Raw genomic sequence first — 54,989 nt, 5'->3', positions numbered from 1 at the left:
TGACGATGTCGACCGGCAGCGTGCGAGCCAGTCCGGACACCACGTGCCGCCCCCGCGTCGGTTTCAAGCCGACCAGCCCGGCGCATGCCGCCGGAATCCGAATGGAGCCGCCGCCGTCGTTGCCGTGCGCGATCGGCACGACACCCGCCGCCACCAGCGCGGCAGCTCCGCCCGACGAGCCGCCCACCGAATGGCCGGTGTGCCACGGATTGCGCGTGGGCGCGAGATGCGGGGTCTCGCTGCTGGCGTTGAAACCGAATTCGGGCATGGCGCTCTTGCCGAGCACGGTCAGACCGGTGCTGAGGAACTGCCGCGTGTAACCGCTGTGCGCGCGGGCGGGCCGCGCGCGGAAGGCGGCAGTGCCCTGATTGGTCGGCATGCCCGCGACGTCCGTGTTGTCCTTCACGAAACTGGGCACGCCGTAGAAGGCGCCGGTCGGCTCCGCGGGCAGTAGCGGTTGGACGTAGCTCCGGTAGGCGACGGCCGCCAGCTGTTCCACCCGCTCGGCGCGTGCCACCGCGGCGGCGGCGAGTTCGCGCGGCGAGACCGCGCCGTCGCGCACGAGCGTGGCCAGGGCGACGGCGTCGTGATCACCCAGCGCGTCGTCGCCGAAGGCGTGGACGCGCGTGGGTAGCGGAATATGAGCGTCGGCGGTCATGTCCTCGAATCTAATGTGTGCACCAGGTAGGTCGTCCAGAACAGGAAGGACAGCAGGTGGCCGCGACATACCCGGATCCGGTGCCACCGAAGGGCCGGGTCGGCTCGCTGTTGTTCGCCTTGCCGCCCGCGGGTAGGCGGTGGAGCGTGGCACTGCGCGCCGCGCTCGCGTTCGGCGTCCCCGCCACGATCATCACCGGGCTCGGCCATCCGGATGCGGCGGTGTTCGTCATGTTCGGCGCCTTCGCCGTGCTGTACGGCGAGGGGCGGCCGTTCCGGGTGCGCGGCCGGGTCGTCGTCGCGGCCGGCGCGGCGCTGCTGGCCGCCTGCGGTGTCGGCGCGCTGATCGGCGGTCTGCTGGACACCGGGTTCGGGTCATCCCTGCTCATGGTCGTCGTGGTGTCGGCGATCGCGGTCGTGGCCGTGTTCGTCATCGACGCGCTGCGGCTCGGCCCACCGAGTGCACTGTTCTTCGCGCTGGTCTGCGCGGGCGCGATGAAAGCCGCGGAGGCCGGGACCGCGGTGTTGACGCTGTTGTTCTGCACGGCCTGCGGTGTCGTCGCGTCGGTCGTCGTTTCGATGGCCGGGGTGCTGCGGGATCGCCGCAACCCCGAACGGATGGCGGTGGGCGCGGCGGTCCAAGCGGTCGACGCCTACGTCGCGGCGCGGGAGGCGGGAACGCCCGCCATCGACCTGCGCCACCGGGCCGGCGCGGCGATGGCGGACGCGTGGGCCGCGGTCTACGACGCCGGCCTGCCCTCGGATCCCGGGGAAGCCGAGCTGCTGGCCACCTTGCAGGATGCGCGGCACAACCTGGCCGGGCACGCCCCCGACGACGACACCGACGATCTGCTGGTCGACCCCTTGGTCTCGTTCGCCCGCCCCGGCATCGGCTTCCGGCTCGAGCGTTCCCTGTCGTTCTCCTCGCACGCGGCGATCAGCGCGATGCGTGTCGCCGCGGGGTGCCTTGGCGCGGGTGCGCTGAGTGCCCTGCTCGGTCTGGATCGGCCGCACTGGGCGGTGCTCAGTGCCCTGATCGTGTTGCAGACCGGACCCGACCGAGTACGCGGACAGGTCCGGGCCATCCACCGATTCGTCGGCACCATCGCGGGCCTCGGCCTGTTCGCGCTCATCTACCAGCTCGGGCCGACCGGTTACGCATTGATCGCGCTGGTCGCCGCGCTGCAGTTCTGCATCGAGCTGTTCGTGCCGCGCAATTACGCGCTGGCCGTGGTCTTCATCACCCCGGTCGCCCTGATCGCGGGTGGCGTCGCCACCACGGGCGGCCCGATCGGACCCGTGATCCGCGATCGGCTGTGGGAGACGCTGATCGGTGTCGCCGTCGCCGTGCTCGCGCTGCACGGTGTCGCACCCCGAGGGCACCGGCGCACCTTCCACCGGCTCGAACACCGCGTGCGCGGCGCCGCCCGCGCTCTGCTCGACCGGCTGCGCCGCGAGCCGATGGACGCCGAAGCGTGGGTGCTGGTCCAGCATCTGCAATTCGAGCTGGTCGGTGTGGTGCGCAGCGGCATCGACTCGGCGACCGACGACCCGGAGTGGACCCGCGAGTACTGGCCGGAGCACGCGGCGTTGGCGCACTTCGGTCACGATCTGCTCGCCGCCTGCTGGGTGCTGCGGCCGGGGCAGCGGCTGGCGGACGTGGAGGGCTGGGCGGCCCGCTTGGCGGCGGCCCGATCGCGGCCGGGAGCGACGGCCGGACCGCCTGCTAGCGTTCGGCGCATGCACGACAGCGTCACGGTCCGGATGGCCGCCCCGGCGGAGAAGATCTGGGAACTGGTCAGCGACATCGAGAACACCGGGCGATTCAGTCCGGAGACGTTCGCCGCGGAGTGGCTCGGCGGCGCCACCGGGCCCGCGGTCGGCGTGAAGTTCCGCGGTCATGTCAACCGCAACGGCTGGGGGCTGAAGTACGCGACGGTGTGCCGCATCGTCGCCTGCGAGCCGGGGCGCGAGTTCGCGTTCACCGTGCTCGGACCCCGCGGCATGCCGATCAACACCTGGCGCTACGTTTTCCAACCGGTGGACGGCGGCACCGAGGTCACCGAATCTTTTCAGTTGCACAGCAATCCGGTGCTGCGGGTGTATTGGTTGCTGGCCGGGTGGGCGCGCGGCAAGACCAATGTCGAGGGAATGCGCGAGACCCTCGAGCGGATCAAGGCCGTCGTCGAATGATCCGGCCGCGCAGCCGCCGTACCCGAGGCGGCAAAGCATGACCGCTCCCGTGCTCCTGGTGCTCGGCGCCGGTCCCGGTGTCGGGCTGTCGGTCGCCCGCCTGTTCGCCGCCGACGGCTTCACCGCGGTGCTGGCCTGCCGGCTTCCCGAGGAGGCCGAACCTCTGGCGGAACAGTTGCGTGAGGAAGGGTTCGACGCGCAGGGCGTCGGCGTGGATCTGCGCGATGCCGCGGACGTGGCCCGAGTCGTCGCGGGAGTGGGCGAGCGGCACGGCCGTATCGACGTGTTGCATTTCAATCCCAGCGTCTTCCGTGAGGCCGATCCATTGCGGCTCTCGCTCGCCGAATTGCTCGAGGACGTCACCGTGGGCGCCGGGGCGCTGCTGCCCGCCGTGCAAGCGGCGCGTCCCTTCCTGTCCGAGGGCGCCCGCGTGCTGGTCACCGGTAGCGCGGCTGCGGACAAGCCCTGGCATCGGGCCGCTTCGCTCGGCGTCCAGAAGGCGGCGGTGCGCAACCTGGTCACCAGTGTGGACGCCACCCTGGCGCCGGAAGGCATCCGAGCGGTCGCGGTGCAGATCAACGGCGTTCTGGGGGAGGGAGCGTTCACGCGGGAGCGGGTCGCCGCGGCGCTGCACGCGGCGGCGACACGCTCCGCCGAGGGGTGGACACCACACGTCTCCTACGACGGCTGAACTACTTCGGCCGGATCGCCGCGAACTCGATGGGCAGGTGCGCGGGCCCGCGCAGATTGACGTGCTCGCGATACGGTGGCGGGTCGACCGTCAGCGTGGGTGATTCGACCCGCTGCGCGAATCGGGTCAACGCCACCCGCGCCTCCAGGCGGGCCAAGGGAGCGCCGACGCAGAAGTGGGCCCCGAGGCCGAAGGCCAGGTGGCGGTTTGCGCGCGCCGGGTCGAATCGGTCGGGGTCGTCGAACACCGCGGGGTCGCGGTGCGCGGCGGCGATCAGCAGCACAACCAGATCGCCGCGCTGGATGTCCGTGCCGCCGACAGTCAGGTCGTCGGCGGCGATGCGCGGGATCAACTGGGCCGGCGGGTCGAAACGCAGCGTCTCCTCGACGACGCCCGCCGCCCGCTCCGGGTCCGCGCGCAGGGCGGCGAGTTCGTCCGGCCTGCGCAGCAGGGCGAGGGTCGCGTTGGCGATCAGGTTGACGGTCGTCTCGTGCCCGGCGACCAGCAGCAGTGCGCAGGTCGAGATCAGTTCCTCGTGGGTGAGCGAGTCTCCGGCGTCTTCGGCGGCGATGAGCTCGGACAGCAGATCCGGGCCGGGAGCATGGCGGCGGCGGTCGGTGAGTTCTTCGAAGTAGGCGTACAGCTCGGTCCCGGCGCGCTGGATCTCCGCCGGGTCGGCGCGGAACTGGGCGGCCGCGCGGGAAGTCGGGTCGAGCGTGCGCGACAGCAGCGCGGACCATGCGTTCAGCCGGGCTTCGTCCGCCAGCGGGACGCCGAGCAGCTCGCAGATCACGGTCACCGGCAGCGGATAGGCGAAGTGATCGACGGCGTCGAAGTTTCCCGCGCCGGCGCGCTGGTCGAGCAGGTCGTCGACGATCTCGGCGATCCGCGGCTCCAGCCGCCGCACGACGCGCGGGGTGAACGCCTTGGACACCAGGCGGCGCAGGCGAGTGTGGTCGGGCGGATCGAGGAACAGGAACGAGGGTTTCGCCTCGGCCGCACCGTCCGCGCGCGTGCCGTCGTGGATCGGCATCGAACCGAGCTGCAACCGGGCCAGTGACCGGTCGACGCTCGCGCGCGGATCGCGCAGCACGGCGGCGCAGTCGGCGTAGTGGGTCAGCACGATCACCGGAGCCGTGCCGATCCGGAACGCGCCGGAGTCGCGCAGCCGCGCGAAGACGGGGTACGGATCCGGCCGCACCGCCGGGTCGAGCAGGCGCACGTAGTCGTCGGTCGGGTGGTTCGTGGTCGTCATCGACACTCCCAGCGGTCCGGCCCGGAGCGGGCACCGGGCTTGAACGGTATTATTCCGATACCGTTGGTAGGAAAGCAATACCGCTAGGGGATGCGAAAATGTCGCCATGACACTGCGGCGCCCGGTCGACGATTCGGTCACCCGCGTCGTCGAACTGCTCGGCGACCGGTGGACCATCCTGCTCATCGCCGAAGCGTTCTTCGGGGTCCACCGCTTCAGCGACTTCGCGCGCAATGTCGGCATCACCAACCGCAATCTGCTCACCAGTCGCCTGCGCATGCTGATCGACGCGGGAATCTTCACCCGCACCGACCACGGCGGCGGGCGGGTCGACTACCGCCTCACCGCGGCGGGCCGCGAGCTGTATCCGATCGTCACGGCGATGATGGTCTGGGGCGACAACCACCTGACCGGGCCGGAGGGCAGGCCGATCGTCCTGGAACACCGCGGCTGCGGACACGAGACCTCACCCATGCTGGTCTGTGACCACTGCCGCGAACCGATCGACCCGCGCGACGTGGAACCCAAGGCCGGTCCCGGCTTCCATCAGCCGCCGGGGGCCGAGCAAGCCGGCTGAGGGCGCGCCCAGCCCACGCTGGACGTCAGCCCAGCCGTCCGGCGCGTCAGTTGCCGTACTGCTCGGTCTCGGGATGCTCGATCAGCACGATGTGGGCGGGCGAGTCGGCGACCGGGCGGTGCCGCAGGCCGCGGGGAACCACGAAGAGATCGCCCGGGCCGAGGGTGACCGCGGTCGTGCCGTCGAGCTCGATGCGGAAGGTGCCGTCCCAGCACAGGAACAGCTCGTCCTCGTCGTGGTGGTGCCAGGGGAACTCGCCTTCGATCTGCGCCACGCGCACCACGGATTCGTTGACCCGAGCCAGTTCTCGCTGCTGGAACGGCCCTGGCAGCGCGTCGAGGGCGGCGGGAATCGAGACACTGTCGCGGTTGCTCATGACCGCGATCGTGCCCGCGACCGACTGGTGGGGAAAGGGCCAATCGGGCACAATTGGCTCGCTGATGGAGCCAATTGATGTGATGCAGCGCCTCGGCCGCTGGTCGACGGGCCGTGGCCCGCTGTATCTGCTGCTCGCGACCCGGCTGCGCCGACTGATCGATGCGGGCGAGCTGCCGCCGGGCGCGCTGCTGCCCCCCGAGCGGGTCTTCGCGAAAATCCTTGCCGTCGGCCGCAACACGGTGACAGCGGCGTACGTGCTGCTGGAGTCCGAGGGGCGCGTCGTGCGGCGACGGGGCAGCGGCACCCGGGTCGCGGGCGCTGCCATGGCGCCAGTGCCCGACACCACCAGCGCCCCTATGTTCTTGCACCTTCTGGAGCCGGACACGGGCGTGATCTCGCTGGCCTGTGCCGCGCCACAGGCGGCGCCCGCCGAGGTGGCCGCCGCGCTGACGGCGATCGTGCCGGAGCTGGCAGCGTCAGGCATCGGCTATCACCCGGCCGGTCACGCGTCGTTGCGCGCGGCCATCGCGGAGCGCTACACCCGGCTTGGCGCGCCCACGTCGCCGGACCGGATCCTGGTCACCAGCGGTGGCCAGCAGGCATTGTCACTGCTGGCCCGTGCGTTCGTACGGCCGGGAGACCGGGTGCTGGTCGAGGCGCCCACCTATCCCGGTGCGCTGGAGGCGTTTCGGGAGGAGTCGGCGGTGCTGGCGACGCTGCCGGTCGGTTTCGCCGGATTCGAGGCGGCCGTGCGGGCCCAGCGGCCTGCCTTCGCCTACTTCACACCGGCCTTCCAGAACCCCACCGGCACCGTGCTTTCCCGGCTGCACCGGCAGCGGGTCGCGGAGTTGGCGGCGATGGCCGGCACCATGCTGATCGCCGACGAAGTACTCGCGGATCTCGGCTTCCCGGGTGAAGTGGTGCCGCCGTTGGCGGCCGACGCGGACAGCGTCGTCTCGGTCGGATCGCTGAGCAAGTGCGTATGGGGCGGGCTGCGGGTCGGCTGGATCCGCGCCTCGGTCCCGGTGATCGAGCGGCTGACCCGGTTGCGTGCGGTACACGATCTCGGCGGCAGCATTCCCGCGCAGCTGGCCGCGGCCAGGTTGCTGCCGGACCTCGACCGGCTCTGCCGCGGCGCTGCCGCACACCGCGAATCCCAGCACGACGCGTTGCTGAGGGCACTGGCCGACGGGCTGCCCGACTGGACGGTGCCGCCGGTACGCGGGGGCCAGACGCTCTGGGCCCGGCTTCCCTACGGCGACGGCGACTCCTTCGCCCAGACGGCGTTGCGGCACGGCGTCGCGGTCCTCGCCGGTAGCGGCCTCGACGCCGCGGGCGGCAGCGCGGACCGGGTTCGGCTGCATTTCCGGCATTCGGCCGAGGTGACAACGACCGCCGTCGCCCGCCTGGCCGCGGCCTGGCAGGACTACCGCCCGCCGGAACGTTCGACGCGCTCCCCGGCCCAGCTGGCCTTATGAGTGGTGTACCGGCGACGATCGCGCTGTATCGGTCCCAGCTCAATCCAGCAGGTCGACGAAAGCTTCGGCCAGATAGAGCGGTAGGAGTAGGTAGTACAGCAGCATCGCCATCGAGCCGGCTCCGATCGTCAACGCGGTGCCCTCGCGGTACGTCGCGCGGGGAGGGGAGACCTGGTGGTCTCGCGAGTGCAGGAATGTAGTGCAGCTTCCCGCCATCGGCAAGACCGGCCAGTGTGTCGGCGCTAGCGGAGCGCGCTGCCCCGCACCCACTGATCCCAGGGCACACCCCAGTCACCGTTCTGCCAGACTTCCAGCGGGGCGCCGCCGGTGTTGCGGATCTCCACCACGTCACCGGGGACGGCGAAATTGAAGAACCACTGGGCGTTCTCGCCGCTGAGATTGAGGCAGCCGTGCGAGACGTCGGTGTTGCCCTGGGCCCAGATCGTCGAGTCGAGCTGATGCAGGTAGATGCCGTCGGTGCTGATCCGGGTGGCCCAGCCGATGGCCTCCTTGTAGCCGAGGCGGGAGTTGATCGGCAGGCCGTAGGTGGAGGAATCCATGATCACCGGATTGGCCTTGTCCATGACCGTGTAGATCCCGGGCTGGGTCCAGAACGTGATGGTCTTGCCCCCGACGACCTCGCTGCCGCCCCTGCCCATCGAAGTCGGCATGGTGCGGATCAACCTGCCGTTCTCGAAGACCTGGACCTGTTTGGTGTTGTCATCGGCGATCGACACGTGGGACGCGCCGATGGTGAACGTGGTCTTGGTGTCCTCTTGGCCGTAGAGGCCGCCGCCCAGCTCCTGGCCGTAGACGTTCGCCGCCACCTTGACCTTCGTGCCCGGCGCGTAGTACTCCCTCGGACGCCAGTGCGCGTTGCGGTCGTCCAGCCAGTACCAGGAGCCCTCCACCGGCGGATCGGTGGTGACCGAGAGGTGCTTCTCGGCGGCGGCGCGGTCGGGAATGTCCTCGTCGAAGTGGGCCACCACCACGGTGCCGACGCCGAACGTGCCGCCGTCGGACAGCGGCGTGCCGCCCGTGGTGGTCAGCGACACCTTCGTCTGGTTGTTGGGAGTCAGCGTGGCGAAGGTCGAGGTGGTCGGGCCGGTCCGGCCGGTGATGCTCAAGCCCTCCGCGGTCACGGTGTAGGTGCGGCCGTAGCCGAGCGGCTCGGTGGGCTTCCACGCGGTCTTGTCCGGCGTCATGATCCCCTCGACCGTCTTGCCCTGCTCGTTGGTCATGGTGACCGAAGTGAGCTGGCCGTCGGCGGTGCTCACCTGGACCGGCGCCAGCGGATCGACATTGCGTGCCCCGGAAGCGGGCGTGATGGTGATCGGCGCGGACGCCGGACCCGCCGCACCCGGTGTGCCGCCTGGCCCCGGCGAAGACGAGCACGCCCCGACGATCACCGCCATGACCAGGGCGAACCCCGCGACGATTCCGGTTCGGACGCGACTGATCGCCATGCATTCTCCCTGTGCTCGCCCGGCGCAACGAACGGCGCACGCGCGCCCACTTTCCCCAGCGCAGTTTACCGATCGTCCCCGGCACGACCTCGAGCAGAAGTTCACCCACGGCGTATTCCCAGCCGTCACAAAGGAAACGTTCAGGCGGGTAAACCGCTGGCTTCCGGCCGCGACCCGCCATACATTCACCCCGCATGGAGATCGACTATCGATGGCGAGGTGCGCTGACCGACAGCGAAATGATCGACTTGACGAGATCGCACGGCGGCGACCCCGACCCGGGCTGGTGGGACCGCGCCGTGCGGCACAGCCTCGGCTGGGTCACCGCACGGACGGTCGAGCGTGCGCTGGCCGGATTCGTCAACGTGGCGTGGGACGGCGGCGACCGGTTTCCGCGCCACGACAGCCGGACTGCTACGACTGCGCGGCCACGGCTGACGGCCGAAAGTACCGATCGGGACCGCGCGGACGCGTGCCATGCTGAGGGCCGGAGTCGACCGAGGGGAACGAATGCAGAATCGCCCATCGGCAGCGGAGTTGCTGGACTCGCTCGCCGAGCTGCTGGAGGAGACGCTGCTGCCCGCCCTGCCCGCGGGATTGCAGCACAAGGCGCGGGTGGGGGCCAACCTCGCCAGGATCGTGCGCAGGGAGATCGAGTCCGGCCCCGCCGCGGCCGAGCGGGAGCGTGAGCTGCTCGCCGCCGTGGCAGAGGGCGATGACGAGCAGCTCTGGGCGGCGCTGGTCTCCGTCGTGCGGGCCGATCTGGCGATCGCCAAGCCGGGGTACGACGAGTGGGCGGCCGAGTGAGCGCCGACCTGGCACGCGGCCTGGCCGAGTTCCTCGGGTCCGGGACCCGCGCGGTGACGGTGTCGAACGTCGAATACCTCTCCGCGGGCGCCCGCCGTCGCAACGTCGCCTTCGAGGCCGATCTCGGCGGTGGGACGCGCCGCCTGGTGGCGACCATCGTGCCGGACGCGATCGAGCTGGTCCCGGTCGACGTGGAGGCCGCCGTCCGGGAGCTGGCGCGCACCCACGGCGTTCCGGTGCCGCCCGTGGTGGCGATCTGCACCGACGCGGCCTATGTCGGCGGCCCGTTCGTGGTCTCCGAACGCATCGACGGAGAGACCGTGCCGCGCAAGGTGTTACGACTGGTCGAGGCGTCGGGCCTCGGTGAACGGGTCGCCGAGCAAGTGGGCGAGGCCATGGGCCGCCTGCACGCGATCGACCCGGCGGCCGCGCCCGCGCGGCTGCCCGCCGCGGTTGCCGACCCCGAGCGCCAACTGATCGAGGCCGGTGGGCAGGTGCGCGCACTCCTGCCGGACCGCCCGGTGTTCGCCTTGGCGCTGCGCTGGCTGGAACGCCACTGCCCGCCCGCGCCGCCGCGCACCGCGCTGCTGCATACCGACCTGCGCAACGGCAATATCGTCGTCGGCCCGGATGGACTGCGCGCCGTGCTCGACTGGGAGGGCGCGCAGCGCCAAGGCGATCCGATGCGCGACGTGGCCTGGCCTGCCCTGCGCATGTGGCGCTTCCGCGCGGACGACCGGGAATTCGGGGGCCTCGCGGACCGCGAGGCGTTCCTGCGCGGATACCACCGCGGCGGCGGCAGCTTCGACGAAGACCGGTTCCGCTGGTGGAAGGCGATGTGCACGCTCGGCTGGGGCGTCGGATTGGCCGGGCAGGCCGCGGCCCATCGGGACGGCAGCGTGCGCGACATCGTGATGGCGGCCAGCGGGCGCCGCGTGTCGGAAATCGAATGGGACCTGCTGATGCAGATCCGACCCACTGCGAAGGGCTGACTGCCGATGGATTTCGAGCTACCCGTGGAACTGGTCGACTACCTGGCCGAACTCGACGCGTTCATCGAACGGGAGATCACTCCGCTCGAGCAGGCCGACGACAACATCCGCTTCTTCGACCACCGCCGCGAGGACGCCCGCACCGACTGGGAGCGCGGCGGGCTGCCGAACGCGGAGTGGGAGGAGCTGCTGGCCGAGGTCCGCAGGCGCGCCGACGCCGCCGGGCACCTGCGGTACGCGTTCCCCGCGCGATACGGCGGGCGCGACGGCACCAACCTCGGCATGGCCGTGATCCGCGAGCACCTGGCCCGCCGCGGCCTCGGATTGCACTGCGATCTGCAGAACGAGCACGCCATCGTGGCCAACAATGTGGGCCTGCTGCTGATGCTCGAGTACGGCACGCCCGACCAGCAGGCGGAGTGGGTGGACGGGCTGGCGTCGGGAACGAAGTTCTTCGCCTTCGGCATCACCGAGCCCGAGCACGGCTCCGACGCGACGCACATGGAGACCTCGGCGGTCCGCGACGGCGACGGCTGGGTGATCACCGGGCGCAAGACCTGGAACACCGGCGTGCACATCGCCGACGCCGACCTGATCTTCGCGCGCACCGCGGGCGGCCCCGGCGACGCCGCGGGCATCACGGCGTTCCTGGTGCCCACCGACGCGCCGGGGTTCGTCGTCGAGGAGTACCTCTGGACCTTCAACATGCCCACCGACCACGCCAGGGTCGCGCTGGACGGCGTCCGGGTCCCCGACACCGCCGTCTTCGGCGGCGAGGGACGCGGCTTGGCGGTGGTCCAGCACTTCTTCAACGAGAACCGCATCCGCCAGGCCGCGTCCAGCCTCGGTGCGGCGCAGTACTGCATCGACCAGTCGGTGGCTTACGCCAAACAGCGCAAGCCTTTCGGCAAGCCGCTGGCCGCAAACCAGGCGATCCAGTTCCCCTTGGTGGAGTTGCACACCCAGTGCGAGATGTTGCGCGCCTTGATCCACAAGACCGCGTGGTCGATGGACACCTACGGCACGTTCGCCGTCTCCGAGCAGGTCTCGATGTGCAACTACTGGGCCAACCGGTTGTGCTGCGAGGCCGCCGACCGGGCCATGCAGGTGCACGGCGGCCTCGGCTACTCCCGGCACAAGCCGTTCGAGCACATCTACCGGCACCACAGGCGCTACCGGATCACCGAGGGCGCCGAGGAGATCCAGATGCGGCGCGTCGCGGGCTACCTGTTCGGCTTCATGGGCGGCAAAGCGCCGAAGGGCGTGTGAGGCGGACGGTTCAGAGGCGGCGGATGCGGGCCAGCCAGGCGGCGGCGTCGACCTTGCCGGACTCGGAGACCTCCAGGTCCGCCGCCTCCTGCGCCACCAGATCGGTGATCCGTCCGCGGTACTCGGTGGCCCACAGGTCCTCCAGCGTCCAGCCGTCGCGGAACGACTCCCGTATCACGGTGTCGCTGATCCGTGGGCCGAACCCCGGCTCGACATCCGAAAGTGCGAGGACATAGACCGTGCCGCCCGGCTTGCACACCGCGTGCAGACTGCGAACGTACGCGGCGCGCGCCTCGTCGTCGGTCCCGAAGACGTGGAACAGCGCGCTGTCGACGACGGTGTCGAACGCGGGCGCGGAGCCGGGCGGGTCACCGGAGAAGTCCGGCCGGTCGCCGAGGGCGAGCGCGTCGGCCACCTCGAACGCGGCCGACGGCACACCTTGCTCGGCCGCATTGGCGCGCGCGTACGCCACCGCACTCGGCGACATATCGATTCCGCGCACGTCGTATCCCAGTCGAGTCAGCAGGATCGTGTGCTCACCCGCGCCGCAGCCCGGGTCGAGCACACGGCCGGTGATGCCGCCCTCCCGCTCCAGCGCGACGATGGCCGGTTGCGGCTCGCCGATCACCCAGGGGGCGGTGTCGTTGTCGTAGACGGTGTTCCACATTTCCACTGGACGAGTCATACGACCCATGCTTCATCCTCAACCGCCGTTGAGGTCAACCCGACACGGCCGCGCGGCCCGGACCATGTGGGCTGCGTCGACGCGGTGGGCGTGGGTACGCGCGGGTTATGAGCACACCGAATATCGATCCCGAAACGGCGGAGTCGATGCAGCAGGACGCGGATTTCGCCGACGAGCACACCAAACCGACGCACGCCGACGAGCACCCCGCCGGTGAGCAACTCGAGACCGACGAGTCGACCCCGCACGGCCACAGCGGCATGGATCAGTGAACGCTCAGGCCACGGCGACCATCCTGGCCGCGTTCGCGGACTCGTCGTCGGCCGCCTGGTTGGCGGCCAGTTCGGCGCGCACCCGCTCGCGGTAGCGGCTGATCTCCCGCTCGGTGGCGGCGGCGTCCCATCCGAGGTGCGCGCCGATCAGCCAGGCCACCTCGGGCGCGGCGGCGAGACCGCGGTCGGCGGCTTCGATGGAGACGCGGGTGCGGCGGGTGAGCACGTCGTCCAGGTGCAGCGCGCCCTCGTGCGTCACCGCGTACACCGCCTCCGCGCCCAGGTACTCCGGCGCGCCGGTGAGCGGACGGCCCAGTTCGGGCTCGCGGGCGATCAGTTCGAACAGATCGGTGATCGCCGATCCGTAGCGGCCGAGCAGACGCTCGACCGTCGCTCGCGGCAGGCCCGCGCGTTGCGCGAGACTGTCGAGGTCGGCCGCGAGTTCCTGGTAGCCCACCGCGCCGAGGATCGGCAGGTGTTCGGTCACCGAAGGGGCGACCGCGCGGCCGAGCCCCGCCACCGCCGCGTCCACGACGTCGGCGGCCATCACCCGGTAGGTGGTGTACTTGCCGCCCGCGATCACGAACAGTCCGGGGACGGGTTCGGCGACCGCGTGCTCCCGCGAGAGCGTCGCGGTGTCGGCCGACGCGCCGGACAGCAGCGGTCGCAGCCCCGCGTAGGTCCCGACGATGTCGTCGCGGGTGATCGGCTCGCGCAGCACCCGGTTGACGTGGTCGAGCAGATACTGCACGTCGGCGTCGCTGGCGGCGGGATGGTCCTTGCTCAGCGACCAGTCCGTGTCGGTGGTGCCGATGATCCAGTGTCCGTGCCAGGGGATGACGAACAGCACGCTCTTCTCGGTGCGCATGATCAGGCCGGTGTCCAGATGCAGGCGATGGCGCGGCACCAGGATGTGCACGCCCTTGGACATACGGACGTGGAACGGGAACTCCACGCCGGTCATCCGGTTCATCTCGTCGGTCCACACCCCGGTGGCGCTGATCACCCGGCGCGCGCGGATATTGTGCACCCGGCCGGTTTCGAGGTCGGTGACCTCCGCGCCGACGACACGTTCGCCGTCGCGCAGCAGCGCCGTCACCTTGGTGCGGGTGAGCACGGTGGCGCCGTGCTGGGCGGCGGTGCGCGCGATCATCATCGTGTGCCTGGCGTCGTCGACCTGCGCGTCGAAGTATCGGATCGCTCCGGTGAGCGCGTCCTCGCGCAGCGCGGGCGCCAGCTCCAGCGCGCGGGTGCGCGACAGGTGCCGGTGCATCGGCAGCGCGCGGGCGCCGCCGATGGTGTCGTACAGGGCGACGCCCGCGCCGATGTAGGCGCGCTCCCAGACCCGATGCCGCAAGGGCAGCAGGAACGATACGGGCCGTACCAGGTGCGGGGCCAGCCGGTGCAGCAGCAGGCTACGTTCCTTCAGCGCCTCCCGCACCAGCCAGAAGTCCAGCTGCTCCAGGTAGCGCAGGCCACCGTGGATGAGTTTGCTGGAGCGGCTCGAGGTGCCCGCCGCGAAGTCTCTGGCCTCCACCAGGGTCACGGTCAGGCCGCGGGAGGCGGCGTCGAGGGCGGCGCCCGCGCCGACCACGCCGCCGCCGATGACGAGTACGTCGATCTCGGTGTCGCCGAGTGCGTTCACCGCGCGGGCGCGGTACTGGGCGTCCAATCGTGCGGACACAGCGGTATCTCTCCTTGTTTCGGTGTTATTCGGGTAGGACGGCGTCGCCCCTCATTCGTCGACGTCGATCCAGTCGAGGGTGCGGGCGACGGCCTTCTTCCAGCGCGCGTAGCCACGCTCGCGCTGCTCCGCCGACCAGGTCGGATGCCAGCGCTTGGCTTCGTTCCAGTTCTGTTCCAGCTCGTCGGTGTCGTTCCAGAAGCCGACCGCCAGCCCCGCCGCGTAGGCCGCGCCGAGCGCGGTGGTCTCGGCGACCACCGGACGCGACACCGGCACGCCGAGGAAGTCGGCCTGCAACTGCATGCACAGCTCGTTGGCGGTGACGCCGCCGTCCACCCGCAGTACGTCCAGCCGCACGCCGGAGTCGGCCTGCATCGCCTCGACCACGTCGCGGGTCTGGTAGCAGATCGATTCCAGCGTCGCCCGGGCGAGATGGGCGTTGGTGCTGTAGCGGGACAGGCCGACGATCGCGCCTCGCGCGTCCGAGCGCCAGTACGGCGCGAACAATCCGGAGAACGCGGGCACGAAGTACACCCCGCCGTTGTCCTCGGCCTGCCGGGCCAGCGATTCACTCTGCGCCGCACCGGAGATGATGCCCAGCTGGTCGCGCAGCCACTGCACCGCCGAGCCGGTCACCGCGATCGAGCCTTCCAGCGCGTACACCGGCTTCTCCCCGCCCAACTGGTAGGCCACCGTGGTCAGCAGGCCGTGCTGCGAGCGGACGATCTCGGTTCCGGTGTTGAGCAACAGGAAGTTGCCGGTGCCGTAGGTGTTCTTCGCCTCGCCGGGACGGAAGCAGACCTGCCCCACGGTGGCGGCCTGCTGGTCGCCGAGCACGCCCGCCAGCGGAACCGCGCCGCCGAACGGCCCGTCGGCGCGGGTGGTGCCGAACAGGTCGGGGTTCGCCGACGGCGCGATCGTGGGCAGCATCGCGCGCGGTACCCCGAACACCGACAGCAGTTCGTCGTCCCAGTCCAGGGTCTCCAGGTTCATCAGCATGGTGCGGCTGGCGTTGGTCGGGTCGGTGACGTGCACGCCGCCGTCGACTCCGCCGGTCAGCTGCCACAGCAGCCAGGTGTCGGTGGTGCCGAACAGCGCGTCGCCGCGTTCGGCGTCCTCGGCCACACCCGGGACGTTTTCGAGGATCCAGCGCAGCTTGCCGCCGGAGAAGTAGGTGGCCGGCGGCAGGCCCGACTTGCGCCGGATGGTGTCGCCGTGCCCGGCTCGTTCCAGTTCGGCGGCGATGCGGTCGGTGCGGGTGTCCTGCCAGACGATCGCGTTGCAGTACGGCCGCCCGGTCTTGCGGTTCCACACCACCGTGGTCTCGCGCTGGTTGGTGACGCCGACCGCGGCCAAGTCGCTCGCGACGAGATCGGCCTTGGTCAGGGTGGTCTGGATGACCGCGCGGGTGCGCTCCCAGATCTCGGTCGGATTGTGCTCCACCCAGCCCGGGCGCGGCAGGATCTGCTCGTGCTCGAGCTGGTGGCGGGCGACCTCGTTGCCACTGTGGTCGAACACCATGAAGCGGGTGCTCGTGGTGCCCTGGTCGATGGCGCCGACGTACTGGCTCATCGCGGTCCTTTCGGGAAGCTACTGGGAAGAGAGAAGGGTTCAGAACAGGAACTGCGCGGCGAGTCCGGCCAGCGCGCCGCCCAACAGCGGACCGAGCACCGGCACCCAGGCGTAACCCCAGTCGGAGTCCTTGCCGCGCGATACGGCGTGGGTCGATTCGGCCGGTGCGGGGGCGCCCGCGCCGACCGGGACCAGGACCGCCTCGACGGGCGCGGGCTTGCTCAGCGGCAGCAGCGCGTGCGCGATGCGGGGACCGAGATCGCGGGCGGGGTTGATGGCGTATCCGGTCGGCCCGCCCAGCGAGGCGCCGATGCCGACGACCAGGAGCGCGGCGGCGGCCGGGCCGAGCCCGCTCGGGGTGTGGCCGAAGGTGAGGATCACCAGGACGAGGGTGAACGTACCGATCACCTCGGTGACGAAGTTCCAGCGCAGGGCGCGAATCGCGGGGCCGGTGGCGAACACCGCGAGCTTCTTCTCCTCGTCGGTCTCGGCGTCGAAGTGGCGCTTGTAGGCCACGTAGGCGACGGTCGCGCCGAGGAACGCGCCGGCGAATTGGCCGCTGAGGTAGGCGAGCGTCGTCGATCCGGAGATCGCGATGCCGGGGGCGAACTCGTCGGCGCCGCTGAACAGGATGCCGACGGTGACCGCGGGATTCAGATGACCGCCGGTCTTGTACGCGACGTAGACGCCCGCCAGGACGGCGAACCCCCATCCCACGTTGATCAGCAGCCAGCCGCCGTCCAAACCTTTGGACTTCGCCAGCAATACGTTCGCGACCACACCGACCCCGAGCAGCACCAGCACACCTGTGCCCAGCGCTTCGCTGAGGAAGATCGAGCCGAAGTTCATCGTTGAGCCTCCGTTCGCCCCGCAGGTCGCGGACGCGACCGTGCGTGAAACGGAAATTACGGTGGGATGTCGGACCCGGATACCGCTGCCGTTCGACATTGTCGAACGCCTCGACTGGTTGCCGGAAGGCGGCGCCGCTACCGTCCGACCGGCGAGGAGGATGTATGGCGCAGCTCACACTGGGTTTCGATGATGTTGCTCAGGTATTACCAATCGTTCGACATTGTCGAATCAGGACGCGGGTAGGTTTTCCGACATGCCGGGTGCGATCCAATCGATCGAACGGGCGGCGGCCGTGCTGCGGCTGCTGGCCCGTGGTTCCGGGCGGCTCGGCGTGGGCGACATCGCGGGCGCGCTCGATCTGCCCAAGCCGACCGCGCACGGCATCCTGCGCACCCTCCAAGGCGTGGGTTTCGTCGAACAGGACCCGGCCACCGGCAAGTACCAACTGGGCGCGGCGCTGCTGCACCTGGGCACCAGCTACCTCGACGCGAACGAGTTGCGCTCCCGCGCGATCAACTGGGCCGACGCACTCGCCGCGCGCACGGGCGAGTCGGTGCGGATCGGTGCGCCGATGGACGGCGCGGTGGTCGTGGTGCATCACGTGTTCCGGCCGGACAACACCCAGCAGGCGCTCGAACTCGGCGAACTGCTGCCGCCGCACGCCACCGCGCTGGGCAAGGTCCTGCTCGCCTACGACGCCGACCTGGCCGCCACGACGCGCCGCGCCGAACTCGCCCCGCTCACACACCGCACCTTGGTCGACCGCACCGCGCTCGCCAGGGCGCTCGGCGGCGTTCGACAGGCCGGATGGGCGGGCGACACCGAGGAATTCCGCACAGGGGAGGCGGGAATCGCGGCGCCGATCCGCGCCCCTGGTGGACTCGTGGTCGGCGCCATCGGCATCACCGGCGCGGTGGACCGGCTCTGTGACGCCCAGTTGCGGCACCGGCCCGCGCTGGTCGGTCATGTGCTCGACGCCGCGCGGGCGGTGTCGCGCGATCTCGCTGCGGGCCATTGACTTTCGTCCGGCGGGTGATCAGCCGATGTCGAACAGGAGCAGCCGGGCATGAAGCAGCGTTACGTGCTGGCCATCGACCAGGGCACCACCTCCACGCGGTGCATCCTGTTCGATCAGCGGGCCCGGCTGGTCGGCGTCGCGCAGCGCCCGCACCGGCAGCACTATCCGCGGCCGGGCTGGGCCGAGCAGGACGCGTTGGAGATCTGGCGCAACGTCGAGCGCATCGTGCCGCAGGCCCTGCGGGATTCCGGCGTGACCGCCGATCGGATCGCCGCGCTCGGCATCGCCAATCAGCGCGAGACCACCGTGGTGTGGGACCGCCGCACCGGTACGCCGATCGGGCGCGCGATCGTCTGGCAGGACGTGCGCACCGAGGAACTGGTTCGCGAACTGGAGCACAAGCCGGGCGCCGACCGGATTCGTGAGCTGTGCGGCCTGCCGCTGGCCAGCTATTTCGCCGCACCGCGGCTGCGCTGGATGCTGGACTCGGTGCCGGGACTGCGCGAGCGCGCCGAGCGCGGCGAAGTGCTGTTCGGCACCATGGAGACCTGGCTGATCTGGAACCTCACCGGTGGCCCCGACGGCGGGCTGCACTGCACCGACGTCACCAATGCCAGCCGCACCCTTCTGCTGAACTTGCGCACTCTCACCTGGGACGACGAACTGCTGGAGTTCTTCGGTATCCCCGCCCGCATGCTGCCGCGCATCCAGCCGTCGATCGCGTCCTACGGCAGCACCCGCCGGGTGGTGCCAGGCATTCCGATCGCCGCCGCGCTCGGCGACCAGCACGCCGCGCTGTTCGGCCAGACCTGTTTCGCGCGCGGGGAAACCAAGTGCACCTACGGCACCGGCGGTTTTCTCATGATGAACACCGGACGCGACCTGGTGCGCTCCGAGCACGGGCTGCTCACCACGATCGGCTACCAGATCGGCCCGGAGCCGGTCTACGCGCTGGAGGGTCCGATCGCGGTCACCGGCTCGCTCGTGCAGTGGGTGCGCGACAACATCGGGCTGGTCACCAGTGCGCCGGAGATCGAAACCCTCGCGCGCACGGTCGAGGACAACGGCGGCTGCTACGTCGTGCCCGCGTTCTCCGGGCTGTACGCGCCGCACTGGCGCAGCGACGCGCGGGGTCTCATCGCCGGACTGACCTCCTACATCACCAAGGGCCACATCGCCCGCGCCGTGCTGGAGGCCACCGCCTGGCAGACCCGCGACGTGGTGGAGGCGATGAACGCCGACTCCGGCCTGCAAGCCGCGGCACTGCGCGTGGACGGCGGGATGACCTCGAACAACCTGCTCATGCAGATCGTGGCCGATGTACTGGACGTTCCCGTGCTGCGCCCGTTCGTCGCCGAGACGGTCTCGCTGGGCGCGGCGTACGCCGCGGGGCTGGCCGTGGGATATTGGCCCGACCTGGAAGGGCTGCGCAACAATTGGCGCCTTGCCGCCCAATGGGTTCCGCGCATGGACGCGCAGCTGCGGGAGGACGAGTACGAGAACTGGAAACGCGCGGTCGAGTTGACCTTCGGCTGGGTGCGGTCGAAGAAGCGGGCGCGGCGGTGAGTCCGGCGACCGGCGACCGTGTCAGGAGCGTGGGTTAGCGTCGAGAGCATGCGGCTTCACGTGGGATGTGCGATGTGGGCGCACGCGGCCTGGCAGGAACGACAGCTCTCCGCGGGGGAGCGGTTGCGCTGGTACGCCACGTGGTGCAACGCGGTCGAGGGCAATACGACGTTCTACGCGACGCCGTCGCGCCGGACGGTCGAATCCTGGGCGGCCCAGTGCGATCCCGCGTTCCGATTCGTGCTCAAGTTGCCCAGGCCGATCACCCACGAACGCAGGCTGACCGGCGTCGAGGACGAGCTGCGGTCGTTCCTCGCCGCGATGGAGCCGCTCGGCGAGCGCATCCACGCTCTGTGGGTGCAACTGCCGGGTTCGTTCGGGCCCAACGATCTCGGTGCGCTGGCCGGGTTCCTGCGGCATCTCCCGCGCACGTACCGGGCCGCGGTCGAGGTACGCCACCCCGCGTTCTTCGAAGACGAACAGGCGGCGCGCAGGCTGGAATACGTGCTGTCCAGGGTCGGCGCCGAATGGGTGCCGTTCGACACCACAGTGCTTTTCGACGGTCCGCCCACCAGCGCGGCGGAACAGGAAGCGGCCGCGAAGAAGCCGCGGGTGCGGCGCAGGATGCGTGCGCTGACCGAATACCCGATCGTGCGGTACCACGGCCGCGACGACGTCCAGCGCACCGTCGACGGCTGGCGGCCGTGGGTCGGCACGGTCGCCGAATGGCTGCGTGAAGGCCGTTCGCCCACGGTGTTCCTGCACACGCCGGACAACGCGGGCTCGCTGGAGCTGGCCCGCCGTTTCCACGACGAGGTCAGGGCCCGCCTGCCCGAGCTCCAGCCGCTGCCCGAGCCCGCTGTCGCCGAGCCGATGACGCTGTTCTGACCGAAACGCCTCCCGCGGCGGCATCGAGCCGCGGGAGGCGTCCGGATCAGGCCTGGAGGCCGACCTCGACCTCGAGGGTGAGCGTGATCTTGTCGCCGATCACCGCGCCGCCGTCGGGCAGCGGCATGTCGATGGTGATGCCGAAGTCGCGGCGGTTGATCACGGTCTTGGCCTCGAAGCCCGCGACCGGCCCGTTGCCCATGCCGGGGTTGACGCCGAGGAACTCCACCTCGAGCGATACCGGCTTGGTGACGCCGCGGATGGTGAATTCGCCGTCCACCACGAAATCGTCGCCGTTCACCCGGAATCCGGTGGACTTGAACGTGGCCACCGGGAACTGCTCGGCCTGGAAGAAGTCCGCGGTGCGCAGATGCGCGTCGCGCTGTTCGTTGTCGGTGGTGACCGAGTCGACCCGGATCTCGGCCTCGGCCGAGGCGCTGCCGTCCTCGCCGATCACCAGCTTCCCGGAGAAGTCGGTGAAGCGGCCGCGCACCTTGCTGACCATCAGGTGGCGCACCGAGAAGCCGAGGGTGGAGTGGGCGGGGTCGATGGCCCAGGTGCCCGCGGTCAGAGCATTGGTGGTTCCGGTCGACATGATGTTCTCCTTGGGTAGTTGAGATTTGAACTAGTTGGTTGTGGGTAGGGCGGGATCGGTCAGGGGAGGATCAGCGAGCGCCGAGCAGCTGTGCGAACGGTACCGGGTCGTCGTACGGATCGGCGGAACGCGGTCGCGGCGTGTTGGTCAGCATGGCCGCGAATTCCGCTGCGGCGCGGTCGATCCGGGTGTTGAGGCCGCCGGTCGCCGCGGAGGCCCAATCCTCGGAAGCCGCGTAGACGGCGGTGGGCGCGACCACCGCGTGCAGATAGCTGAACATCGGCCGCAAGGCGTGCTCCAACGCCAGGGAGTGGCGCGCCGAGCCGCCGGTCGCGCCGAGCAGCACCGGCATTCCGGCCAGCGCGTCCGGTTCCAGCACGTCGAAGAACGTCTTGAACAGGCCGCTGTAGGAGGCGTTGAAGATCGGCGTGACGGCGATCAGGGCGTCGGCGCCGGTCACGGTGTCGAGCGTCGCGCGCAGCCCGGTGGGCGCGAATCCGGTCAGCAGGTTGTCGGTCAGTTCCTTGGCGTGCTCGCGTACCTCGACCACGTCGAAGGTCACGTCCGCACCGGACGCGGACAGCGCCGCGCCGGTCGCCGCGGCGAGCCGATCGGCCAGCAACCGGGTCGACGAGGGCTGCGACAGGCCCGCGGAGACGACGGCGATGCGGGTCATCGGGTCGCCTCCACGGCGGCGTCGCGGGCGGCGACCAGGCTCGCGTGCGTCGGAGCGTCCGGCACGTGCGCCGGGCGCAGGGCCGCGAATTCCTTGCGCAGCACCGGCACCACTTCCTCGCCGAGCAGGTCCAGCTGCTCCAGCACGGTCTTCAGCGGAAGGCCCGCGTGATCCATCAGGAACAGCTGGCGCTGGTAGTCGCCGAACGACTCGCGGAAGGTGAGCGTCTTGTCGATGACCTGCTGCGGGCTGCCCACGGTGAGCGGGGTCTGCTCGGTGAACTCCTCCAGCGAGGGGCCGTGCCCGTACACCGGCGCGTTGTCGAAGTAGGGGCGGAACTCGCGCACCGCGTCCTGGGAGTTCTTCCGCATGAAAACCTGCCCGCCCAGGCCGACGATCGCCTGGTCGGCGGAGCCGTGGCCGTAGTGCTCGTAGCGCTGCCGGTACAGCCCGATCAGCCGCTGGAAGTGCTCTTTGGGCCAGAAGATGTTGTTGGCGAAGAAGCCGTCACCGTAGTAGGCGGCCTGCTCGGCGATCTCGGGGCTGCGGATCGAGCCGTGCCAGACGAACGGCGGAACGTCGTCCAGCGGGCGCGGCGTGGAGGTGAACGACTGCAACGGGGTGCGGAATTTGCCTTCCCAGTCCACCACGTCTTCGCGCCAGAGCCGGTGCAACAGGTGGTAGTTCTCGATCGCCAGCGCGAGGCCGTCGCGGATGTCCTTGCCGAACCACGGGTAGACCGGCCCGGTGTTGCCGCGGCCGAGCATGAGGTCGACGCGTCCCTCGGCCAAGTGCTGCAACATCGCGAAGTCCTCGGCGATCTTCACCGGGTCGTTCGTGGTGATCAGGGTCGTCGCGGTGGAGAGCTGGAGCCGCTCGGTCCGCGCCGCGATGTAGCCGAGCATGGTCGTCGGTGACGACGGCACGAACGGCCGGTTGTGGTGCTCGCCGGTGGCGAACACGTCCAACCCGACCTCCTCGGCCTTGCGCGCGATCGTCACCATGGCGGTGATGCGCTCGTGCTCACTCGGCGTCCGGCCGGTCGTGGGGTCGGTCGTCACATCGCCGACCGTGAAGATTCCGAACTGCACGACGCCTCCTTCGTTCTCAGTCTGACTCAATTTGGTGGATATGGCAACCAAAGGAACCGGGCGGGGTGCGTGGGTATTCCCGGCGCGTCGGTGTGGCGTCGGTTACGGCAGGTATTCCGTCAGCCAGGTCCTGGCGAGTTCGCGGGTGACCTGTGCGCCCGTGTCGAGTTCGGTGGTGCCGAAGGCGTGTTCCAGGAAGGGCAGTTCGACGTAGCGCTGCGGGACTCCCGCGGTCTCGAGTGCTGCGGCGTAGGCCGCGGTGTGCTCGGCGAGCACCAGGTGATCGCTGGACCCCTGGATCAACAAGGTGGGCGGGGAGGCCGCGGTGACGTGCGGAGCCGAACTCGTCGCGGTGTAGCGCTCGGGGTACTGCTCGGGCGTGCCGCCGAGATACTGCCGGGCCGCGTCGACGCCGAGCGCGGTCTCGGTGCCGGAAGCGGCGAGATCGACCACCGGATACAGCGCGATCGCTGCGCGCACCTTCGGCAGATCCCCGGCGTTGCCACAGCTGGGACGCAAGGCACCGGCATCGACCTTGTTCGCGACATCGATGGCCAGATTGCCGCCCGCGGATTCGCCGAACGTGGCGACCCGCCGCATGTCCCAGTCGTACCGCTGCGCGTTCCCGGCGGCCCAGGTCAGTGCGCAGGCGATATCGGCGTCCGCGGTGTCCCAGCGGTGGGCGGCCTCGTCGGAGAGGCGGTAGTCGACGTCGAGGACGGCGTATCCGTTCTCGGCGAGCCAGGTCGTGTAGGCGTCGGTGCCGCGGCTGCCACCGACGAACGCGCCGCCGTGGATGCTCACCACCAGCGGGGCCGGTGCCTGCCCCCGTGCGGGCAGATACAGATCCGCCTGGATGGGCTGCCCGTCGACGGTCGCGTAGGTGACGGTCTCGTCGGGCGCGTCGCCGACGCTGCGGAACGGGACGGCCGGAGCGAACCGAACCCAGACGCCCGCCGCGTCGTGCGCCGCGAACATCAGCGTCGCGCTGGTCGCGACGGACAGCGCCAGGCCGACGACGGCCACGCCGGTCACCGTGCCCGCCGCGCGCCGTCCGCGCTCGGCCGAGCGAAGCGCCGTCAGCGCGAGCCCGGTCGCGACCACCGCCAGCACCATGTTCCACGAGCCCAGCGCGTCACGGACCGCGCCGAGCAAGAGCACGGCCGACTGGGCGATCGCGTTGCGCAGCAGCGGCATCGTCCAGGAAACCGGCAGGATCGCGAGCGACTGGCCGAGCACGAGATAGCCGGCGAGCCCACCGGCGAACGTCAGTAGGGCGAGGCGGGCCGAGCGGCGCGAGGTCGCGGACTTTCCGGGCACGGTCACATCCGCTCCTCGCTCGTCGGTCATCCAGGGTCTCCGCTTCCGGGTCGGGGCTGTCCCTTCCAACCTAGGTCGGTTTTCGTACGCGCCGGATCGGGGGCGTAATCGGGTAGCCGACTACGCGCGACTTCCGGTGCCCGGTCCGCAGAATCGGTCGCCACAGGGTTTCGACCATCGGGTTGCGAAGGGGATTTGCATGGCTGGTTATCACGATTGGTTGGCGCCTGCTCCGAATCCGGAGCCGCCCTTGGACAGTCGCAGACGCGCCGAGGCTCGCGATCCGGCGCCCGCTCGGGCATTACCCTGCCGCACCCGGCCGCGCGCCCTGTCCGGCCGGTCGAGTGCCGGGGTACGCAGCGCGGTGCGGCGGAGTCATGCGCCCGCGGCTGCGGCGGGGGACGAAACCCCCTCGGCGGCACGCCGGTTCGCCGAGTCGGCGGTGCGCATAGTCCTGGAGGTGCTCGACCGCAGGAGACCTGTGCCGCAACTGGCCGTGGTCGCCGACGCCACGGTCGTCGCCGCGGTGCGCACGTTGCTCGACGCCGGTTACGTCCCGGGTCGCGGACTCGGGGTCGCGGTGCCGGTCCGGGTGAGCGTGGTGCTCGTGGACGCCAGGGCCGCCGAGGTCTTCGCCGCGTACGCCCGCGGCGGGCGGCGTTTCGCTCTGGCGGCACGCATCGTGCGGACCCGCTCGGCCGGCTGGCGGCTGACGGCGTTGCGCCTCCGATGACGCGGCGCGCGGCGGTCAGCCGAGCTGGACGGACCGTCGCGCCATGCCGAACCAGTAGCCGTCGATGACGGTGCGCAGCGCGCCGAGGTCGTCCTCGCCCGCGCCGAGCGCGACGAACAGCGGTGCGAAGTGCTCGGCGCGGGGATGGGCCAGGCGGGCGGCGGGCGCCTTGCGCTCGAAATCGAGCAGCGCGTCCACGTCGTGGGCGGCCAGCGCCTCGCGGCCCCACGCGTCGAATTCGGCGGTGAAGGAGTGCACGTGCTCGTCGTCGGCCGTCATGGCGCGCAGGTTGTGGGTGAAGAAACCGCTGCCGACGATCAGCACGCCCTCGTCACGCAGCGGCGCCAGCTTGCGGCCGATGTCCAGCAGCATCCGGGGGTCGAGGGTCGGCATGGACAGTTGCAACACCGGCACATCGGCGTCCGGGTACATCTCCTTCAGCGGCACGTAGGTTCCGTGGTCGAGCCCGCGCTCCGGGACGTCCGCCACGGTGACACCGGGTCCGCGCAACAGGTTTCGCACCTTCTCGGCCAGCTCCGGCGCGCCCGGCGCGGGATAGCGCACCTGGTAGTACCGCTCGGGGAAGCCCCAGAAGTCGTAGACCAGCGGCACCGTCTCGGTGGCGCCGAGCGCGATCGGCGCGGATTCCCAGTGCGCGGAGACCATCAGGATCGCGCGGGGGCGCGGCAAGGCGCGCGACCACGCCGCCAGCTCGGCGGGCCAGCTCGCGTGATCGGCCAGCGGCGGGGCGCCGTGCGAGAGATAGAGCACCGGCATCCGTTCGGTGGTCGTGGTGGTCATGGCGCTACTCCTTGCTCGGCCGCCCAGGTAGTTCAAATTCGAACTCCACTGTAGCCAGTTGTTCAAATTTGAACAATGCGGCTAGGGTGGAGCCGTGGAGACCAGGTGGCTGAACGCGCGCGAGATGCAGGTGTGGCACAGCTTCCTCGCGGCGGGCGCCCTGGTGGGCCGCGAGGTGGAACGGCAACTCAAGCGGGAAGGGCTGTCCCACACGCAGTACGAGGTGCTCGTGCGGCTCGCCGACGCGCCGGAGGGCCGCCTGCGGATGACCGAACTGGCCGACGCGCTCTACACCTCCAAAAGCGGCCTGACCTACCAGGTGACGCAGCTGGAGAAGGCCGGGCTGCTGGTGCGCGAGACCTGCCCGACCGACGTGCGCGGAGTCATCGCCGTGCTCACCGGTGCGGGCCGGGAAAGGCTGGCGCAGCTGGCGCCGGACCATGTCGCGACCGTCCGCCGCGTTCTCGTCGACGTGCTCACCGCCGCTCAGCAGAGCGCCGTCGCGGAGGGTCTCGGCGAGGTCGCGCGCAGGCTCGCCCCCTGACTCAGGCCAGCGACGCCAGCCAGTCGTGCATCCACGACAGCGCGGTCGCTCCGTCGCCGACGCGGTAGCTGCCGTAGGCGGTGTGCGCCTGGGAGCGGTAGAACTCGTCCAGCAACCGGGCCCGTTCCTGGTTCGCCGACTCCGACAACTGGCTCTGCAACAAGGGGAATCCGCCGTTGGACATCAGATCGCCGACGATGGCGCCCATTTCCAGCTGGTAGCGCCAGAGGTTCGCCGGGTCGGGATGGGAGGTCTGGGCCAGGAAGCCCGCGAAGCGGGTCACGAAATCGTCCGAAGCCGTGGAGCAGTACAGATCGCCCGCGGCGCAGATGGTGCGGGTCTGCGGGGTGACCCAGCCGAAGCCGCCGATGCGCGGACCGCCCGCGCCCGCGCCGCCCACCGGCGGGCCGACCAGCGCGTCGGTGGGGGAGCGGCGCGGGTCGGAGATGAGCCCGACCGCCGCGATCCGCTGCGGCGGCACGACGCCGATGCCGGTGCCGATCTCGGCGGCCAGATCGCCCGCGGCGTCGGCGCCCTGGCTGTAGCCGAGTAATGCGATCTTGGTCGCGCCGCAGGCCCTGGCCATCGCCCCGATCATGCCGCGCGCGTTGTCGACGGCCTCGCGTTTGGATGCGCCGTAAACCTCGGTCTCCCAGGGGAATGCGGTCGCGGCGTAGCTGACGTAGTCCACTCGCACCGAGGGCGGCAGTCCGCTGGTGACTCCGGCCAGCATCCCCGGCCCGGGGCGCTCGCCGTCCGGCCGGTCGGTGGTCTCCCAGGTGCCCGGGATCGCCACCACGTACATGCTCGGGCAATCCGGCTCGGCGACGGCGGGCCCGCTGCCCGGCCCGACGCACGACAGCGCCATCGCCGTGACACCGATGGCCGCCGAGATCCACTTCGATCGCATGGCGTTTGCTCCTGGTAGTACAGGCGCCGCAGGCGCTCCCCGGCAGGAATCGGCCTCCGCCGGGCGCCGTGCGGTGGTCGAAGGCCCCGTCGAAGGCTGCATTGAGACTCGATGGTCTCAAAGTGCAGCCAGGATAGCGAGAGTGTGTGAGACAGCACAATCCGGCGCTCGAGTGAGGCGTGTCACATCTCTGTCGACCGCCTCGCTGCTTCTCGCTTGCTAAGTGTCCTGCGCGAGTAGGACTGCCATGGCCTGCGCCCATCGGTCGATGGTTGCCGTGGCGGCGCGCTCGGAAGTGCGCAACGGACGGGACATCGCGGTGCCGCGCAGTATCGCGACGGTGAGATCGCGGACGGCCGGATAACTCGGACGGGTGACGACGGCCGGACCGAACAGCGCGTCCACCACGCGGCGCAGATCGCGCCCGGCCGCGCGTTCGGCCGCGCGCAACGCCTCGGCAAGCGCCGGATCGGTCCGCGCGGCCGCCCACAGTTCGAACTCGGCTTGCGCCGCCGGGCGCGCCATCGACTCGTACAGGGCGGTCAAGGCGCGCCGGACGGGGTCGGCCCCGTCGCCGAGTCCGATCGCGATCTCGCCGACCGCCGCTTCGTTGCGCGCGACCAAATGGCCGACCAGATCGGTGATCAACGCGCCGAGGGTCGGGAAATGATGCAGCAGCGCTCCGCGGCTGACCTTCGCGGCGCGCTGCACGGACAGGGTGGACAGCGCCCGGTAACCCTGTTCGGCCAGCAGGTCGGCGGCGGCGTCGAGGATGCGGACGCGGGTCGCTCGCTTCTGTTCCTCGCGTAGTCCGGCCATTCCGCCTCCCTCCGTCGGCGCGACACTTTCACAGTCAATATTGACTGTCAATCGGCGGTTGCGCCAGACTGCGGAGACGGGTTCCGGATCAGCGTCGAAGGGAAAACGATGACCGACAGTGACATCCAGACCGAAGGCGACTCGGGCGCGTGGTATCGCGGGTGGACCGAGCAGCCGGACTCGCCCTGGGCCGGGCGCCCCGACCCGGACGACGCGCGCGAGTACCGAACCCTGACCTACGAGCGAGACGGCCGCATCGCGCGCATCACGTTCAACCGGCCGGAGAAGGGCAACGCGATCACGCCGGACACGCCGAACGACCTGGCGCACGCGGTGGAACGCGCGGATCTGGACCCGCGCGTGCACGTGATCCTGTTGTCCGGGCGCGGGAAGGGGTTCTGCGGCGGATACGACCTGAGCATGTTCGCCGAGCAGAGTTTCGCGGTGGCGGGCGGTCCCGGCGACGCGGCGGGGACGGTCGTCGATCCGGTGGTGCAGGGCCGCAATCACGATCCGGCGCGCACCTGGGACCCGATGATCGACTACGCGATGATGAGCCGGTTCAACCGCGGTTTCGCCAGCCTGATGCAGGCGAACAAGCCGACCGTGGCCAAGCTGCACGGCTTCGCCGTGGCAGGCGGCAGCGACATCGCCCTGTTCGCCGATCAGATCATCTGCGCCGACGACACCAAGATCGGCTATCCGCCCACCCGGGTCTGGGGTGTTCCGGCCGCGGGCATGTGGGCGCATCGCCTCGGCGACCAGCGCGCCAAGCGCCTGCTGTTCACCGGCGACTGCCTCACCGGCAAGCAAGCGGTGGAGTGGGGCCTGGCGATCGAATCCTGGCCCGCCGACGAACTCGACGCGCGCACCGAGGAATTCGTCGCGCGGATCGCGCGCATGCCGATCAACCAGCTGATGATGGCCAAATTGGCGCTCAACTCGGCGCTGTACGCCCAGGGCGTGGCCAACTCGGGCATGATCAGCACCGTCTTCGACGGCATCTCCCGGCACACCGCGGAGGGTTACGCCTTCCAGACCCGCGCCGCCGCCGCCGGTTTCCGCACGGCGGTCCGGGAACGCGACGAACCGTTCGGCGATCACAAGCGCGACCGGTCGGAGGGATGATCCCCCTGTGAGCCGCTCGGACCGTGCGGGGAGCCCACGGGCGTGAACGGCGAGGGGCGGTGGTCCGGTGACCACCGCCCCTCCTGCCTACTCCGCGCAATCCGTCAGCGGACGGGCGGGACCTTTCCGGTCGCTTCGTCCTCGATGTCGTAACTCAGCCGCACATCGTGGTCCACCTCGCCGCCGCTCACCGTGATCCGGCTGGTCACCGCGGGGTAGCCGCGTGCGACGACCGTGTAGTCGCCTTCGGCGAGATCCGTGACGACATAACGGCCGTTCTCGTCGGTGCGCGTCGTCGCGGTCAGGACGCCCGCCGCGTCGAGCACGCTGATCTGCACGTCCGCGATCGCCCGGCCGGTGTCCGACCACGCCGACCCGGCGAGCACCGCCATCGGCGTGAGATCGATGTCGTGGTGCAGCAGCCCGCTGTCGGGCACGGTCAGCGCGGTCGCGCTGGGACGCATGTGCTCGGCGACCGCGACGACGGTGTACGTGCCGGGCACGACGCCGTGGCAGACGTAGCCGCCGTCGGCGTCCGCGATCGCGGATCCGACGACCTCGCCGTCCAGATCGGTCAGCGTGATGGTCGCGCCGGGCAGCGGCTCGCCGAGGGTGCTCGACCGGACCACGCCGGACACCTCGCCGGAGCCGAGCAAGGTGATGTCGCATTGCTGCGGCCGGTCTCCGACCGTCACGTTGACCGCGGCGGGCTGATGCCCTGCGGCCGACACGATCAGCACGTAGTTGCCCGCGTCGGGCGCGCCGACCAGGTAGCTGCCGTCCGCGCCGCCGCCCGTCCGCGCGGCCTGCCGCCCCTGATGGTCGATCAGCGTCAGTGCGGCGGCGGGCACCGGCCTGCCGTCCTCACGATGGACGTAGCCGCTGAGCGAACGGCCTTCGTGCTCGGCGCCATCGGAACTCGCCCGCGGTTCGCGCAGGTACGCGCCGTTGCTCGCCGGATCGCCCGAGGCGTAGCCGCTCGCGGCGGCGGCCAGCACCGGTTCCGGCTCCGACAGCGCCTGCGCGGCGCCCTCCCAGACCTGATCCGTGTCCCAGTGCGACTCGGCGGCGCCGGCCTTCTCGGCCGGCGTCTGCGCGGCGGGCGCCGGAGTGTCCTGCAACGGGATCTCTTTCATGAACACGAGCACCACGCAGGCCAGCAGCGCGACCGCGGCCGCCGCGTAGAACACCCCGTGCATGGAGTTGGTGAAACCGGTGAGGATCGGCACCTTCAGCGCGTCGGGCAGCGCCGCGATACCGCTTGTGTTGGACTGCATGCCGCTGAGCTGCTCGGTCCCGAATCCGGGCGGCAGCGCGCCGCCGAACGCATCGGTGATCCGGTGCGGCAGCAGGTTGAACAGGATGGTCAGGAACACCGCGACGCCGAGCGTTCCGCCCATCTGCCGGAAGAAGGTGGCCGACGCGGTGGAGACGCCCATGTCCGAGCGCGGTCCGGCGTTCTGCGCCGCGATGATCAGCGTCTGCATACAACAGCCGAGCCCGAGCCCGATCAGTCCGCCGATGGCCAGCGGCTGCCACAGCGGGCTGTCGTAGTGCACCTGCGCGTACAGGGTCGCGCCGATCGCGACGATGAACGTGCCGGTCACCGGCAGGATCTTGTAGCGACCCGTGCGCTTGGTGATCCGTCCCGCCGTCTGCGAGCCGATCATGATGCCGAGCACCAAGGGCAGCATCAGCAGACCTGCCTTCGTCGGCGAGTAGCCGCGCACGACCTGGAAGTACTGCGGAACCATGGTGATCGCGCCGAACATGGCGACGCCGACGATGAATCCGCCCGCGATGGTGACGCTGAACGTCGAGTTCTTGAACAACCGCAACGGGATCAGTGCGGAGTCCTTCATCAGCCACTCGACCAGGACGAACAGCACCAGACCCGCCGCGCCGATGCCGTAGCAGAGCAGTGAGCGATGCGAGGACCATCCCCAGTGCCTGCCTTGTTCGGCGACGATCAGCAGCGGCACCACGCAGATGGTCAGCGTCAGCGCGCCGAACCAGTCGATCCGGTGGTGCTGGCGCTGGTGCGGCACGTTGAGCACCTTGGCGACCACGAGCAGCGCGAGTACGCCGACCGGGACGTTCACCAGGAACACCCACCGCCAGCCCTCGATGCCGCCGAGCTCTTCGTAGTCGGAGAAGAAGCCGCCGAGCACCGGGCCCAGCACGGTGGCCGTGCCGAACACCATCATGAAATATCCCTGGTAGCGCACCCGTTCGCGGGCCGGGACGATATCGCCGATGATGGTGAACGCCAACGACATCAGTCCGCCCGCGCCCAAGCCCTGGAACGCGCGGAACGCGGCGAGCTGGTACATCGAGGTGGCGAAGGTGCACGCCACCGAACCGATGACGAACAGGCTGATCGCCGTGAGGTAGAACGGCTTGCGGCCGTAGATGTCGGCCAATTTGCCGTACAGCGGCGTGGTGATCGTCGCGGTGATCAGGTAAGCGGTCGTCGCCCAGGCCTGTTCGTCGAAACCGTGCAGGCTGTTGGCGATCTTGACGATCGCGACGCTGACGATGTTCTGGTCGAGCGCGGCCAGGAACATGCCGAGCAGCAGCCCGGACAGGATGGTCAGGATCTGCCGGTGCGACAGTGACGTGTCCGCGCCTGCGGCCGGGTTCCGCGGAGCCCGGGTGGTGGAAGTCGTCATGGATGAGCCCTATTTCGGATCGGCTGGGTGTCGGGTGGTGGTCTCTATTCCTGCGGTGAGCCGGTCGAGCAGCGCGGTCAAGGTGTCGCGGTCGGGTGCGGGCCAGTCGGCCAGGATGTCGGCCAGCCACCGGTTGCGCTGGGCGCGATTCTCCTCGAAGACGCGAACGCCTTCCGCGGTGGCCGCCAGCACGCACGCGCGGCCGTCGACCGGGTCGGCTCTGCGCTCGACCAGGCCGTGCGCCACGAGTTGTCTGCTCTGTCTGCTGATGGTGGATGCCTCGGCGTGCAGCAATTCGGCGAGCCTGCCCGCGCGCTGCGGTCCGTCGTGCACGAGCGAGAACAGCACGGCGTAGGCGAGTCGCTCCAGTCCGTCCGGCCCGGGCCGGACGGGTTGCCATTTCGCGCGATTGACCGCACGCATGAAGCGGACCAGGCGCTGACCGAGCTCGTCGGCGGCCGCGAGTTCGGCCGCCGTGACCCGGCGTTCGGGAGCGGTTGCGGACATGACACTCACCTCGACGTTCCCCACCAGCAAATTGATTGGCAACCACAACTAGTTGCTTTGAGCAACTATACATCCGGGTTGCCGAAGGTCTGCGCGGCGGGTCACGCGCCGCGCGCGTTGCTACCGTCGGAGGCGTGTCCGAGTCGCTTGTTCGCTTTCGTGCCGCCTTGCCGTCCGATTGCCGCTGGGAGCCGGTCGGCGGCGGAGAGTCCGGCGCCGAGGTGTACCGGTCCGCCGACGGCGCCCGCTACGCCAAGTGCGTCGACTCCGCACAGGTCGCCGCCCTCGCGCTGGAGCGGGACAAGATCGTCTGGCTCGGCGGCAACGATATCCCCGGCCCGGAAGTGCTGGACTGGCGGGCCGATGACGACGGCGCCTGCTTGGTCACCGCCGCCGTCCCCGGCGTGGCCGCGGACGCCGTTCCGGTCCGGACGCTCACCCGTGCTTGGGAAGCCATCGCGGACGCGGTGCGGCGCCTGCACGACCTGCCCACCGAAGCGTGCCCGTTCGATCGCGGCCTTGCGCGAATGTTCGCGATGGCGCAGGACGTGGTGGTGCGGGGTGCGGTACACACCGAGTTCCTCCCGGAGGAACAACAGGGCACTCCGCCCACCGTCTTGCTCACCAGGCTGGCCGGTGAACTGGAGTCCAGGATGACCCGGGAATTCGCCGAAGCCGTGGTGTGTCACGGCGATCTGTGCCTGCCCAACATCATCCTCGATCCGGATACGCACACGGTCGCCGGTTTCGTCGACCTCGGGCGTCTGGGCATCGCCGACCCGTACGCCGATATCGCCCTGCTGCTGGCCAACGCCAGGGAGTCATGGCAGGACGAGGGGCTTGCCGAACACGCCGACCGGACGTTCGCCGCCCGCTACGGCATCGATCTGGACGCCGATCGTCAGCGCTTCTTCCTCCATCTGGATCCGCTCACCTGGGGATAGCCCGATCACGCGGCGGGCTCGAGCAGAACGGCGGTGCCGTAGGCCGCAACCTCGCTCATGGTGCCGGCGATTTCGTTGCAGTCGAAGCGCATCGCGATGACCGCGTTGGCGCCGTACGACATCGCGTGCTGGCACATCCGCATGATCGCCTCGTGCCGGGACTGGTAGAGCAGCTGGGTGTACTCGGGGATCTCGCCGCCGCCCAGGGAGCGGAAACCGGCGCTGAAGTTCGAGCCGAAGCTGCGGCTGCGCACGGTCAGCCCGGCGACCTCGCCGAACACCCGGACGATCTTCTGTCCGGGAACGTCGTTCATGGTCGAGACCAGGATGGGGAACTGCGGTGGCGGTGGCGGTGGCGGGGGATACGGCTGCGGGGGCGGCTGATGCGCGGGATGCTGCGGGTAGGGCGGGGGCATCGGCTGACTCATGTGCGGGATGCTACGGCCCGCGGGCGGCCGCGGTCGCTTCCGTCCGGGCCGGGTGCGCATCGGCCCGTAACCGCACCGACCGCCCGGTCCCGTTGGGCCGGTATCGCGTGTTCCGGGATCGTCTCGGCGGAGTTCGGCCTTGTCTGTTGAGCATTCGACCGACAGAATCCAGGGAGATATGCAATGTTGTTATTGCGCAACGGCATTGAGAGGGAACCCACGGTGGCCGAATGGGCACCGGTAAAGGGGGTGCGGCGAGATCATGTCGTCGAACACGTCCGAGCCCGGCGGCCGACGCGCCCGCCGGGGCCGGGTCAGGGCCGAACGCGTGCCCACGTGGCCCGGGATGATCTCCGCCCATGAGCCGCCGCCGCGCCGGGAGCGCGATCGGCATCGGGCCCACCGCGATCGACGCCGCGCGCGGCGGGGCGCGCGCCGCGCGTGGCTGGTCGGCGGCGCCGGACTGGCCGCCTCGCTCGCCGCGGCCGCGCTGGTCCTGGTCTACACCGACGCGGCCTCCGCACCCCGGCAGTCGGCCACGGTGGCGGACCCGGTGCTCGGCGGCGGCCCCGGCTGCGAGCCGACCCGCGGCGCGCAATTGGTGCGCGGCAACGGGACCGGCTCCACGGCTTCGGGACCGGACGTGATCCTGGCCTTCCAGCACGCCTACTACGTGACCCGGTCGGGAGCGGTAGCGCGATCGCTGACGGTGCGGGACGCCGTGGTGCCGCCGGTCGCCGTGATCGACGCGGGCATCGCCTCCGTCCCCACCGGAACGCAGCACTGCGTGATGATCACCCCCATGCTCGACGGACGCTACGACGTGGTGATCACCGAGTTGCGCCCCGACGCCACGAGCCGCACCTACCGCCAGTTCGTCACGGTGGTCACCGCCGACGACGGGGCCGCCATCAGCAAGATCACCGCACCGAACTGAGTCCGATCGCTCGTTGCGCTGCTCCGGCGCGCGGGCTTTGGTTACGATGCGACTGCCGGGGCGGTCGGTCGGCGCGAAATGCACGGCATGAGCGGTCGATTCCACGGGGAGGTCGTCGGTGGTGTTCGCACGGTGGTGTGCGGTTGTCGGAACGGCTCTTTCGGTGCTCCTGGCGATACCGGGCCCGCCCTCGCAGGCCGAGCCGGAACTCCCGGCGGTGGCGGATCCGGTCCCGCCGGAACAGGATCCGTTCTATCGGCCGCCCGCTGAACTCGTCGGCGCACAACGGCCCGGCGGGATCCTCGCCGCACGGCCGATCACCATCGCCGACCAGCTTCCCGGGGCGCTGGATGCCGAGGCCTGGCAGCTCTCCTATCGGTCGAACAACAGCGTCGACCAGCCCATCGCCGCTGTCGCGACGGTGCTGAAACCGCGTGCGGCGAACGGGAAGCTGGTGTCCCTGCACGCCGCCGAGGATTCCACCGGGCTGTTCTGCGCACCGTCCTATACGGTGCGCAGGCCGGTGCAGGCCGGACTGCTGGACGGGCAGATCGACCAGTTGCGCAGCGTTCCGGCTTTGCTGGCGCAAGGGTGGACGGTCGTGGTGCCGGATCATCAAGGGCCGAACTCGGCGTTCGCCCACGGCCCGCTGGCCGCGCGGATCGCCCTGGACGGCATCCGCGCCGCGGAGCGGTTCGGTCCACTCGGACTGCGGGGACCGGACACCGAGGTGGCGATGTGGGGCTACTCCGGAGGTTCGATCCCCACGCTGCACGGGGCCGAGTCGCGCAGTTCCTACGCGCCGGAGCTGAACCTCGTCGGCGTCGTCTCCGGCGGTACCGATGTCGACCTCGAGGCCCTGTCGCTGGCGGCGAACAAGGGCCCGGGCGCGGGCCTGGTCGCCGCCGCCGTCATCGGTCTCGCCCGGGAGGAACCGGAACTGGACGCTTACCTGCGGGCGAACGCGACGCCGCTGGGACGGCGGTTGCTGGACGCGAAGGACAACGGCTGCGTGCTGTATCAGGCCGCGACGGAACCGTTCCTCGACATCGACAGCCTGGTCCAGGGCGGTCTGCTGCACACGCCGGTGCTGCGCGCGGTCTTCGACCGCACCAGAATGGGCAAGTCGGTGCCCGACGCACCGGTCTTCCTTTACCACGCGACCGCGGACTGGCTCGTCCCGATCGGCCCCGCCGACGCGCTCGCCGCCGCCTACTGCCGCGACCCCGCCGCGCGCGTCGCCTACGTCCGTGACCACGCCAGCGAACATCTGACCCTCAACGCACTCGCCGAGCCGAGCGTGCTCGCGTGGCTGCGGGACCGATTCGCCGGGGTACCCGTCGAGAACGGCTGCACGGTCACCGATATGGGGTCCCTCGCGCTCGGACGATGACGCGGACCCGCGCTACCCGAGCCCCGCGACCTTCCGGCAGCGCCACTCCAGGTAGTTGATCAGCATCCAGAAATCCTTGAACGCGGGGTTCGTGGTCTGCCCGTGGTGGTAGCGGTAGTAGATCTGCTGGGCGATGACGGCCAAGCGGAACAGCCCGAAGACCTCGTAGAACGGCCAGTTCTCCGCGGAGCGGCCGGTGCGCGCGCAATAGTGTTCGACGATCTGCGCGCGGGTCAGCATGCCGGGCAGGTGACTCGGCTGGCGGCGGGAAGCCCGCATGACCTCGTCGTCGTCCGCCTGCACCCAGTACGCCAGCGCGCCACCGAGATCCATCAGCGGATCGCCCAGGGTCGCCATCTCCCAATCGAGCACGCCGACGATCGCGCCGGAGCCCGACGGATCCAGCACCAGATTGTCGAGCCGGAAGTCGTTGTGGATGACGGTGGTAGCGACGTCCGCGGGCTGGTTCGCGTCGAGCCAGGCCATCACCGCCGCGAAATCGCTGACGTTGTCGGTGCGCGCGTTGCCGAAGCGCCGCGACCAACCCGCGACCTGGCGGCCGACGTAGCCCGCGCCCTTGCCGATTCCGGTGAGACCCGCCGCCTCCGGGTCGACCTGGTGCAATTCGATCAGGCAGTCGAAAGCCGCGGTGGACAACCGCTTCGCCTGCTCGGGCGACAGGCTGAAGCCTTCCGGCAGATCGCCGCGCAGGATCGTCCCCGCCACGCGCTCCATCACGTAGAAGTCGCTGCCGATGACGTCCGGATCGGCGCAGCGGGCCACCATCCGCGGCACGTAGCGGTAGTGCGGACGCAGCCGCTCCTGTACCAGGAATTCGCGGCCCATGTCGTGCGCGGAAGCCGCCTTCGTGCCGCTCGGCGGACGGCGCAGGATCAGGTCACGGTCCGGGTAGCGCAGCAGATACGTCAGATTGGACGCGCCCCCGGAGAATTGGCGCACCTCGGGCGGACCGCTGAGTCCTGGCACCCGTTCGGCGAGCCAGGTGTGCACGGCGGCGACGTCGAAGGCGTCCTCCGCGCGGACGGCGGTGGCTCCGGGAACGCTCACCGGTCGGTCCCGTACTTGCGCAGCTCCTGGCGGGCGATCAGGCTGAGGTGCACCTCGTCGGGGCCGTCGGCGAAGCGCAGCGAACGAATACCGGCGAACGCGCGCGCCAGCGGGAAGTCGTCGGAAAGCCCCGCGCCGCCGTGCAATTGGATCGCCATGTCGAGCACCTCTTGGGTCATCCTCGGCACGACCGCCTTGATCTGGGAGACCTCGCTGCGCGCGCCCGCCAAGCCCTTGGTGTCCAGCAGCCAGGCGGTGTTCAGCACGAGCAGCCGCGCCTGATCGATCGCGACGCGCGCGTTGGCGATGCGTTCGCGGTTCCCGCCGAGGTTGGCCAGCGGCTTGCCGAACGCGGTGCGCGACAGGGCGCGGCGGCAGGCCAGTTCGAGCGCGCGCTCGGCCAGGCCGATGGCGCGCATGCAGTGGTGGATGCGGCCGGGGCCGAGACGGCCCTGGGCGATCTCGAAGCCACGTCCGGGACCGGCGATCACGGCGTCCAGCGGCAGGCGCACGTCGGTGAAGGTGACTTCGCCGTGGCCGAAGGGTTCGTCCAGGTAGCCGAAGGTGGTGAGCATCCGTTCGACCCGCACGCCCGGTGTGTCCAGCGGGACCAGCACCATCGAGTGCCGCTGGTACGGGTGCGCCTCCGGGTCGGTGAGGCCCATGAAGATGACGAACTTGCAGTTCGGGTGACCGATGCCGGTGCTCCACCATTTGCGGCCGTTGAGCACGATCTCCTCGCCGTCCACCACGGCGGTCGCGGCCATGTTGGTCGCGTCCGAGGAGGCCACCTCGGGTTCGGTCATGCAGAACGCCGAGCGGATAGTGCCGTCCAGTAGTGGACGCAGCCACTGCTGCCGTTGTTCGGCGCTGCCGTAGTGCAGCAGGACCTCCGCGTTGCCGGTGTCGGGCGCGTTGCAGTTGAACACTTCCGGCGCCCAGCCGGAGCTGCCCATCGCCTCCGCCATCGGGGCGTAATCGACGTTGCTCAGCCCAGCGCCGAATTCCGGATCGGGCAGGAAGAGGTTCCACAGACCCGCGTCATGCGCCTTCTTCTTGAGCTCCTCGACCACCGTGGGGACCGCCCACGGCGCTTCCCGCAGGGCGGCGGCGTGCTCCTCGTCGCGCGGCTCGATCTCGTCGCGCACGAACTGCCGCACCTGGTCGGTGAGGCGGACGGCTCGGTCGGAATGCGTGAAGTCCATACCCATCCTCGAGGTTCGCTGAGCATTGCTCAACTTCCGGTCAGGTCATTGGTAGCATATTGTTGAGCATTGCTCAATAGAGGAGGGTGGATGACCGACGTCGCCGTGCAGCCGAGCGGCCGCCGCTCGGCGGACGACCGGCGCAGGCAACTGATCGGGATCGGTCTCGGCATGCTGATCGACCGGCCCTGGCACCAGATCACCGTCGACGCGGTCGCACAGCAGGCGGGCATCTCGCGCGGGCTGCTGTTCCACTATTTCCCGACCAAGCAGGACTATTACGCGCAGCTCGTCCGCGCCGCGTCGCAGCGATTCCTGCGCGCCACCGGTCCCGACCCCGCCGCCGCCGACCCGCTCGCGTCGATGATCGCCAACTTCGTGAGCTACATGCGCAAGCGCAGCGGACCGCTGGTGGGGCTGCTGCGCGCCGCGGGGCAGGATCCCGTGCTCGAGTCGATCATGGAGCGGATGCACGACGAGCTGACCGATCGGGTATTCGCCGCGCTCGGCAGGCCCGCGCGGTCCACCGCCGAGCGCTTGGTGGTGCGATCGTGGTGGGCGATGGCCGAGGACCTGACGGTGCAGTGGTTGTCCCGCGACGACGTCGACCAGGGCCGGCTGGACCTGCTGCTGTTCGACACGTTGTCCCGGGTGCTCGACGCGGTGGACACCGGGCGCGTGGCCGATCCCGAGTGAGCGGTTCGCATTCGTACGTTTGGGATCGACCTGCGGATCACGCGAATGGGGACGCTGTGCGTTTCGCGGTCAGCTGCTGAGTCATGCTGCCGCACAGCGAAATCCGAGATCCATATGGCGTGCGCCGGAATGGCCGGGGGTATCGGTGAAATACCCGGTGCGCGGGAGCGGTCGGCCCGGTGCCGCCGAGGGGCGAATCTCGACAGCACCGGCGTATCCGAACGCGCTGCGGGAGCGCACGCGCCGCCGCGAAGGGAAAGCGCGCCCGTTCAGCATAGAGCGATCAATGGTCTGCCGCGAGGGGGAGGGAAGTGCCCGCGACGCCGGGAAATCCCGCCCCGGCGCGTGTGTCGTCCGCGGCACGCCGAATAGTTTTGCGAGATGGCAAATGAACAGTTTCGCCGGTAGCGGTGGATCGACTATGAATAAACCGTGCCGTTGCCATACGTGATCACTTGTCTGCCATCGCGTCTCCCGTGCGGGGAGCGCTGATGGTCATCGAACATCCCATCGAGGACGAGGTTACACAGCTGGCGAGGCGGGTCGAGAAGGCCCGTGGACGGCTCGCCTACCAGTTCGATCCCGCGCTCACGGAGGCGTTGTCGGAGGACGAGCTGTATGCCGAACGTGAGCTCGCCGAACGGATTCGCACCCAGGAGCGCGGACAGCGCTGGAAAGAGGCGCAGGCTGCCGCCGCGGCATCCGACCGCGCCAGGCAGACCACCGAAGCGATCGAGAAGGCCGACATGCGAGACCTCCTGCTCGCCCGCAAGGCGATTGCCGCGCAACGACGCGAATCCAGCCCGCACGCGAAGCTGGCCTCGCTGTATCGGCATCGTTCCTGGTCGCTGCGGGCGCTGGCGGGTGTGGTCGCGGCGGGCATGTTGTGGTCGGCGGTCAACGTCCAGCACAACATCGCTCCCGGTGGCGCGACCGATCCGCTGTACTGGTTCAGCTACCTGCTCGAAGGCATGATCAGCGTCTGCCTGATCATCATCATGATCGGCACCAACAAGGTCGCCGAATGGGGTGTGATCGACAACCGCCGTCAGGTCGCGACCGCCGAAGTCGCCTTGCTGGCGCTGACCGTCAGCCTCAACACCTATCCCTACTTGCGCGCGGGCGCCTGGTACGACGCGGCAGTGCACGCCATCGCGCCGGTGATGATCGGTGTCGCGCTGCTCATCCACGACGCCGCGAGCGCTCGCTACGGCCTCGCCATCGCCAGGGCCACCGAGCAGGTCCGTGACCTGCCCGACCCGGCCGAGCAGATCCGGCTCACGCTGCCCAGATACCGGATGCCGGTCGCGCCGGAGGCGCCGAGCGTCCCGTACGAACAGGTGAATCAGGAACCGCCGACCGTGGTGGCCGCGCCTCCGGTGGAGACTGTCGAGCAGCCCGTTGTCGAGGTCGCCGAAATCCAGTTCCCGACGGAGGTTTCCGACGAACAGCCGGTGACCACGGTGAAAGCCGAGAAGAAGCGGCCGCCGGTCGACGCGCCGCGCAAGCCCGTGCTGCCCGAGTCGATCGAAGATCTCGACGCGATGGAAGCCTTCGACGCCCGTCCCACGTCGCCGGTGCAGGTGAAGGACACCGACGTCATCGTGACCAATGGCGGTGCGCCGGTCGTCAACGGGAAGAAGCTCGTCGCGACCGAGTCCCCTGCCCCCGCACCGGTTCCCGCCAAGTCCGAGGAACGGCCTGCCGCGCGCGTGCCCGCCGAAGAGCCCGCCGCGGCGAAGGTGGTCGTCCGGCAGACGCCGCAGGCCAAGCCGCGTACACCGGTGTCCGAGCCGGAGGTGCCGACGGCCGAGCTCCCGGCGCTCACCCGGCAGCCACTGGCGGACAGCAGGAGCGACAGCTCGACGCCGGAGCCGAAGAACGGCAAGGACAGCCCCAAGCCCGACGTCGCGCAGCCGCCGACGGCCCGCACGCCGGACATCTACGACACCGGTTCGTTCCGCGTCGCCGACATCCTCGAGCAGGAACTCGCCGAGCTGCAGGCCGAACGCCGCCGCGCCCGCACCAGCAGGCAGCGTTCCGCCTCCACCGCGGGCCGCGAATCCTAGCGAGCCCGTTCCGGTCGACGATGCCCGCCGGCGCACCGAGCGCCCGGCGGGCATCGGCGTCTTCCAGGCCGGAACATCCGGTGTGGGTCAGGATTTCGGGTCGGACAAGGGTGCCGTTCTCGCCCACTCCGCCCAGTCGGCGAGTGCGTCGTACAGCCGGACCGCGGCTTCGACCGTGATGCGCATCGAGCGGGTCTGCGGGGAGTCGCCGAAGTCCCCGCGGTCTTTGGCGTTCGCGTACCCGCGGTAGAGCTCCGCCTTCTCCCGGTAGAACCGAGCCTCCCGGGTGAGATGCGTCTCCAGTTCGTCGGAGTTCAGCAGCCAGAAGAACAATGAGCGCAGTACCGGTTCCAGACGGATGGTGTGGTCCACATCGACGTGCACCAGCCAGCGGCGCAACTCCGCCACGCCGTCCTCGGTGATGCGGTACTCCTTGCGCCGTCGCGGGCCCTCCGCCGCCGCCTCGACCAGTCCTTCTTCCGCGAGCCGGGTCAGTTCCCCGTAGATCTGGGGATGTTTGGCAGGCCAGATCGCGCCGAGCATCTCCTCGAATCGGCGCGTCAGGTCGTAGCCGCTGCCGGGCTGATCGGCGAGAAGCCCGAGTAACCCATGACGCAGTGACATCGACTCTCCCTTTTCCGTGATCGGTGGCCCGGCTGGAGCGTACCTCCGCCGTTCCGCCGGAGTTCACCGTCTTGACCGATCCGACATGTAGGTTTATACATGTTAGATCAGACATGTAGTTGCATACCTTTGGAGGCGACATGACGGATCAGGGTTCGAAGGCGGTGCTGATCACCGGTGCGGGCGGCGGAATCGGTTCCGCCGCCGCCGAGGCGTTCGCCGCGCGGGGCTACCGCGTCTACGCCGGAGTGCGGACACTGCGAAACGCTCGTGAGTTCGGGCACGCGAACGTCGTGCCGGTGGAACTCGATGTGACCGATGGGGAGGGCGTGCGCCGTGCGCTCGCCTCGGTCGCGGCCGACCGCGGCCGCGCCGGATTGCAAGTGCTGGTGAACAACGCCGGCGTGATCGTGCAGGGGCCGTTGGAGTTGGTTCCCGATGCGGAACTGCACCGGCAGTTCGACATCAACGTCTACGGCCCGCACCGGGTCCTTGTGGCCGCACTGCCACTATTGCGCGCGGGCGGCGGCCGGGTGATCAACATCAGTGCGGCGAGTGCTCGCACCGCCATGCCGTACCTGGGGCCCATCTCGGCGAGCAAGGCGGCGCTCGAGTCGTTGTCCGACGCGGCCCGCGTCGAGCTCGCGCCCTGGGGCATCCCGGTCTCGGTGATCGAGCCCGGCGCGATCGCGACGACGATCTTCGCGAAGGCCGATTCGAATGCGCGCGAAGCTCTCGAGCTGGCCGACGCCGATCGCGTCGAGCTCTATCGCACGGGATTGGCCGCCGTCGAAAAGGCACTGGCCGAGCAGAAGACACGGCCCGCGAGCACGGTGGTCGACGCGATCCTGCGCGCCGCCGGGGCCCGGCGGCCCAAAGACTGCTACGTCGCGAGTTCGGACGCACGCATGCTCCGGATGCTCGCGTACCTGCCCTTCCGGCTGCGCGATCGGGTGATCGCCGGTGCATTGGGCTTGGGCAAGGCCGGAGCGGCGCGATGAGCCGGATCGTGTTCGCCGGGGCGACGTCCGGGCTGGGACGGCAAGCGGCATTGCGGCTGGCGCGGGACGGCCACGATCTGGTGCTGGTCGGCCGCGACGCGGAAAGAGGCGCGCGGCTGGCTCGCGAGACCGGTGGCCGGTTCGTGCGCGCGGATCTGTCCGTCTCGACGGGTGTCGACCATGTCGCGGAGCAGGTTGCCCATCGGTTCGACGGCGTGGACGTCCTCGTCAACAACGCGGGTGTCATGACGCCCGAACGTCGCATGACCGGCGAAGGAATCGAGCTGAATCTCGCCGTCCATCATCTCGCGCCGTTCTCGCTGACCGGACGACTGCTGCCGCTGTTGCGCCGCGGCGGCGGCCGGGTGATCAACGTCAACTCCGAAGGCCACCGGCAGTCGATGTTCCGCGCGGGCCCGGTACGCATCGACTTCGAAGACTTGCAGAGCGAGCGGAACTTCGACCCGTTCGCGACCTACAGCCGTACCAAACTCGCCAACCTGTTGTTCACCTACGAGCTACGGCGCAGATATCCGGAATTGACCGTCGCCGCAGTGCATCCCGGCTTCGTGCGCACGGATCTCGGCCGGGACTTCCCGCGAGCGCGGGTGGCGCTGCTGCACCTGACGGCGCTGTCCGCGCGGCAAGGCGCAGCACCGGTGGTTCACCTGGCCACGACACGGGAGTTGGTGAACGGGGCCTACTACGACCGTTTCTCGCAAACGCGCAGCTCGGACGCGTCCTACGACCGGGAAACCGCGCAACGGCTGTGGGACATGACCGAACGGCTGCGCGGTCGATTCGCGGTACCGGTCTCCGATCCGTCGCTCGACTGCTGAGAGCGGATCTGCCGAAGGCAGCAGGGGAGCGGTCCGGCGTCGCGGGTGCGGCACCGTGGAGCCATGGCTCACGATGACAAGACTCCGATGTTCAGCTGGCGGGCGCGCGAGCAATTGCTCAGCCGCCGCATCGTCGTGCTCGACGGCGCGCTCGACGACGACAACGGGACGCTGCTGATGACCCAGTTGCTCACCCTCGCCGCCGAGGATCCCGAGGCGGGCATCTCGCTGTGGATCCATTCGCCGGGCGGATCGGTGCCCTCGATGCTCGCCATCCGCGACGTCATGCGGCTGGTGCCGTGTGAAGTCTCCACGCTCGCGCTCGGCTTGGCTTGCAGCGCAGGGCAATTCCTCTTGTCGTCGGGCAGCAGGGGGAAGCGTTTCGCGTTGCCGCACGCCCGGGTGCTGATGCACCAGGGATCGGCGGGCATCGGCGGCACCGCCGTCGACGTCGAGGTCCAGGCCGACGATCTGCGCTACACCGTGGACACGGTGCTCGGGATCATCGCCGAGGACACGGGCCAGCCGTTCGATCGAATCTACGAGGATTCCCTGCACGACCGCTGGTTCACGGCCGCGCAGGCCAAGGAGTACGGCTTCATCGACCACATCGTCGACTCGTTCGGGCAGATCGTCCCGCAACGCCAGCGCATCGGGATCTCGGCATGAGCGGTCAGGCCCGGAGGCGGCAGCGCAGCGTGACCACGGAGGGCCCCGGTCATGCCCGAAAGGACGCAGCATGAGCACTTACACCATCCCCAATGTGATCGCGCAGCATCCGCGTGGCGGCGAGCGGATCACCGACATCTACTCCCACCTGCTCGCTGAGCGCATCGTCTACCTCGGCACGCCGATCGACTCCGGCGTCGCCAACGCGCTCATCGCGCAGCTGCTGCACCTGGAATCGGAGAGCCCGGAGCAGGAGATCAACCTCTACATCAACTGCGAGGGCGGCGATCTGTCCTCCATGCTCGCCGTGTACGACACCATGCAGCACATTCGGTCGCCCGTGCAGACCACCTGCGTCGGCCAGGCGATCGCGGTCGGCGCGGTGCTGTTGGCGGGCGGTGAGCCCGGCCGTCGCGCCATGCTTCCGCACGCCAGGGTGGTGCTGCACCAGCCCGCCGCGCGCGGACAGGGCGCGATTCCCGACCTGATCCTGCAAGCCGACGAGCTGGTGCGGCTGCGGGCGGAGATCGAGTCGATCCTGTCCCGGCACACCGGGCAGTCGGTGGAGCGACTCCGGCACGACACCGACCGCGACCGGGTCTTCACCGCGTCGGCCGCGATCGAGTACGGCCTCGTCGACCAGGTGCTGGGTCGGCGCGACTGATCAGGCCGCCAGTGCCATGAGCGTGGGCCCGGTGCCGGATCGCGGCGCGGACCGCGGCAGGAGGGCGATCCGGCGCCGCGCGCGGAGTTCGTCCGCGACCTGGCCGGTGAGTTCACCCAGCGTGGTGCCGAGCGATCCGGCCAGGGCGGCGATCATCTCGCTCGACGGCTCCTTGCGTCCCCGCTCGACCTCCGACAGATACTGCGGGGAGATGCCCGCCCGCCGGGCCGTCTCGACCAGGGTCTCCTGACGATCCAGCCGCAGCGTGCGCAATTGTTCGCCGAGCACCTCGCGCCACAAAGGCTCCGGCGGCGTCCGCGAGTCCGGTCGGGGGGTCCGGTCGTCGCGTCCACCGGGGATCGAGTGCAGTCTCGGGTGCTCGCTCATGAGCAGAGCGTACGGTCCGGAGCCGCGGGTCTGCCCGGCATTACGCTCAGGGCGGACGAGCGGCGGGTCTTCGCGGATTCGGCGTGGTCGCCGCCGCAATCGGTGCGAAGGCGAGCATGATGGGAAACCGTGCCCGAGAACTCGAAAATTCCCGATCTCAAGCCCCGCAGCCGCGACGTCACCGACGGTCTGGAGAAGACCGCGGCCCGCGGGATGTTGCGCGCGGTCGGCATGGGCGACGACGACTGGGAGAAGCCGCAGATCGGCGTGGCCTCCTCGTGGAACGAGATCACGCCGTGCAATCTGTCCCTGGAGCGGCTCGCCCGGGGTTGCAAGGACGGCGTCTTCTCCGGCGGCGGCTTTCCCATGCAGTTCGGCACCATCTCGGTGTCCGACGGCATCTCCATGGGACACGAGGGGATGCACTTCTCCCTCGTCTCGCGCGAGGTGATCGCCGACAGCGTGGAGACGGTGATGCAAGCCGAGCGGCTCGACGGCTCGGTGCTGCTGGCCGGCTGCGACAAATCGCTGCCAGGAATGCTGATGGCCGCGGCCCGGCTGAACCTGGCGAGCGTGTTCCTCTACGCCGGGTCGATCCTGCCGGGGATCGCCAAACTCTCCGACGGCAGCGAGCGCGAAGTGACGATCATCGACGCCTTCGAAGCGGTCGGCGCCTGCGCCCGAGGATTGATGAGCCGGGACGACGTCGCCGCGATCGAGCGGGCGATCTGCCCCGGCGAGGGCGCCTGCGGCGGCATGTACACCGCCAACACCATGGCCAGCGCGGCCGAGGCGCTCGGCATGTCGCTGCCCGGCAGTGCCGCGCCGCCCGCGACCGACCGGCGCCGCGACGGTTACGCCCGCCGCAGTGGCGAGGCCGTCGTCGAGTTGATCCGCCAGGGCATCACTCCCTCGGACATCCTCACCAAACCCGCTTTCGAGAACGCGATCGCGGTCGTGATGGCGTTCGGCGGCTCCACCAATGCCGTGTTGCACCTGCTGGCCATCGCGCACGAGGCGAATGTGGATCTGTCGCTGGACGACTTCGCCCGCATCGGTCGCCGGGTGCCGCACCTGGCGGACGTCAAACCCTTCGGCAACCACGTGATGACCGACGTGGACCGGATCGGAGGCGTGCCGGTCATGATGAAAGCCCTGCTCGATGCCGGGTTGCTGCACGGCGACTGCCTCACCGTCACGGGACGGACGGTGGCGGAGAACCTGGCCGACATCACCCCGCCGGACCCGGACGGCAAGGTGATCCGCGCGATGGCCGCGCCGATCCATCCCACCGGTGGCATCACCATCCTGTCCGGATCGCTCGCACCGGACGGTGCCGTGGTCAAGTCGGCGGGCTTCGACTCCGACGTGTTCGCCGGCACCGCACGGGTTTTCGATCGGGAACGGGCCGCGATGGACGCACTCGAAGACGGCACGATCTCGGCGGGCGACGTGGTCGTCATCCGGTACGAGGGGCCCAAGGGCGGTCCCGGAATGCGGGAGATGCTGGCCATCACCGCGGCGATCAAGGGCGCGGGTCTGGGCAAGGACGTGCTGCTGCTCACCGACGGCAGATTCTCCGGCGGCACCACGGGTCTGTGTGTCGGACACGTCGCGCCGGAAGCCGTCGACGGCGGCCCGATCGCCTTCGTGCGCGACGGCGACCCTATCCGCCTCGACGTCGCCGCGGGCACGCTCGACCTGCTGGTCGACGCCGATGAACTCGCCCGTCGCCGCGAAGGCTGGAAACCCTTGCCGCCCCGCTACACTCGCGGCGTCCTGGCCAAATACACGAAACTGGTCGGCTCGGCCTCGATCGGAGCCGTCTGCGGTTGAGGAACGTTCGGTCCGGCGCACGACACCCGGGCGGGTGCTGTGGCCTGCGAACCACGTCGCTCGGCGAGCCCGTTTCACTGCTCGACGGCTTCGCCATCGCATGAGCTATCTCGGTCGTCGGGCCGCGCGGCAAATCTCCTGCCGCGCGGCCCGACCTGTGTGACCGCGCGGATTCCTAACCGGCGGCGGCTCGGGCGATCAGCTCACCGACCACGTCGGGAGCGGATACCGAGACCGCGTGCGAGGCCGAGATCTCGACGATCTCGGCGCCCGCGCGTTCGGCCATGAACCGCTGCGCTTCCACCGGGATGTTCTTGTCCTCGCCGGTGACCAGCGCGAACGACCGGATGCCCCGCCAGGCGGCGGCGGTCGCGGGCTGTTGCAGCGCGTCGAGGGCGACCGGACGCTGGGTCGCGGCCATCAGCTCGGCGGTGGCGGCGGGCACGTCGGCGGCGAACTGCCGGTGGAATTCCTCCTGCCGGATGTAGAGCTCGGTGCCGGTGCTCTCGTCGGGAAGCGGATAGGACGCGGCCCGGGTGGTGAGCCCGAGCGTGGATCCCGGGAACTTGTCGGTCAATTGCAGTGCGCTCTCGCCCTCGTCCGGAATGAACGCGGCGATGTAGACGAGCGCTTCGACATCGGATCTTCCCGCGGCGGCGACCGTGATGACGCTGCCGCCGTAGGAGTGACCGACCAGAACGCTCGGCCCTGCCACGGAATCGAGAACCGACGCTACGTACGCCGCGTCACTGTCGAGGCCGCGCAACGGATTGGCGGCCGCGAGCACGGAAAGCCCTCGTGCGCGCAGCCGTTCGACGACCCCGTTCCAGCTGGACGAATCGGCGAACGCGCCGTGGACCAGCACGATGGTCGGCGTGGCAGGAGTGGTGGGCTCGGTGCTCACAAGTGTGGTTCCTTCGATCGGATGGTCGGGGACCGGTCAGTCGGTGTACAGAGCGGACCGCAGCGCCGCGACGGCCTGCGCTACCGCGGCTTTCGCGGCATGGGTGTCGTGCAGCGAGTTGACCATCACGAAGTCGTGGACGATCCCGCCGTAGCGCACCTGGGTGACCGGAACGCCCGCGGCCCGCAACTTGCCCGCGAATGCTTCGCCCTCGTCGCGCAGCACATCGGCCTCGGCGGTGATGACCAGCGCGGGCGGCAGCCCGGCCAGCTGCTCGGTGGTCGCGCGCAGCGGTGACGCGGTGATCTGCGCGCGCTCGTCCGCGCTGGTGGTGTACTGATCCCAGAACCACTTCATGCCCTCGCGTGTGAGGAAGTACCCCTCGGCGAACTGCTGGTAGGAGCCGGTGTCGAAGTTGGCGTCGGTCACCGGGTAGAACAGCACCTGCTGAACGAAGGAGACGTCGCCGCGCTCCTTGGCCATCAAGGTCAGCGCGATGGCCATGTTGCCACCGACCGAATCGCCCGCGATCGCAATCCGGGACGAGTCCAGGCCCTTCTGCGCGCCCTCCGCGGTGACCCACTGCGCCACCCGGTAGGACTGCTCGTTGGCCACGGGGTACCGCACATCCGGCGACCGGTCGTATTCGGGGAAGACCACGGCGGCGTGCGTGCCGACAGCCAGGTCGCGCACCAGGCGGTCGTGGGTGTGCGCGTCGCCGAAGACCCATCCCGCGCCGTGGGTGTAGATGATCACCGGCAGCGTTTCGGTGACCCCCTGGGGCTTGACGATCCGCACCCGCACCGATCCGGTCGGCCCGCCTTCGACGGTGATCCACTCCTCGTCGATCTCGGGCTTGAAGATCGGCGCGTCCTGCACGGAGTCCACCGCCTTGCGCCCCTCCTCGGGCGGGAGCTGGTAGAGGAAGGGGGGCTGCGAGGTCGCGTCGACGAACTCCTGTGCCGCGGGTTCGAGCGAGATGCCCAGCGGGTTACCTGACATGGTCGTGCCTCTCTGGAAGTGGTGGGAACTGCGGTGGATCAAGCGGATTGCGCGATCGCGTCGGCGATGACGGCCACGACTTCGCCGGGGTGGGTCTGCATCACCAGGTGTGGCCCGTCGATCTCGACCACCGCGCGCATTCCGGCGCGCTGGTAGCCGAATCTCTCGACGTCGGGGTTGATGGTGCGGTCGGCGCTGGAGACGATGCCCCAGGACGGTTTCGTCTTCCACGCCGCCGCCGAGGCGGGCTCGGTGAACGCGATCGCCGACAGCGGCCGTTGCGAGACCGCGAGGACCGCCGCCTTCGCCCCGTCCAGACCCGCGGCGAAGATCTCGGGGAAGGCGTCGACGGCGACGGAGACGTCGGTGCCGGGCTCGGCGCCCTCGATCGGATACGGCGCGTAGACGAGGTTGGCGGCCAGATCGGAATCCGGGAACCCGCCCTGCAACTGCCCGAGGCTTTCGCCTTCTTCCAGGGCGTAGCCCGACACGTAGACCAGGCCGACCACGTTGTCGGCGACACCGGCGACGGTGATCACGGCCCCGCCGTAGGAGTGCCCGGCGAGCAGAACGGGGCCGTCGATCCGCTCCACCAACGATTTGATGTAGGCCGCGTCCGCCGACAGGCTGCGGTTGTACACCGGGGGGACCACCACGCGATGGCCCTGGTCGAGCAGCCGTGCGGTGACGGGGGACCAGCTCGAGGCATCGGCGAAGGCGCCGTGTACCAGAACGATGGTCGGACCAGCCTGGGCGGACATGCGATTCCTTTCTCCAGCGCTCGGTGAGCGGCGCTGTGGCCGACTCAGTCTCGGCCGCGGGTGCGTCCGCGCGCCCCTCCCCACGGGCCGCAAAAGCCTCTGATCAGGACACGGCCTGCTCCAGCGCCGGATCCGTCCGCGCGGTCGACCGAAAACGCTGCTGGTACTTGCGCGGGGAGATGCCGAGCCGTGCCACGAACGCCCGGCGCAACGCCTCGCTGGTGCCGTACCCCGCGGCCATGGCGGCCTCCGTGACGCTGTATCCCGCGTGCAGCATGTCCCTGGCCGTGCCGAAGCGGATGAACGCGACGTATTCCGCGGGCGAGTGTTCGAGTTCCGCGCGGAACAGCCTGGTCAGATGCCGAACGCTGACCCGCGCGTGGGTGGCCAAGGTCTGCACCGTATGCGGATACGCCGGGTCCGCGCAGATCAAGTCGACGACTCGGCGCACCAGCGGGCTGCGCGGCGCCGGTCCGCTCAGCGACGCGGAGAACTGGGACTGACCACCTGCGCGCTGCATGTAGACCACCAGCGCCTGCGCCACGCGCCGCGCGACGTCCGCGCCGTGATCCTCTTCGACCAGCGCCAGCGCGAGATCGACGCCCGCGGCGACCCCGGCCGAGCTGTACAGATTGCCGTCCCGCACGAAGATCGCATCCGGGTCCACCTCGACCGAGGGATAGCGCCGCGCGAGGTCGGTCGCGAATTTCCAGTGCGTGGTCGCGCGCCGGCCGTCGAACAGGCCCAGATCGGCAACGACGAACGCGCCGCTGCAAATGGACGCCAGCCGCCGGGTGTTGCAGGAAAGATGCCGCGCTGCCGCCAACACCTCCGGGGTCATGAACTTCCCGGGCGGCAACTCGCTGCCCGGAATCACCACGGTGTCGAAGCGGCCCGCGTCGGCGGCCGCGCAACTCACCTCGACCCGCGCGCCGATCGAGGTCTGCGCGTCCTTGCCGTCGGCCGAGACCAGGACCACCTCGTACCCCGCCACCGACTGGTTCGCCTCGACGAACACCTCCGCCGGCCCGACGAAGTCGAGCATCTTCACGCCGTCGAAGACCAGGATGCCCACCCGTTTGCTGGGCGAGGCGGCGAAGTTGTTGGACATGTCATCATTATTGTGGAGGCACGCCTCCAGAACAAGCGATGTGCGACACGTCGCACGTCGATTGGTACGGTGAGCCCATGGGACGGCCGCGACAATTCGACGAGTCGAACCTGCTCGACGCGGCAACCGAGCTGTTCTGGTCGAACGGTTTCGACAGCACATCGGTGGAAGACGTGTCGCTCGCGACCGGCGTCGGGAACGGAAGCATCTACGCCGCCTACGGCAGCAAGCGTGGGCTGTTCCTGGCGGCGTTCGAACGCTATTGCGAGCGTCGCGCGCGTCTGGTCCGCGAGGCCATCGGTTCGGCGCGCGGTTCGGCGCGCTCCGCGGTGCGCGCCCTGTATCAAGCGATCATCGACGACTGTGCGGCGCAGCAGGATCGGCGCGGTTGCCTGATGATCAACAGCATCGCCCATCTCGGCACCCGGATCCCCGAGGTCGCCGCCATCGGCAGCCGGACGACCACCGAAATGGAGCGCGGCGTCGCCGACCGGTTGCGGCCCGCGATGTACGACGCCGGAGACGACGACGAAGCCACGCTTTCGGCGGTCAGCGCGAACGTCGTGTTGGTCGCTCAGGGCCTGATCCAGCTCAACCGTCAGGGTTTTCCCGCGCAGCGGTTGCACGAGATCGCCGACGTGTCGAGCGCGGCCCTGCCGCGGGCGTGGGCCGACCAACTCGTGTACTGACCCGGCACGGATGTCGATCGCGAGCCGATGGCGCTGGGCGCGATTCAGGGCAGCGTGCCTGCCGCGCGGCCGTTCGTGACCCGGAGGAGGTCGAGTTTTCCCGCGTCGTCGCTTCCGGCTGCCGCCGTGTAGGTGACCATGCGGAGGTCCGCGCCCGGAACGACGAGGACGTCGCAGTCGAGGGTGATGTCGCCGATCTCGGGATGCCGGATCGTCTTCCGGTCGGTCGTGTGCTGGGCGGCCGTCGCCGTCGTCCACAGCTGGGCGAAGGCCGTGGAGGTGCCGCGCAGATCCCGCACGAGACGATCGAGTCCGGCGTCGGCGGGATATCGGGACACCGCGTCCTTCAGGTCGGCGACGATCGACGCCGCGAACTCGCCTTCCCCGCGGTCGGACCGGAAGGGACGCACCGAGGCGCGGGCCACGCCGTCGCCGAAAACCGCACGCGCGAGGTTCCGCTCACCGACCGGGACCAGCGCGGGGTCACCGTGCAGACCGCTCCACATCCCGTTCCACCACAGCAGCGTCCAGTCGGCGCCGAACACGCCGATCGGGACGTCGCCGAGACGGGCGGTGAGCCGTTGGATCCCCGGGGGCACATGCGTGCCGATCGTCCCGTCCTGCGGCGGCAGCAGCCCGGCTTCGCGGTACAGCTCGTCGCGCTCGGCCCGGGAGAGCTGGAGAGCCCGCGCGAGAGCGCCGACCACCTGCGCGGAGGGGTTGCGCGCGCGACCTTGCTCCAAGCGCAGGACGTAATCGACCGAGAGGCCGGCCAGCTGCGCGAGTTCCTCGCGACGCAATCCCGGAGCGCGACGGCCGTTCGTCACCGGGAAACCGGCGTCGGCGGGCGAGAGGCGATCGCGCCAGGCGTGCAAGAGCGCACCGAAATCGAAGCTCGCGGAAGCCATGCGTTCATTCTCGCCACTGCCCGCCGGACCAGCCTGGGTACTGCTGGTCCTGGTGACGGGCACGGCACTGGCTGCCCACCGCCGAGGCGGCGACCATCGGAGGGGCCGAACACAGTGAAGGAGCCACCATGCCGTCGACCATCGTGATGACCGGGGCGAGTCGCGGGATCGGCCGCGTCGCCGCGGAGCGCATCCTCCGCGCGGCGCCGCGGACGCATCTCGTCGTTGCCGCACGCGGGTCCACCGGCGCGCGACTGGCGGCCGAACTCGGTGCGGATGGGCACAGGGTGTCGCACGTCCCGGTGGATCTCGGCGCATTGGACAGCGTGCGGTCGGCCGCGGAGGAGATCCGTGACGGGCTCGACCGCGGCGAGCTGCCGCCGCTGCACGGTTTCGTGGGCAACGCGGGAATGCAGTACACGAACGCGCTCACCGAAGGGCCCGACGGATTCGAGTCGACCTTTACCGTCAACGTGCTCGCCAACCACCTGTTCGTCCGCCTGCTCGCGGATCATTTCCGCACCCCGGCCCGCATCGTGATCACCGTGAGCGACACCCACTTCGGCGACTTCCGGCACAACTTGGGCATGGTCCCCGGCCCGGTCTGGCAGTCCCCGGACGTCCTGGCCCGCACCGGCGCGTTCCCCGAGCCGCGTTCCACCGCCGCCGGACGCACCGCGTACTCGACGAGCAAACTCGCCGCCATCTATCTGGTGCACGAGTACGCGCGCCGCCTGCCGGACGGTATCGATGTCGTCGGCTTCAATCCGGGGTTCGTGCCAGGCACCGACCTGGCCCGCAACGCGGGCCCGGTCTCCCGGTTCGCGATGCGCCGCATCCTGCCGGTGGCGACCCTGACGCCGTTCGCGACCAGCCGCGCTGCCGCCGGGCGGCATCTCGCGGACGTCGTTCTCGGCGCCACCGACGCCCCGACCGGCTCCTATGTCGACCGCGACCGGGTCGCCCGCTCGTCGGAGGAGTCGTACGACCCGCGGCGCGAAACCGAACTCTGGGATGCCGTGGAGCGACTCATCGCGCCTTACGCGGCCTGATCGTCGCCTGGTCCCAGCGGGTGGAACCGCTCGCCGACAGCGAAGCGAGCAGGCAATCCCAGTGCGGGGCGCCGCCGGGACAGCCCGGGTCGGCGACGCTCACAGATAAGGGACGCTCACAGATAAGGGAAGCAATCGATATCGCGGTGCGTCAGGCAGGGCTGCTCGACCGGCCGCAGCCAGCGGGCGGGGACGCGCAGCGGTTCGACCTCGGGCAGGCGCACGGGCCGGTCCTCGCCGTCGAACAAGGTCCCGCGCACTCGGAACATGCCCATCGGCAATCCGAGTTCATTGGCTTGCTCGCTGCTCAGCACGACGGCGATGCGAGAGTTGGCGGTGATCCGCAGGCCTTCGACGATGATCGGATCGCTGGTCCGGTCGATCTCGGTGACGGTGAGCCGGAACCGGCCGCCGCGCAGCCACGACCATGCCCAAGTGAGCGAGCCCGGCTGGTCGCAGTCGGGGTATCGACTGCGTGGCAGGCGCTGCGGGACCAGCACCATATAGGTGCACCCGACCTCGATATCGCGGGTCCGCATACCTTTCAGCGTGACCGCAGCACCGGCTCGTCGCAAGGAAACCAGCAAATCAAGCGCTACACCGTGGGCGGAGCCGGAGGCGTGGCGCGACCGACCGCCGGAACCGGGCCGATAGCGGGTATGAAACCCGCTCCGCCGGGTAGGCGACAGGTATGCGACTGGGTGTGCTGGACATCGGTTCGAATTCCGCGCAATTTCTGGTGGTGGACGCCTCTCGCGGTGCGCCTCCGCTGCCGCTGCGCGCGTTGAAGGAACCGGTGCTGCTCGGCGACGAAATCGACGCCGCCGGGGTGATCAGCGCGGACGGGGCCCAGCGGGCCGCAGACGCCGTCGAGCGGGTGCTGTCCGAGGCCACACGCTACGAGGTCGACAGCTTCTACGCGTTCGTCACCGCGGCGATCCGCGACGCGCCGAATCAACAGGCGGTGCTGGACAAGATCGAAGCCGCCAGCGGCATCCGGCCCCAGTTCCTCAGTGGCGTGCAAGAGGCGCGACTGACCTATCTCGCCGTCCGCCACTGGTTCGGCTGGTGTGCGGGCACGCTGCTCATGCTCGACATCGGTGGCGGCTCGATGGAGATCGCGCTCGGACGCGACGCCGAGCCGGGCCTCGCGCTGTCGCTGCCGCTCGGCGCGGGCAGGCTCACCCGCGCGTTCTTCGCCCAGGACCCACCGCGGCGGTCGGAGTTCAAGCTGATGCGCAGGCACATCCGCGATTGCCTCGGGCAGGTGCGCGACCGGCTGTTGTGGGAAGGCCGCCCACGGCACGTGATCGGCAGCTCGAAGACCTTCAAACAACTCGCCCGGCTCTCGGGGGCCGCACCGCAACGCCACGGCCCCTTCGTCACGCGCACCTTGCGGCGCGGCCAGGTGCACGCGAGCGTCCGCAAGCTGGCCGCCATGCCGGCCGAGAAGCGGGCGGCCCTGCGCGGCATCTCCCCGGCCCGCGCGCGGCAGATCCTGGCCGGGGCGATGGTGGCGGACGCGACCATGGCCGCACTGGACATCGACTGCCTGGAAGTGAGCCCGTGGGCGCTGCGGGAAGGGGTCGTTCTGGAACACATCTCCACGCGCGTCGACAGCGACCGGACGCTGCCGCTGCACGCGCTCGAGCTGCCGCGGCACGGGCCGGAGTCCTCGGTCAGCGTGCTCCCGCGACGGGTGTGAA

55 protein-coding genes and 1 pseudogene (1 of these 56 running past the window's edge) are annotated in these 54,989 nt (G+C 69.9%); 28 read left to right on the top strand and 28 right to left on the bottom strand.

Annotated elements, in window-relative coordinates; all coding sequences use genetic code 11:
* A protein-coding gene (locus tag ON21_RS20530; protein WP_039799931.1) for an amidase crosses the window boundary here: on the bottom strand, window positions 1–658 show its 5' end (the start). It extends 761 nt beyond the left edge of the window; 658 of the gene's 1,419 nt are visible here — the first part of the coding sequence; its start codon is at window positions 656–658; the stop codon falls past the left edge of the window.
* Between the two features lie 230 nt (window positions 659–888).
* Here ON21_RS20530 and ON21_RS40825 point away from each other — a divergent pair.
* The 3 genes and pseudogenes from ON21_RS40825 to ON21_RS20520 form a co-directional block, all read left to right on the top strand.
* Window positions 889–1,998 (top strand): annotated as a pseudogene (locus ON21_RS40825) (FUSC family protein); the annotation flags it as partial.
* A 399-nt stretch (window positions 1,999–2,397) separates the two neighbouring features.
* Complete coding sequence (locus ON21_RS40820) at window positions 2,398–2,850, top strand: SRPBCC family protein (RefSeq protein WP_083880763.1); 453 nt, start codon at window positions 2,398–2,400, stop codon at window positions 2,848–2,850.
* 37 nt (window positions 2,851–2,887) lie between these two features.
* Window positions 2,888–3,541 carry an SDR family NAD(P)-dependent oxidoreductase gene (locus tag ON21_RS20520; RefSeq protein WP_039799930.1) on the top strand — a complete coding sequence of 218 codons (654 nt, stop codon included), beginning with the start codon at window positions 2,888–2,890 and terminating at the stop codon, window positions 3,539–3,541.
* A gap of 1 nt (window position 3,542) precedes the next feature.
* Here the strand turns inward: ON21_RS20520 and ON21_RS20515 are convergent, their stop codons facing one another.
* Complete coding sequence (locus ON21_RS20515) at window positions 3,543–4,796, bottom strand: cytochrome P450 (protein ID WP_039799928.1); 1,254 nt, start codon at window positions 4,794–4,796, stop codon at window positions 3,543–3,545.
* A 106-nt stretch (window positions 4,797–4,902) separates the two neighbouring features.
* Here ON21_RS20515 and ON21_RS20510 point away from each other — a divergent pair, with 106 nt between their 5' ends.
* On the top strand, window positions 4,903–5,373 hold the full coding sequence (locus tag ON21_RS20510; protein WP_039799927.1) for a winged helix-turn-helix transcriptional regulator: 471 nt from the start codon (window positions 4,903–4,905) through the stop codon (window positions 5,371–5,373).
* 46 nt (window positions 5,374–5,419) lie between these two features.
* Here the strand turns inward: ON21_RS20510 and ON21_RS20505 are convergent, their stop codons facing one another.
* Complete coding sequence (locus ON21_RS20505; RefSeq protein WP_039799926.1) at window positions 5,420–5,749, bottom strand: cupin domain-containing protein; 330 nt, start codon at window positions 5,747–5,749, stop codon at window positions 5,420–5,422.
* A 64-nt stretch (window positions 5,750–5,813) separates the two neighbouring features.
* Here ON21_RS20505 and ON21_RS20500 point away from each other — a divergent pair, with 64 nt between their 5' ends.
* Window positions 5,814–7,229 (top strand): aminotransferase-like domain-containing protein, encoded by a 1,416-nt coding sequence (locus ON21_RS20500; protein WP_039799961.1) that lies wholly within the window; start codon window positions 5,814–5,816, stop codon window positions 7,227–7,229.
* Between the two features lie 242 nt (window positions 7,230–7,471).
* On the opposite strand, the gene ON21_RS20495 is transcribed toward ON21_RS20500, so the two are convergent.
* The gene (locus ON21_RS20495; protein WP_039799925.1) at window positions 7,472–8,695 is read right to left on the bottom strand and encodes a L,D-transpeptidase; all 1,224 of its coding nucleotides are present in this window, start codon (window positions 8,693–8,695) and stop codon (window positions 7,472–7,474) included.
* A gap of 510 nt (window positions 8,696–9,205) precedes the next feature.
* Between ON21_RS20495 and ON21_RS20490 the strand changes: the two genes are divergently transcribed.
* From ON21_RS20490 to ON21_RS20480, 3 genes are read left to right on the top strand one after another with little or no spacing between them, the layout of a single operon-like run.
* A complete protein-coding gene (locus ON21_RS20490) occupies window positions 9,206–9,502 on the top strand; it encodes a DUF6285 domain-containing protein (protein WP_039799924.1) in 297 nt (98 codons plus the stop codon).
* The gene (locus ON21_RS20485; protein WP_039799960.1) at window positions 9,499–10,494 is read left to right on the top strand and encodes a phosphotransferase family protein; all 996 of its coding nucleotides are present in this window, start codon (window positions 9,499–9,501) and stop codon (window positions 10,492–10,494) included. Before ON21_RS20490 ends, ON21_RS20485 begins: the two co-directional genes overlap by 4 nt.
* 6 nt (window positions 10,495–10,500) lie before the next feature.
* A complete protein-coding gene (locus tag ON21_RS20480) occupies window positions 10,501–11,763 on the top strand; it encodes an acyl-CoA dehydrogenase family protein (RefSeq protein WP_039799923.1) in 1,263 nt (420 codons plus the stop codon).
* A 10-nt stretch (window positions 11,764–11,773) separates the two neighbouring features.
* Here ON21_RS20480 and ON21_RS20475 read toward each other — a convergent pair whose 3' ends face one another.
* Window positions 11,774–12,448, bottom strand: coding sequence for a class I SAM-dependent methyltransferase (locus ON21_RS20475; protein WP_039799922.1), 675 nt, complete (start codon window positions 12,446–12,448; stop codon window positions 11,774–11,776).
* Between the two features lie 107 nt (window positions 12,449–12,555).
* Between ON21_RS20475 and ON21_RS39290 the strand changes: the two genes are divergently transcribed.
* Entirely contained in the window at window positions 12,556–12,720 is a 165-nt protein-coding gene (locus tag ON21_RS39290) for a hypothetical protein (RefSeq protein WP_169332714.1), read from the top strand.
* Window positions 12,721–12,724: 4 nt separating this feature from the next.
* Here the strand turns inward: ON21_RS39290 and glpD are convergent, their stop codons facing one another.
* Genes glpD through ON21_RS20460 form a run of 3 tightly spaced genes read right to left on the bottom strand, consistent with a single transcriptional unit; the run spans window position 12,725 to window position 16,825 of the window.
* Window positions 12,725–14,404, bottom strand: coding sequence for a glycerol-3-phosphate dehydrogenase (glpD, locus tag ON21_RS20470; protein ID WP_039799921.1), 1,680 nt, complete (start codon window positions 14,402–14,404; stop codon window positions 12,725–12,727).
* Between the two features lie 51 nt (window positions 14,405–14,455).
* The gene (gene glpK, locus ON21_RS20465) at window positions 14,456–15,976 is read right to left on the bottom strand and encodes a glycerol kinase GlpK (protein WP_039799920.1); all 1,521 of its coding nucleotides are present in this window, start codon (window positions 15,974–15,976) and stop codon (window positions 14,456–14,458) included.
* A 39-nt stretch (window positions 15,977–16,015) separates the two neighbouring features.
* A complete protein-coding gene (locus tag ON21_RS20460) occupies window positions 16,016–16,825 on the bottom strand; it encodes an MIP/aquaporin family protein (protein ID WP_039799919.1) in 810 nt (269 codons plus the stop codon).
* 256 nt (window positions 16,826–17,081) lie between these two features.
* Between ON21_RS20460 and ON21_RS20455 the strand changes: the two genes are divergently transcribed.
* From ON21_RS20455 to ON21_RS20445, 3 genes are read left to right on the top strand one after another with little or no spacing between them, the layout of a single operon-like run.
* Window positions 17,082–17,846: an IclR family transcriptional regulator gene (locus ON21_RS20455; protein ID WP_039799918.1), complete on the top strand. Its 765-nt coding sequence runs from the start codon at window positions 17,082–17,084 to the stop codon at window positions 17,844–17,846.
* Window positions 17,847–17,894: 48 nt separating this feature from the next.
* Window positions 17,895–19,412 (top strand): glycerol kinase GlpK, encoded by a 1,518-nt coding sequence (gene glpK / locus ON21_RS20450; protein ID WP_039799917.1) that lies wholly within the window; start codon window positions 17,895–17,897, stop codon window positions 19,410–19,412.
* A gap of 48 nt (window positions 19,413–19,460) precedes the next feature.
* On the top strand, window positions 19,461–20,300 hold the full coding sequence (locus ON21_RS20445; RefSeq protein ID WP_245562662.1) for a DUF72 domain-containing protein: 840 nt from the start codon (window positions 19,461–19,463) through the stop codon (window positions 20,298–20,300).
* Window positions 20,301–20,346: 46 nt separating this feature from the next.
* On the opposite strand, the gene ON21_RS20440 is transcribed toward ON21_RS20445, so the two are convergent.
* The 4 genes from ON21_RS20440 to ON21_RS20425 all read right to left on the bottom strand — a co-directional run bounded on the left by ON21_RS20440 (window position 20,347) and on the right by ON21_RS20425 (window position 24,012).
* Window positions 20,347–20,895 carry a YceI family protein gene (locus ON21_RS20440; RefSeq protein ID WP_039799915.1) on the bottom strand — a complete coding sequence of 183 codons (549 nt, stop codon included), beginning with the start codon at window positions 20,893–20,895 and terminating at the stop codon, window positions 20,347–20,349.
* 70 nt (window positions 20,896–20,965) lie between these two features.
* Entirely contained in the window at window positions 20,966–21,571 is a 606-nt protein-coding gene (locus tag ON21_RS20435) for an FMN reductase (protein ID WP_039799914.1), read from the bottom strand.
* Window positions 21,568–22,662, bottom strand: a complete 1,095-nt coding sequence (locus ON21_RS20430; protein ID WP_039799913.1) for an LLM class flavin-dependent oxidoreductase — start codon at window positions 22,660–22,662, stop codon at window positions 21,568–21,570. The genes ON21_RS20435 and ON21_RS20430 overlap by 4 nt, the downstream gene beginning before the upstream one ends.
* Window positions 22,663–22,764: 102 nt before the next feature.
* A complete protein-coding gene (locus ON21_RS20425; RefSeq protein ID WP_051021125.1) occupies window positions 22,765–24,012 on the bottom strand; it encodes an alpha/beta hydrolase in 1,248 nt (415 codons plus the stop codon).
* 169 nt (window positions 24,013–24,181) lie between these two features.
* Between ON21_RS20425 and ON21_RS38535 the strand changes: the two genes are divergently transcribed.
* Window positions 24,182–24,715, top strand: coding sequence for an Rv3235 family protein (locus ON21_RS38535; RefSeq protein ID WP_157170894.1), 534 nt, complete (start codon window positions 24,182–24,184; stop codon window positions 24,713–24,715).
* A 15-nt stretch (window positions 24,716–24,730) separates the two neighbouring features.
* Here ON21_RS38535 and ON21_RS20415 read toward each other — a convergent pair whose 3' ends face one another.
* Window positions 24,731–25,516, bottom strand: a complete 786-nt coding sequence (locus ON21_RS20415) for a dioxygenase family protein (protein ID WP_039799912.1) — start codon at window positions 25,514–25,516, stop codon at window positions 24,731–24,733.
* A 94-nt stretch (window positions 25,517–25,610) separates the two neighbouring features.
* Between ON21_RS20415 and ON21_RS20410 the strand changes: the two genes are divergently transcribed.
* Window positions 25,611–26,060 carry a MarR family winged helix-turn-helix transcriptional regulator gene (locus tag ON21_RS20410; RefSeq protein ID WP_245562661.1) on the top strand — a complete coding sequence of 150 codons (450 nt, stop codon included), beginning with the start codon at window positions 25,611–25,613 and terminating at the stop codon, window positions 26,058–26,060.
* Window position 26,061: 1 nt separating this feature from the next.
* Here ON21_RS20410 and ON21_RS20405 read toward each other — a convergent pair whose 3' ends face one another.
* Window positions 26,062–26,970 carry a cutinase family protein gene (locus ON21_RS20405; protein WP_083880760.1) on the bottom strand — a complete coding sequence of 303 codons (909 nt, stop codon included), beginning with the start codon at window positions 26,968–26,970 and terminating at the stop codon, window positions 26,062–26,064.
* 219 nt (window positions 26,971–27,189) lie between these two features.
* Window positions 27,190–27,789: a TetR/AcrR family transcriptional regulator gene (locus ON21_RS20400; protein ID WP_039799911.1), complete on the bottom strand. Its 600-nt coding sequence runs from the start codon at window positions 27,787–27,789 to the stop codon at window positions 27,190–27,192.
* A 108-nt stretch (window positions 27,790–27,897) separates the two neighbouring features.
* Between ON21_RS20400 and ON21_RS20395 the strand changes: the two genes are divergently transcribed.
* The gene (locus ON21_RS20395; protein WP_039799910.1) at window positions 27,898–28,917 is read left to right on the top strand and encodes a crotonase/enoyl-CoA hydratase family protein; all 1,020 of its coding nucleotides are present in this window, start codon (window positions 27,898–27,900) and stop codon (window positions 28,915–28,917) included.
* A gap of 104 nt (window positions 28,918–29,021) precedes the next feature.
* On the opposite strand, the gene ON21_RS20390 is transcribed toward ON21_RS20395, so the two are convergent.
* A complete protein-coding gene (locus tag ON21_RS20390; RefSeq protein ID WP_039799909.1) occupies window positions 29,022–31,589 on the bottom strand; it encodes an MFS transporter in 2,568 nt (855 codons plus the stop codon).
* Between the two features lie 9 nt (window positions 31,590–31,598).
* Window positions 31,599–32,096 carry a MarR family winged helix-turn-helix transcriptional regulator gene (locus ON21_RS20385; RefSeq protein WP_039799953.1) on the bottom strand — a complete coding sequence of 166 codons (498 nt, stop codon included), beginning with the start codon at window positions 32,094–32,096 and terminating at the stop codon, window positions 31,599–31,601.
* A 134-nt stretch (window positions 32,097–32,230) separates the two neighbouring features.
* On the opposite strand from ON21_RS20385, the gene ON21_RS20380 reads away from it, so the two are divergent.
* Window positions 32,231–33,040, top strand: coding sequence for an APH(3'') family aminoglycoside O-phosphotransferase (locus tag ON21_RS20380; protein WP_083880759.1), 810 nt, complete (start codon window positions 32,231–32,233; stop codon window positions 33,038–33,040).
* 5 nt (window positions 33,041–33,045) lie between these two features.
* Here ON21_RS20380 and ON21_RS20375 read toward each other — a convergent pair whose 3' ends face one another.
* Window positions 33,046–33,369 (bottom strand): YbjQ family protein, encoded by a 324-nt coding sequence (locus ON21_RS20375; RefSeq protein WP_218004117.1) that lies wholly within the window; start codon window positions 33,367–33,369, stop codon window positions 33,046–33,048.
* Window positions 33,370–33,730: 361 nt separating this feature from the next.
* On the opposite strand from ON21_RS20375, the gene ON21_RS20370 reads away from it, so the two are divergent.
* Window positions 33,731–34,405, top strand: a complete 675-nt coding sequence (locus ON21_RS20370) for a DUF8176 domain-containing protein (RefSeq protein WP_245562660.1) — start codon at window positions 33,731–33,733, stop codon at window positions 34,403–34,405.
* Between the two features lie 163 nt (window positions 34,406–34,568).
* Complete coding sequence (locus ON21_RS20365) at window positions 34,569–35,798, top strand: lipase family protein (RefSeq protein WP_051021121.1); 1,230 nt, start codon at window positions 34,569–34,571, stop codon at window positions 35,796–35,798.
* 12 nt (window positions 35,799–35,810) lie between these two features.
* Here ON21_RS20365 and ON21_RS20360 read toward each other — a convergent pair whose 3' ends face one another.
* Window positions 35,811–36,866 carry a phosphotransferase family protein gene (locus ON21_RS20360; protein ID WP_039799903.1) on the bottom strand — a complete coding sequence of 352 codons (1,056 nt, stop codon included), beginning with the start codon at window positions 36,864–36,866 and terminating at the stop codon, window positions 35,811–35,813.
* Window positions 36,863–38,071, bottom strand: a complete 1,209-nt coding sequence (locus tag ON21_RS20355; RefSeq protein ID WP_039799902.1) for an acyl-CoA dehydrogenase family protein — start codon at window positions 38,069–38,071, stop codon at window positions 36,863–36,865. Before ON21_RS20355 ends, ON21_RS20360 begins: the two co-directional genes overlap by 4 nt.
* Before the next feature lie 90 nt (window positions 38,072–38,161).
* On the opposite strand from ON21_RS20355, the gene ON21_RS20350 reads away from it, so the two are divergent.
* On the top strand, window positions 38,162–38,767 hold the full coding sequence (locus tag ON21_RS20350) for a TetR/AcrR family transcriptional regulator (protein ID WP_051021119.1): 606 nt from the start codon (window positions 38,162–38,164) through the stop codon (window positions 38,765–38,767).
* Window positions 38,768–39,258: 491 nt separating this feature from the next.
* The gene (locus ON21_RS20345; protein ID WP_039799900.1) at window positions 39,259–40,836 is read left to right on the top strand and encodes a hypothetical protein; all 1,578 of its coding nucleotides are present in this window, start codon (window positions 39,259–39,261) and stop codon (window positions 40,834–40,836) included.
* A gap of 87 nt (window positions 40,837–40,923) precedes the next feature.
* Here the strand turns inward: ON21_RS20345 and ON21_RS20340 are convergent, their stop codons facing one another.
* Entirely contained in the window at window positions 40,924–41,460 is a 537-nt protein-coding gene (locus ON21_RS20340; protein ID WP_039799898.1) for a PadR family transcriptional regulator, read from the bottom strand.
* A gap of 140 nt (window positions 41,461–41,600) precedes the next feature.
* Between ON21_RS20340 and ON21_RS20335 the strand changes: the two genes are divergently transcribed.
* From ON21_RS20335 to ON21_RS20320, 4 genes are all read left to right on the top strand, one after another.
* Window positions 41,601–42,461 (top strand): SDR family NAD(P)-dependent oxidoreductase, encoded by an 861-nt coding sequence (locus tag ON21_RS20335; RefSeq protein WP_039799896.1) that lies wholly within the window; start codon window positions 41,601–41,603, stop codon window positions 42,459–42,461.
* Window positions 42,458–43,300, top strand: a complete 843-nt coding sequence (locus ON21_RS20330) for an SDR family NAD(P)-dependent oxidoreductase (protein WP_051021117.1) — start codon at window positions 42,458–42,460, stop codon at window positions 43,298–43,300. The genes ON21_RS20335 and ON21_RS20330 overlap by 4 nt, the downstream gene beginning before the upstream one ends.
* A gap of 63 nt (window positions 43,301–43,363) precedes the next feature.
* Window positions 43,364–43,969 carry a ClpP family protease gene (locus tag ON21_RS20325; RefSeq protein WP_039799895.1) on the top strand — a complete coding sequence of 202 codons (606 nt, stop codon included), beginning with the start codon at window positions 43,364–43,366 and terminating at the stop codon, window positions 43,967–43,969.
* Window positions 43,970–44,039: 70 nt separating this feature from the next.
* A complete protein-coding gene (locus ON21_RS20320) occupies window positions 44,040–44,633 on the top strand; it encodes a ClpP family protease (RefSeq protein WP_039799894.1) in 594 nt (197 codons plus the stop codon).
* On the opposite strand, the gene ON21_RS20315 is transcribed toward ON21_RS20320, so the two are convergent.
* Entirely contained in the window at window positions 44,634–45,020 is a 387-nt protein-coding gene (locus ON21_RS20315) for a helix-turn-helix domain-containing protein (protein WP_039799893.1), read from the bottom strand. It abuts the gene before it with no gap.
* 129 nt (window positions 45,021–45,149) lie between these two features.
* Here ON21_RS20315 and ilvD point away from each other — a divergent pair, with 129 nt between their 5' ends.
* Complete coding sequence (gene ilvD, locus ON21_RS20310) at window positions 45,150–46,856, top strand: dihydroxy-acid dehydratase (RefSeq protein WP_039799891.1); 1,707 nt, start codon at window positions 45,150–45,152, stop codon at window positions 46,854–46,856.
* A gap of 175 nt (window positions 46,857–47,031) precedes the next feature.
* Here ilvD and ON21_RS20305 read toward each other — a convergent pair whose 3' ends face one another.
* From ON21_RS20305 to ON21_RS20290, 4 genes are all read right to left on the bottom strand, one after another.
* Window positions 47,032–47,760: an alpha/beta fold hydrolase gene (locus ON21_RS20305; protein ID WP_039799890.1), complete on the bottom strand. Its 729-nt coding sequence runs from the start codon at window positions 47,758–47,760 to the stop codon at window positions 47,032–47,034.
* Between the two features lie 36 nt (window positions 47,761–47,796).
* On the bottom strand, window positions 47,797–48,762 hold the full coding sequence (locus tag ON21_RS20300; RefSeq protein ID WP_039799888.1) for an alpha/beta hydrolase: 966 nt from the start codon (window positions 48,760–48,762) through the stop codon (window positions 47,797–47,799).
* 38 nt (window positions 48,763–48,800) lie between these two features.
* A complete protein-coding gene (locus ON21_RS20295) occupies window positions 48,801–49,523 on the bottom strand; it encodes an alpha/beta fold hydrolase (protein WP_039799887.1) in 723 nt (240 codons plus the stop codon).
* A 103-nt stretch (window positions 49,524–49,626) separates the two neighbouring features.
* Complete coding sequence (locus ON21_RS20290; RefSeq protein WP_039799885.1) at window positions 49,627–50,634, bottom strand: GlxA family transcriptional regulator; 1,008 nt, start codon at window positions 50,632–50,634, stop codon at window positions 49,627–49,629.
* 77 nt (window positions 50,635–50,711) lie between these two features.
* Between ON21_RS20290 and ON21_RS20285 the strand changes: the two genes are divergently transcribed.
* On the top strand, window positions 50,712–51,323 hold the full coding sequence (locus ON21_RS20285; RefSeq protein WP_051021115.1) for a TetR/AcrR family transcriptional regulator: 612 nt from the start codon (window positions 50,712–50,714) through the stop codon (window positions 51,321–51,323).
* Between the two features lie 44 nt (window positions 51,324–51,367).
* Here the strand turns inward: ON21_RS20285 and ON21_RS20280 are convergent, their stop codons facing one another.
* Window positions 51,368–52,231, bottom strand: a complete 864-nt coding sequence (locus ON21_RS20280) for a helix-turn-helix transcriptional regulator (RefSeq protein WP_051021113.1) — start codon at window positions 52,229–52,231, stop codon at window positions 51,368–51,370.
* A gap of 128 nt (window positions 52,232–52,359) precedes the next feature.
* On the opposite strand from ON21_RS20280, the gene ON21_RS20275 reads away from it, so the two are divergent.
* Complete coding sequence (locus ON21_RS20275; RefSeq protein ID WP_039799884.1) at window positions 52,360–53,283, top strand: SDR family NAD(P)-dependent oxidoreductase; 924 nt, start codon at window positions 52,360–52,362, stop codon at window positions 53,281–53,283.
* A 116-nt stretch (window positions 53,284–53,399) separates the two neighbouring features.
* Here ON21_RS20275 and ON21_RS20270 read toward each other — a convergent pair whose 3' ends face one another.
* Complete coding sequence (locus tag ON21_RS20270) at window positions 53,400–53,822, bottom strand: hypothetical protein (protein WP_039799882.1); 423 nt, start codon at window positions 53,820–53,822, stop codon at window positions 53,400–53,402.
* A 152-nt stretch (window positions 53,823–53,974) separates the two neighbouring features.
* Between ON21_RS20270 and ON21_RS20265 the strand changes: the two genes are divergently transcribed.
* On the top strand, window positions 53,975–54,988 hold the full coding sequence (locus ON21_RS20265) for a Ppx/GppA phosphatase family protein (protein ID WP_039799881.1): 1,014 nt from the start codon (window positions 53,975–53,977) through the stop codon (window positions 54,986–54,988).
* The last annotated feature ends 1 nt before the right edge of the window (window position 54,989 follow it).

The sequence above is a fragment of the Nocardia araoensis NBRC 100135 genome, from assembly GCF_000308435.1.
In the GTDB taxonomy this organism is placed as follows: domain Bacteria; phylum Actinomycetota; class Actinomycetes; order Mycobacteriales; family Mycobacteriaceae; genus Nocardia; species Nocardia araoensis.
This window is presented reverse-complemented; position numbering and strand designations above follow the sequence as displayed.

What these genes read in the sequence shown, in the direction of transcription:
- ON21_RS20390 (WP_039799909.1), bottom strand. Translation starts at nt 31,589, where the DNA reads ATGACGACTTCCACCACCCGGGCTCCGCGGAACCCGGCCGCAGGCGCG.
- ON21_RS20270 (WP_039799882.1), bottom strand. Translation starts at nt 53,822, where the DNA reads ATGCGGACCCGCGATATCGAGGTCGGGTGCACCTATATGGTGCTGGTC.
- ON21_RS20520 (WP_039799930.1), top strand. Translation starts at nt 2,888, where the DNA reads ATGACCGCTCCCGTGCTCCTGGTGCTCGGCGCCGGTCCCGGTGTCGGG.
- ON21_RS20440 (WP_039799915.1), bottom strand. Translation starts at nt 20,895, where the DNA reads ATGTCGACCGGAACCACCAATGCTCTGACCGCGGGCACCTGGGCCATC.
- ON21_RS20265 (WP_039799881.1), top strand. Translation starts at nt 53,975, where the DNA reads ATGCGACTGGGTGTGCTGGACATCGGTTCGAATTCCGCGCAATTTCTG.
- ON21_RS20325 (WP_039799895.1), top strand. Translation starts at nt 43,364, where the DNA reads ATGGCTCACGATGACAAGACTCCGATGTTCAGCTGGCGGGCGCGCGAG.
- ON21_RS20510 (WP_039799927.1), top strand. Translation starts at nt 4,903, where the DNA reads ATGACACTGCGGCGCCCGGTCGACGATTCGGTCACCCGCGTCGTCGAA.
- ON21_RS20355 (WP_039799902.1), bottom strand. Translation starts at nt 38,071, where the DNA reads ATGGACTTCACGCATTCCGACCGAGCCGTCCGCCTCACCGACCAGGTG.
- ON21_RS20460 (WP_039799919.1), bottom strand. Translation starts at nt 16,825, where the DNA reads ATGAACTTCGGCTCGATCTTCCTCAGCGAAGCGCTGGGCACAGGTGTG.
- ON21_RS20395 (WP_039799910.1), top strand. Translation starts at nt 27,898, where the DNA reads ATGACCGACAGTGACATCCAGACCGAAGGCGACTCGGGCGCGTGGTAT.
- ON21_RS20490 (WP_039799924.1), top strand. Translation starts at nt 9,206, where the DNA reads ATGCAGAATCGCCCATCGGCAGCGGAGTTGCTGGACTCGCTCGCCGAG.
- ON21_RS20495 (WP_039799925.1), bottom strand. Translation starts at nt 8,695, where the DNA reads ATGGCGATCAGTCGCGTCCGAACCGGAATCGTCGCGGGGTTCGCCCTG.
- glpK (WP_039799920.1), bottom strand. Translation starts at nt 15,976, where the DNA reads ATGAGCCAGTACGTCGGCGCCATCGACCAGGGCACCACGAGCACCCGC.
- ON21_RS20480 (WP_039799923.1), top strand. Translation starts at nt 10,501, where the DNA reads ATGGATTTCGAGCTACCCGTGGAACTGGTCGACTACCTGGCCGAACTC.
- ON21_RS20320 (WP_039799894.1), top strand. Translation starts at nt 44,040, where the DNA reads ATGAGCACTTACACCATCCCCAATGTGATCGCGCAGCATCCGCGTGGC.
- ON21_RS20285 (WP_051021115.1), top strand. Translation starts at nt 50,712, where the DNA reads ATGGGACGGCCGCGACAATTCGACGAGTCGAACCTGCTCGACGCGGCA.
- ON21_RS20475 (WP_039799922.1), bottom strand. Translation starts at nt 12,448, where the DNA reads ATGACTCGTCCAGTGGAAATGTGGAACACCGTCTACGACAACGACACC.
- ON21_RS39290 (WP_169332714.1), top strand. Translation starts at nt 12,556, where the DNA reads ATGAGCACACCGAATATCGATCCCGAAACGGCGGAGTCGATGCAGCAG.
- ON21_RS20315 (WP_039799893.1), bottom strand. Translation starts at nt 45,020, where the DNA reads ATGAGCGAGCACCCGAGACTGCACTCGATCCCCGGTGGACGCGACGAC.
- ON21_RS20280 (WP_051021113.1), bottom strand. Translation starts at nt 52,231, where the DNA reads ATGGCTTCCGCGAGCTTCGATTTCGGTGCGCTCTTGCACGCCTGGCGC.
- ON21_RS20385 (WP_039799953.1), bottom strand. Translation starts at nt 32,096, where the DNA reads ATGTCCGCAACCGCTCCCGAACGCCGGGTCACGGCGGCCGAACTCGCG.
- ON21_RS20425 (WP_051021125.1), bottom strand. Translation starts at nt 24,012, where the DNA reads ATGACCGACGAGCGAGGAGCGGATGTGACCGTGCCCGGAAAGTCCGCG.
- ON21_RS20350 (WP_051021119.1), top strand. Translation starts at nt 38,162, where the DNA reads ATGACCGACGTCGCCGTGCAGCCGAGCGGCCGCCGCTCGGCGGACGAC.
- ON21_RS20455 (WP_039799918.1), top strand. Translation starts at nt 17,082, where the DNA reads ATGCCGGGTGCGATCCAATCGATCGAACGGGCGGCGGCCGTGCTGCGG.
- ON21_RS20445 (WP_245562662.1), top strand. Translation starts at nt 19,461, where the DNA reads ATGCGGCTTCACGTGGGATGTGCGATGTGGGCGCACGCGGCCTGGCAG.
- ON21_RS20370 (WP_245562660.1), top strand. Translation starts at nt 33,731, where the DNA reads ATGTCGTCGAACACGTCCGAGCCCGGCGGCCGACGCGCCCGCCGGGGC.
- ON21_RS20300 (WP_039799888.1), bottom strand. Translation starts at nt 48,762, where the DNA reads ATGTCAGGTAACCCGCTGGGCATCTCGCTCGAACCCGCGGCACAGGAG.
- ON21_RS20405 (WP_083880760.1), bottom strand. Translation starts at nt 26,970, where the DNA reads ATGCGATCGAAGTGGATCTCGGCGGCCATCGGTGTCACGGCGATGGCG.
- ON21_RS20515 (WP_039799928.1), bottom strand. Translation starts at nt 4,796, where the DNA reads ATGACGACCACGAACCACCCGACCGACGACTACGTGCGCCTGCTCGAC.
- ON21_RS40820 (WP_083880763.1), top strand. Translation starts at nt 2,398, where the DNA reads ATGCACGACAGCGTCACGGTCCGGATGGCCGCCCCGGCGGAGAAGATC.
- ON21_RS20330 (WP_051021117.1), top strand. Translation starts at nt 42,458, where the DNA reads ATGAGCCGGATCGTGTTCGCCGGGGCGACGTCCGGGCTGGGACGGCAA.
- ON21_RS38535 (WP_157170894.1), top strand. Translation starts at nt 24,182, where the DNA reads ATGGCTGGTTATCACGATTGGTTGGCGCCTGCTCCGAATCCGGAGCCG.
- ON21_RS20290 (WP_039799885.1), bottom strand. Translation starts at nt 50,634, where the DNA reads ATGTCCAACAACTTCGCCGCCTCGCCCAGCAAACGGGTGGGCATCCTG.
- ON21_RS20435 (WP_039799914.1), bottom strand. Translation starts at nt 21,571, where the DNA reads ATGACCCGCATCGCCGTCGTCTCCGCGGGCCTGTCGCAGCCCTCGTCG.
- ON21_RS20275 (WP_039799884.1), top strand. Translation starts at nt 52,360, where the DNA reads ATGCCGTCGACCATCGTGATGACCGGGGCGAGTCGCGGGATCGGCCGC.
- glpK (WP_039799917.1), top strand. Translation starts at nt 17,895, where the DNA reads ATGAAGCAGCGTTACGTGCTGGCCATCGACCAGGGCACCACCTCCACG.
- ON21_RS20295 (WP_039799887.1), bottom strand. Translation starts at nt 49,523, where the DNA reads ATGTCCGCCCAGGCTGGTCCGACCATCGTTCTGGTACACGGCGCCTTC.
- ON21_RS20400 (WP_039799911.1), bottom strand. Translation starts at nt 27,789, where the DNA reads ATGGCCGGACTACGCGAGGAACAGAAGCGAGCGACCCGCGTCCGCATC.
- ON21_RS20505 (WP_039799926.1), bottom strand. Translation starts at nt 5,749, where the DNA reads ATGAGCAACCGCGACAGTGTCTCGATTCCCGCCGCCCTCGACGCGCTG.
- ON21_RS20415 (WP_039799912.1), bottom strand. Translation starts at nt 25,516, where the DNA reads ATGACCACCACGACCACCGAACGGATGCCGGTGCTCTATCTCTCGCAC.
- ON21_RS20340 (WP_039799898.1), bottom strand. Translation starts at nt 41,460, where the DNA reads ATGTCACTGCGTCATGGGTTACTCGGGCTTCTCGCCGATCAGCCCGGC.
- ON21_RS20500 (WP_039799961.1), top strand. Translation starts at nt 5,814, where the DNA reads ATGGAGCCAATTGATGTGATGCAGCGCCTCGGCCGCTGGTCGACGGGC.
- ON21_RS20335 (WP_039799896.1), top strand. Translation starts at nt 41,601, where the DNA reads ATGACGGATCAGGGTTCGAAGGCGGTGCTGATCACCGGTGCGGGCGGC.
- ON21_RS20345 (WP_039799900.1), top strand. Translation starts at nt 39,259, where the DNA reads ATGGTCATCGAACATCCCATCGAGGACGAGGTTACACAGCTGGCGAGG.